Here is a 55260-nt window from a genome sequence, read left to right on the forward strand (position 1 = left end):
GGTCGTCCGGTTCGTCCTCACGCTCGAACGGATCGCGACGGCGCTGGAACGGCTTGCGACAGCGCGTACCCGCGAATCGGAATCGGCCGCGGCCGGACCCGCTGGGGACTACCAGCGGCCGTCGGAGTCGCACGACCGCGACAGAGAGGCCGACGGAGGCGTCGAGAACGAGTGACTGAATGCCGTCGGTGGCAGCTCCTGTCGATCACTCGCGTACAGGTGGGACACCCGGTATGACCGAGACGTTCTACGAGGTACTGGGCGTTCAAACTGACGCGTCGACGGCGGCTATCGAAGCGGCCTACCGGGAGCGACTGAAGGAAACACATCCCGACGTGAGCGATGCCGCCGACGCCGGCGAGGCGACACAGCGGCTAATCGAGGCCCGCGACGTACTCACCGACGAGGATGAGCGTGCACGGTACGACCGACTGGGTCACGAGGCCTACGTCGCGGGTGAGAGCAATATAGCAGACGGCGGTGGTAGTGATGCGGCCGAAGCTGCACGGCGTGCGGGCTATGATGAGTCTGCATCGGCTGACGACCGAACCGCAGCTGGCACTGACCGGAGTACAGCCCGGACGAACGCCCAGGAGCGGGCACGACGCGAACGGGCCGCCCGAGACCGCGTCGCCGATGATAGCCGCAAGCGCTCGACAACTGACACCGACGCGTCGTCGAGCAACGACCAGTCGACCGACACGGCCAGCGAGACGGCGACCGCGTCGAACGCAGAGTCGACCTGGCAATCCGGCGCTACCGCGACCAGCGGCTTCAGCGACAGTTCTGGGAGCGGCGCAACCTGGAGTTCGTCGTCCGCATACGCTGTCCGACAGACTGACACCCTGTCCCGCGGGTCGATACTGGAGATGCCGACCGGCCGGGAACTGACGCTGTTTGCCATCACGTTCGCGCTCTATCCGGTGATGCTGTTCAGCGCCTTGCTCCCGGCGTTCCCGCTGTGGGTCAACGTGACTATTGGGGCCTGTACCCTCTTCATGATCGGCTATCTCCAGTCCGAACCCACTATCGCGATAATGGTGTTCGGAAGCTGGAGCCTGACGACGACGGTGCTGTTGGTCACGCTGAACATCAGCGCGTTCTCGCTTATCGGGGCGCTCGCGCTGTCGGGGACGTGGCTTCCGTTCGGACTGTCGCTGTTGACGGCGTCCGTGCTGCGGCTCTGAAAATCAGTCGCCAGCGAGGGTTTCGGCGACCTGTTCGGCAAGCCGGTCTCTGACTGCATGGCTGTCACCCGCATCGAACTGGACCTCGATGACTTGCGTCCCATCGCTCCGGATTGAGTCGCCGAACCGCTCGCGGAACTGTCGGCGGTCGGCCACCCGCTTGAACTCCAGGGAATAGAGCGCCTCTGTCGGCCCGAAATCGAGCCCGTGTGGCGTCCGGAACTGGTCCTCGAACGTGGGGTGGTCCTCGATGGGCAGCATGTGGAAGATGCCGCCGCCGTCGTTGTTGAGCAAGACGACCGTCGCGTCTACCGCACAGCGGCCGAGCGCGAGCAGGCCATTCATGTCGTGGTAGTACGCCAGATCGCCGGTGACGAGCACGAGCGGGTCGGACGTCGCGCTGCCGGCCCCGAGCGCCGTCGAGGTGATGCCGTCGATACCGCTGGCCCCGCGGTTGCCCAGCACGGTCAGGTCGGCGTCGCGGGGCCGACCGAAGCGGTCCATATCTCGTATCGGCATACTGTTCGAAACGAACAGCGTGGCCGGGTCCGGGGCCAGCGCGGTCACGTCCGCGAGGACGCCTCCCTCCCAGTAGGTCTCCGAGGCGGTTTCGGTAACTGCGTCCCAGTGGGACTGCTCCGCCCTGGCAAACCGCTCGCGCCACGGCGCTGCAACACCACCCAGTGACCCCGCTGCGAGCGCATTCGCGGTGGCATCGGGATTGGCGACGAGCAGATCCGTAGCGGTGAACTCGGCCTCCGACCAGCCGCCGGCCGGGTCGACGACGAACTGCCGGCAGTCGGCGTCTCGGAGGTAGTGCCGCAGCGGCTTCGAGGTCGGCGACGCGCCGAAGCGGATGACGACATTCGGGTCGCCCCAGTCCTCGACGGCGTCGCTCCCGAGATAGCTGTCGTAACCGCCACAGACCGGTACATCAAGGCGGTCGACGTGTGGACCGAACCGCAGGTCGGACAGCGGGTCCGCCAGAACGGGGAAGCCGGTCGCCGACGCCAGCCGTTCAAGCGATTCTACACTGAGTCCGTGATTGGCCGGACCAGCCACGATGAGGCCCCGTTCAGCGGCCCGAAGCGCGTCTCGAACGCGGCTCACCGTTTGCTCGTCCGGCGCCGCGACGCCCTCGCTCGTCCTGACGAACGGGCCGTCGCGGCCGCTTTCGGCCGCGTCGTCGCCACCTGCCCAGTCGGCGGGAACGCCCGATGGGTCGTCCTCGGCCATCGGTGTCGGTTCTAGTGGCTTCCGGAACCGACAGTTCAGATGGACTGGGCCGGGATCGCTGCCGGTACTCTCTCTGAGCGCGCGGGCCGCCGTGGTCCGTAGCATCCGAACTTTCCGCGGCTCGGCCTCGGGTTCGGGCATGTCCCGATACCAGCGGACAGCGTCGCCGTACAGTTTCTCTTGGTCGACAGTCTGGTTCGCGCCGCTGTCGATGAGTTCCGGCGGTCGGTCCGCCGTCAGCAAGAGCAACGGGACGCCCGACTGGTTCGCCTCGATGACAGCCGGATGGTAGTTCGCTGCGGCCGTCCCGGATGTACAGACCAGCGGCGTAGGCTTGCCTGTTCGCCGGGCGCGTCCCAGCGCGAAGAAGGCCGCCGACCGCTCGTCGAGGTGGGAGAACACTTCGATATCGGGATGCTCGGCGAAGGCCACCGTCAGCGGCGTCGAGCGGCTCCCCGGCGAGAGACACACCGCGTCGACGCCGCCCGCGGCGAGTTCAGAAACGAGCGTCTCCGCCCACAGCGTGTTGACGTTCGGTGCAGTCATTCCAACTCGTCCAGTATCGGTCGGTATTTGAGCTGGACCTCGTCCCACTCGCGGTCGGGGTCGCTGTCCGCGACGATACCCGCGCCCGCAAACAGGGTCGCCTCGCGCTCCGTGGCAACGGCCGACCGGAGGCCCACGGCGAAGGTCCCGTTGCCGGCGGCGTCGACCCAGCCGACCGGGGCGGCGTACCAGCCGCGGTCGAAGGCCTCCGTCTCACGGATAGTCCGCAACGCCGCGTCCGGGGGCAGTCCGCCCACGGCCGGTGTCGGGTGGAGCGCCTCGACCAGCGAGAGGACGTGCTCGTCGTCGTCGAGTTCGGCCGTTATCGACGTCCGGAGGTGCTGGACCGTGGCGAGCCGGCGGATGGTCCGGTCGCCGATGCGGACCGTCGAGGCGAACGGTTCCAGCTGGTCCCGTATCGCATCGGCGACGAGCTTCTGCTCATGGCGGTCCTTCTCGCTGTCGAGGAGTTCGGCGGCGAGCCACTCGTCCTCAGCTGGTGTGTCGCCTCGCCCTGTCGAACCGGCCAGTGCCTCCGTGCGAACGGTCCGTCCGCGGACCGAGACGAGCCGTTCCGGCGTGGCCCCGAAGAACGTTCCCTCGCCGGCGTCCGGCGACAGCATGAACCGGTAGCAGTCCGGGTACGTCTCGGACAGGCGGGCCATCACGTCCGGGACCGATAGCTCCGCGTTCAGCGTGGCACTGAGGCTCTGGGCGAGCACGACCTTCTGGAGGTCGCCGCGGTCAATACTCTCTGTGGCGGCCGCCACCTGCTCGCGCCAGCCGTCCTGTGTTGGCGTCCGCTCCTGGCGTGAGATACCCGGCGGGGTTCCCGGCTCTGTCTCTGGGTCCGCGACCAACCGGTCGCGCCACTCCTCTAGTAGCGTCTCCGCTTCGGTCGCGGCCTCAGACCCCGTCGCAACCGTGGTGAGCCAGGCGTCGTCGTCTCGCTTCGTTATCTGTATCTCTGGGAGGAAAAACGCTGCACTGGGAAACCCATCCCAGGGAGAGTGCTCTTTTTCGTACGTTCCGTTGTGGAAAGCGAACCCACCGAACGCTCGCGGTCGAGCGACGCTCGGGAGGCTGTCGGGAACTGAGCAGTCATCGAACAGCGCTTCGAGCGCTGTCCGGACGTCGTCGAACCGCGACTGCCCATCGGCAGTCACAGTCGCCGCGCTCCCGCGGGCTGCGATTGACTCTGTACCGGCCGCCCAGAAGAACCGGGGGCGAGCGTCCGTCTCCAGTACCGCCCGCACCGGTGCATCGTCGAGGCGACACCCGCGTGCGACGACCGTTGTCTCACCAACCGTCGTCTCGTCACCACGCAGTGGTTCCATCAGCCATGCCTTAGGATTGCGCACCTTTGAGCCTAACTATACGCTCGATTCCACACGGTGTGGTTCGACCGGGCCGCCATGCCTGAGCCACCGTTTTCACGCTGTTTTGACCCGCCACGCGACATCGCGGTATCGTGATTCCGATTCGCAGAAATTAATATCTGGGTTCACAAACTTCCTCTCTCAGTTCTACAATTGTAATTCTGCAATCTCCGAACATACCCCCGTCAGGTTTAAATAGGGCATAGTCGAAGCCCCCTATGTTGCGATGCCTAAGGTAGAGATCAATATCCCGGAACACCTGGAGATGCAGATCGCGCAGCTCGTCGAAAAAGGCGAGTTCCTCAACCGCGAGGAAGCCATCGAGGACCTCCTGTCGACCGGGCTCAAGGCGTACAAAACCTCCGGACCACAGGACGAAGACGAGGAACCAGGGTTCGAAGAAGACGGCATGATGGGCCACGACGACGAGTACGTCTTCTGAAAATACGGGCGTGAGCGTCTGGTATCCCTTCTCAAGCAATTCTTATGGACGTGCCACCGCATACTGTAGCTATGCACAAAGACGAGCTTCTCGAGCTACACGAGCAGATGGTGACGATTATGGAGTACTTCCGCGACGACATGGACTCAGTCGACCCGGAGCTATTCGACGCCTACCAGGAACTCGATGTGCGGCCATCGGACGTCCACAAGTCGAAAAGCGAGCACAAACACGCCGTGTTCGTGCTCGGTAACTCGCTGGCGACGGCGATGAGCGAGGACGAGTTCTCGGACGCGGGTCGGGTTAGCAAGCGGATGAAGGAACTGGCCGAGGACGCCGAGCGGAAACTGTAAGCCGGTCGTGCGTCGCGCTCTCTCGTCTTTATTTCGACCCGTCTCCTCTCTGGCTACGATCTCTCGCCGTCGAGTTCGGTGAACAGCTCCGGGTCCGTCTTGAATTTCAGGACGTTGTGGACGACCGAGTTCCGGACGTTCTGAATCACGTCGCCGTGTTCCTTATAGAAGTCGTGTATCCAGCGGGATTCGGCCGTTCGGCTCGGGAACATCATCACAGACTTCCACTGATATTCGCCGTCGGAGAGGAAGTAAAACAGCGTGTGTCGGTCGTCCCGGATGGAGACCATCGCGTCGTGCCAGGAGTCGGCGAAGTGCTCGGGGTTGAACTTGAACTCGAACAGCGCGAAATTGAACAGTTCCTCGTTCGGGACGATGGTCTCGCGGAAGACATCCGCGTCGCGCATCTCCCGGATCGATTCGCTGACCGTTACGTGCGACACGTCGATGCCGTACTCGGACTCCAGCAGATCCGCAAGCTCACGGGATGACCGCTGGGGGTCCGCCGAGAGCTCACGCAGGATGTACATGTCCCGCTCGCTGAACTCCCAGTCCGGGGGGCCGTCGGTCATGTCGTGGCCTCCATCCCAGCGGGGGCACAGACGCGCTCAGTTGCGGTACTGGTGGCCAGTCGAATCTGTGTTGGAAAACTCGGAGGCATTATCTGTTGGTTAGCTGGCGGTTGCTGAATCAGTGATCGTATTGGTCACAGTCATCAACTTACTGACCCGTGAACTCCGGGTCACGTTTCTCGACGAACGCGGTCGTCCCTTCCTCGTGGTCGTCCGTGGTGAAGGCAACGCCCTGTGCAGTGGCTTCGTTTTCGAGTGCTTGTTCCAGCGAACTGTCCAGACTCCGGTTGACCAGCCGCTTGGCGTGTCCGAGTGCGACTGTCGGTCCATCGGCGATATTCGCAACGAGTTCCGAAAACGCTGATTCGAACGTCTCTGCGTCGAACACCCGGGTGAACAGCCCGAGTTCCCCGGCTGCCGCAGCCTCCAGCAGTTCGCCGGTAAACAGGAGTTCCTTGGCCTTGTTTGGGCCGACGATTCGGGGAAGGAAGTAGGAGACACCGGAGTCACTTGCCAGTCCGACCTGGCGGAAGCCGAAGCCGATCTGTCCGTCAGTGCTCGCGACCTGCACATCACAGGCCAGCGCGAGTCCTGCGCCGGCACCGAAGGCGGGGCCGTCGATTTTCGCGATGACCGGCAGCGGACAGCTGTGGACGGTCCGGATCGCTTCGTGGAGCGACGAGACCACCAGTTCGACCTGCGTAGCCGGCGGGCGGTCGTGTTTCACTCCCTGTAGCATTGCGTTGATGTCTCCGCCAGCGCAGAACGCCGGCCCCTCTCCCTCCAGCACGACACACCGGGCGTCGCTGTCGGTCACCGATTCGAACTTTGCAGTGAGCGTATCGGCCAACTCCGCCGACAGGGCGTTTCGAGACTCCGGCTGGTTCAGCGTCACTGTGGCGATCCCCTCGTCGACAGACAGCGTCACGGTCGCGTCTTCCATACGTTGGCCCTCACCCGGCGGAAAGATAACAGTGGTGTCCGTCACCGCCTGACAGACCAACATCGTTGGGCAGTACCTTTTGGCCGGGCTGGTCCGTGTACTATGTATGCGCCTGCACTGGCATCGCCGTGACCTCCGGGCGACGGACAACGCCGGCCTCGCCGCGGCGACTCCGTCCGACCCGGTAGTCCCGGTGTTCATCTTCGATAGGGCCGTTCTCGACCACGCCGGCCCACCCCGGGTTGCGTTCATGCTGGACGCGCTCGACAGTTTGCGCGAGTGGTACCGCAACCGCGGCAGTGACCTCGTCATCGCCGAGGGCGACCCCACGTCCGTGCTACCGGAACTGGCAACCGAGTACGGCGCGGAGAAAGTCACCTGGGGCAAGGACTACTCCGGGCTCGCTCGGGAACGCGACGCGGCCGTTCGGCAGGCGCTGGACGACGCAGACGTGGCCCGCGAGGCCGTCCAGAACGCCGTGTTACATGAACCGGGCGAAATTACGACGAACGACGGCGACCCCTACAGCGTCTTCACCTACTTCGGACGGAAGTGGCACGACCGCGAAAAGGAAGTTCCCTACGACCCGCCGTCAACTGACGAGTTAGCTGAAGTCGACGGCGACGCGCTCCCGACGCTGGCCGACCTCGGCTTCGAGGAGCCAGAGGCGGACGTGCCTCCGGCGGGAACCGACGAAGCACGTGCCCTGCTCAATGACTTCCTCGACGAGAACGTCTACGAGTACGAGGAGCGCCGGGATTTCCCGGCTGACGAATGCACCTCCCGGCTCTCGGCCCATCTGAAGTTCGGAACCATCGGTATTCGGGAGGTGTACGACCGGACGCAGGACGCCAAGGAAGGGGCCGGCGGTAACCACCACGAATCCGTCCGGGAGTTCCAGTCCCAACTGGCCTGGCGAGAGTTCTACACGCAGGTGCTGTTCGCCCATCCGCACGTCGTTACCTCAAACTACAAGTCATACGAGAACTCCATCGAGTGGGAGAACGACGAGGAGCTGTTGCAGGCCTGGAAGGACGGGGAAACGGGCTATCCCATCGTCGACGCCGGGATGCGCCAGCTCCGGGCGGAGGCGTACATGCACAACCGCGTCCGGATGATCGTCGCCTCCTTCCTCACGAAGGATCTGCTCATCGACTGGCGATACGGTTACGAGTGGTTCCGGGAGAAACTGGTCGACCACGACACGGCCAACGACAACGGCGGCTGGCAGTGGGCGGCTTCGACGGGGACCGACGCCCAGCCGTACTTCCGCATCTTCAATCCGATGACCCAGGGCGAGGACTACGATCCGGACGCCGAGTATATCAAAAAATACGTCCCGGAGCTACGGGACGCTGCATCCGAGGTTATCCACGACTGGAACGAGTGCTCGCTCACCCAGCGGCGCAACGCTGCGCCGGAGTACCCGGACCCCGTTGTCGACCACGGTGAGCGCCGCGAGCAGGCGCTGGCGATGTTCAAGCGGGCCAGAGGAGACGAGTAGCACAGTTTCGTTCCGCCTCACTGAACACTCCCAGGTGTTTACACGCGAGACGAGGTCGCGTGGTGGCATCGGTGCCGCCGGCAGATACGGCTCCGTCTCGCTGTCCTTGTTGAGTGCTACCAAATGGCTCCTAAACGTTTAACAGGCAGCCGCGCGACAGATAATGATGGAGGCGTTTTCATATGCCCGAACATTCCAATCCCGAACTGCCACCGCTCCCGTACGACTACGACGCGCTGGAGCCGCACATTTCCGAACAGGTGCTCACCTGGCACCACGACACCCACCACCAGGGGTACGTAAACGGCCTCGAATCGGCCGAGGAGACGCTCGCCGAGAACCGCGAATCCGGTGACTTCTCGTCGAGTGCCGGCGCACTGGGCAACGTCACCCACAACGGCAGTGGACACTATCTCCACACGCTGTTCTGGGAGAACATGGACCCCAACGGCGGCGGCGAACCCGAAGGCGAGCTCCTCGACCGTATCGAGGAGGACTTCGGCTCCTACGAAGGCTGGAAGGGCGAGTTCGAAGCCGCCGCATCAGCCGCCGGTGGCTGGGCGCTGCTCGTGTACGACCCTGTTGCCAAGCAACTGCGCAACGTCAAAGTCGACAAGCACGACCAGGGCGCGCTCTGGGGCTCCCATCCCATCCTCGCGCTCGACGTCTGGGAGCACTCCTACTACTACGACTACGGCCCCGCCCGCGGCGACTTCATCGACGCCTTCTTCGAGGTTGTCGACTGGGACAAGGCTGCTGAAGAGTACGAGAAGGTCGTCGGTCGCGTCGAATAAGGGGCGACACTCGACGTTTTTTCGCGGATGTGCCGAGAGTCCGAGAGACGTCCGAACCGATAGCGGTTTCTCCGGCGTTAATATCTAACGAAAACAACAAAAAATATCGGTGTGACTGGAGCAGACTACGGAACAGCAAGGTTACGGGAGGATATAGTTTTATAAGATGTGAATCAGTGGTAAATGGTATGACTCGCGATACCAATCGTCGAGCGTTCCTGAAGCGAACTGGGGCGGTAACCACTGTCGGTCTGCTTGGTGGGTTGGCAGGCTGTTCAACCGAACAGACCGGCGGTGACGGCGGAGACGGCGGCGATGGTGGGATGACCGGAACCGGAACCGAGTCCGGTGGCGACAGCGGTCCGGAGTCGCCGGACGTACTGATGGTCGTCGGCTATCCCCAGAGCGGTGTGCAACTGTTCAAGGATTTCTACGCCGACTACGGCGACGACGCCGCCGACATCCTCGTCACCGACGGACTGCAGGACGGCGAACTGCCGAGCAACGTCGGCAACGAAATGTCGAACGTCCGCGGCACAGCCCCGTCGGCGGCCGGGCCTGGCGTCGACACGTTCACGGATCTGTTCACCTCCGAGTTCGATTACGACGAGGCTGGCGTGTTCACCTCACAGGCCTACGATGCGACGGCGGTCCAGATCCTCGCAAACCTGCTTGCCGGGGAAAACGACGGGCAAGCCGTCCGGGACCACATGCGTGTCGTCGCCAATCCGGGCGGCGATACGTACGGCCCTTCCGAACTGCCAGCGGCCGTCGAAGCGGCCGCAGCGGGCGAGAACATCCAGTACGAGGGAGCCTCGAGTGCGGTCAACTTCGACGAAAACGGGGACATGGCCTCGGCACAATACCAGGTCTTCGGCTTCCAAGACGGCGGGGGTGTCGATACGCTCAACACTGTCGACTTCAGCGCGGGCGACGACATCCCGCAGCCGGAACCGAACGGCTCTGGGAGCGACCCCGGACGAACTATCCGCTTCGGTGTGTTGATGCCCGAAACCGGCGACCTCGGTTCGCTTGGCAGACCGATCCGCGATGGGGCGCTACTCCCGGCCCTGCAACTCGAAGGCGAAGTCGACTTCGAGTTCGACTACCAGGTCGGTGACACCCAGACCCAGGCACAGGCGGGCATCGATGCGGCCAACTCTCTTGTCAGCGCGGGCTATCCGTCGATCACCGGGGCAGCCAGTTCCGAAACGTCGATACAGGTCGCCAGAAACGTGCTCATCGACAACAGCGTCGTCGGCTGTTCGCCAGCGTCCACCTCGCCGACGATTACCGACCTCGAAGACAACGATTACATGTTCCGTACCCCGCCCAGCGACGCCCTGCAGGGGCAGGTGCTGGCACAAGTCGGCGTGGACGAACTCGGTGCCGAGACCGCATCGACGCTGTACGTGAACAACAGCTACGGGCAGGCGCTGCAGGAGGCGTTCGCCGGTGCGTTCGAAGCGGAAGGCGGGACTATCGTCAACCAGGTCGGCTTCGAACAACAGCAATCGTCCTACACGTCTGAGATCAACAGCGCGATGAACCAGTAACAGGGCTGTCAGCGCCGCTTTTTTCGAGTTATCCGCCGAGGAAGTCCTGGCGAACCTGCTCGTCGTTGAGGAGGACCGTCCCTTCGTCCTCGTAGCGGTTCTGACCCTGTACGAGCACGTAACCCCGATCACACCGCCGGAGTGCCTCCTTCGCGTTTTGTTCGACCATCAGAATGGCCGTGCCGTCGTCGTTGATGCGGTCGATCCGATCAAACATATCGTCGACCAGATCCGGGGCGAGGCCGGCGGAGGGTTCGTCGAGCAACAGCAGGTCGGGGTCGAGCATCAGCGCCCGCCCCATGGCGAGCATCTGCTGTTGGCCGCCCGACAGCGTCCCGGCCGACTGGTCGGACCGCTCCCGGAGAATGGGGAACCTGTCGTACACCTCTTCAATCCGGTCTTCCGGCACCTCGTCGAGGATGTACGCGCCCATTTCGAGGTTCTCGCGCACGCTCAGGGAGCCGAACACGTTGCCGGTCTGGGGGACGTAGCTGATCCCCTCGTAGATGATCTCGTCGGGATTGCGCTGGCTGATATCGGTCCCACTGAAGATGACCTCCCCGCCCATGTACGTTGTCAGGCCGAAGACGGACTTCATCACCGTCGACTTGCCGGCTCCGTTCGGGCCGACGATGACGACGTACTCGCCGTCGGCGACGTCCATGTGAACGTCACTGAGGACCTGCAGGTCGCCATAGCCCGCATCGAGGTCCCGGATGGCGAGGAGTCGCTCGGTCGGATCGGGAAGCGAAACGGTCTCGGACTCCGTCGCGCGCTGGCTCATACGTCACCTCCCAGATACGCCTCCAGTACCCGCTCGTCCGATTTGATAGTCTCGGCATCCCCTTCGGCGAGGACACTCCCCTGATGCATGACGATGATGTGTTCACAGTTGTTCATGATGACGTCCATATCGTGTTCGACCAGCAGGAAGGTCAGGCCCTGCTCTCGGCGGAGTTCGTGAATCCGCTCCAGTAGTTTCTCCTCCAGCGTCGGATTGACACCGGCAAGTGGCTCGTCCAGCAGAATCATCTCGGGATCGGTCATCAGGACCCGCGCCATCTCCAGCAGTTTCCGCTGGCCGCCAGAGAGATTGCCGGCGTTCTCGTGGGCGAGATGGTCGATCTCGAAGAACTCCAGCGTCTCCCACGCGCGGTCGCGAACAGCCGTCTCGGCCTCGATAACGTCGCCGCGCAGCCCCGGTGTCACCGACCGGATGACCGACTCGCCGACCTGTCCACCCGGCGCGAGCATCACGTTCTCCAGTACGGTCATCTCGGACAGTTCGCGGGCAATCTGGAACGTTCGGACCAGCCCGCGGTTTGCGAGCGTGTACGGCGGGAGCCCGGTAATGCTCTGGCCGTCGAAGGTGACCCGGCCACCAGTCGGCTCGTGAATCCCTGTGATGCAGTTGAACGTCGTCGACTTGCCGGCCCCGTTCGGCCCGATGAGACCGGTGAGCGACCCCTCTGCCACGGAGAACGTCGCCCCATCGACCGCGACAACGCCGCCGAACTCCTTGCGGAGGCCGTCGACTACGAGAAGCGGAGAGTCGATGGCGTCGCTCGTGACGGCGGTCTCCTGTCGCGCTGTCGCCTCTGGCTCACTCATCTGCCTCACCTCCGGACCCGGACTGCGGTCTGTCAAGGCTCACACTCGTTGCAGGTTCGTTCCGGTGGCCGAGCAGCCCGTCTGGCTGGTTCTGGATGATGTATATCAGCACGACGCCGATGAGGACGAACCGAAGCGTGCTGACATTGCTAATGGTGTATGCGAGTAGCGGGAGCGGGTCCAGTGACCCGAGCCCAGCGACCGCATCGATGATGTTGCCGGGTGCACGAGTACCGCCCAGCGAGACGTTCTCGCCCAGCCGGGCCGGCAGATAGAACAGCAGTCCCGAGAACGTCGCCGCCCCGATGATGCTTCCGGTGTTGGACCCGGAACCGCCGATGATGAGCGCTGCGAACACGTAGAACGTGATCGTCGGTCTGAACTGCTGCGGGCTGATGTAGCCCGCCTGGCCGCGGAACAGGACCCCGGCCAGCCCCATCAGCGCACAGCCGATCATGAACGTCTTGATCTTGAACAGGCGGGTGTCTTTGCCCAGCGACTGGGTCACCGTCTCGTCCTCGCGGATCGCCTTCAGCACGCGACCGAACGGCGAATTCGTGATACGAGCAAGCACCCAGTAGCTCGCAGCCACGACCAGCAGGAGGAGTATCCCGTAGGTGAGATTTGCCAGGTTCGGCCCGGAAACGCCGACACCCTCCATGGCAGCTACGAGCGGCTGGCCAACGCCGTTGATGAACGTCGATGCGACCTGGTTCGCGGACTTGAACGAGATGCCAGTCGCGCCGCCGGTCCCGATCGGTACCCCGAGCAGTGAGACCTCGGCGAGACCGTCCCAGTTGACGATGAGTCGGATGATTTCAGAGAACGCAACTGTCACGATGGCGAGATAGTCGGCCTTCAGCCGGAGCGCCGGCAGCGCCGCGAGCCCGCCGATGATAGCGGCCATCGCCATGCCGCCGATGAGGCCGACCCACAGCGGGAGGCCAAGCCCTGGGACCGCGCCGGCGGCCGGGTCCGTCGGCGCGGTGAGAACCGCTGTCGTGTACGCGCCGACAGCCATGAACCCTGCAATACCGATATTGAATAGCCCGGTGTACCCCCACTGGAGATTCAGCGCCAGCGCGAGGATAGCGTAGCCGCCGATGAGGACAGTCACACTCCCGATGAAGCCAGCGGCGAGGTTCGCCCAGTTCGCCCCGCCGACAGCGATTGCCAGCACGAGCATGACGGCCCAGATACTGGCGATGAAAGCGACGACTAGCCCTACGTCGGGAAGTGCGTCCAGACGGTTTCGAACAGTGTCAACAGCACTCATGCCGTCGACACCCCCCCGAAGATACCGGACGGGCGCAACAACAAGACGACGATGAGCACCAGAAACGCGGAGGCTCGCGTCAGCCCGGATGGCAGCCAGATCAGGGCCAGGCTATCGACCAGCCCGATGAGAATCCCGCCGGCCATCGCCCCGTATATCGAGCCGATACCGCCGACGATGACAGCGGCGAAAATGAGCAGGAGCAGAATCCAACCGAAGTTGAACGATATCGTGCCGCTTTCCAGCACGAGCAGGTAGCCGCCGATGCCCGCCAGGCCACCGCCGAGAATCCACGTGAGCCGGATCACGCGTTCGGTCGGGATCCCGGTCACGCGTGCGAGGTCTTCGTTATCGGCCATCGCCCGCATTGCTTTGCCGAGCTTCGTCCGCTGTAGTAGCAGGTGGACGCCGAGCATCAACAGGACCGACACCACGAGCAGGGTGATTTCGTTGTCGGTGACTGAAATCATCGAGAACAGCGTCACCCGGAGCCCGCCGCTGGCAACCCCACTCGTCTGCGTGCCGAAGATGAACGCGATGAGGTAGCGTAACGCGAGCGCGACACCGATTGACGCAATCAGCAACGAGATGTTGTCCGTATTGCGCATGGGGCGATAGGTGAGGCGGTCGACGAGCAACACGACGGCGACCGACCCGACACCGGCGACGACGAGCCCGAGAAGCACCGGAAAGAACGTCGAAACAGTGCTCAACTGCCGCCCCGAATTGAGCATGAACAGTTCTGAAATCGGGGCTCCAGTCCCGAGGCCGGCGGTGATGTACGCGGCGACCCACCCCAGGAACGCCCCAGCAGTCACCGTGTCCCCGTGTGCGAAGTTGGCGAAGTCGAGGATGCTGTAGGTCATCGACAGACCGATACCGGCGAGTCCGACCGCCAGCCCGACGAGCAGTCCGTCCACCACCATGGAGAGCAATGAGCCCACAGTGAGAGACCCACCCAGTAACTTGGTTCCAAGGAAAAACACGGTTGTCCCAGCGAGCTTTGCAACTAAATCCAGCAAGAGGAAGCCACTTACAGCGGCCACCACTACTGCTCCCGGCCGGTCACCCATCACCACACGGCCGTCGCTTGCGAACTCAGCAATTCCCATAGGTTACCGTTCGTTGGACCCTCCTGTCTAAATAACCCACCGGAAATTCATGCGAAATACCGGTGTAGAAGCCAAGACACCGGTGTCAAAACAAGAATCGCCCCCTCCCATGGTCGCGTGTCGAGCAAGAGACTACTGATACCACGGTACAGACTGGCGAGTGGAGCCACTTCGAACCCAGTGCGGACCGTTGAATTCGGGCGCTCGCACGGCGCGCGGTACCAGTTTCAGTCACCACCGCTTTGAGTCGTACCCGTATCGAGAAATCACCAGACATCGGCCCGGTACGGACTGAGAACAGTGCTATTCACAGCGCTTTTATGCGGTCCATCGATGATATACGACAGATGGTACGCCTGGTCGTCGCCAGTCTCGTGCTGGTTCTCCTGCTGGGGAGCGGTGCCGCGCCGCTGGCGATGTCACAGCCGGCCGACGAGAGCGTCGGCGTCCAGACGCCCGACAGGTTCGACCGGACGACGTTCCAGGTCACGCTGTATCAGAACGGGTCTGCGGAGTGGGCCATCGTCCACAGGACCCCACTCGAGAACGAATCCGAGCAACAGCAGTTCGAGGCGTTCGCCACGGAGTTCGAGCAATCGGAGCAGCCACTGTACCGGAATTTCGTCGAGCAGTCGACGTTACTGACACAGTACGGGGCGAACGTGACTGGCCGGGATATGGCCGCGACGGACTACGAACGGTCGGCGAGCGTCGACCCGCTGCAGAACACTGGAACAGTGAGGATGTCGTTCCGCTGGCATAACTTCGCGGTCGTCGAGGGCAACTCAGTCGTGGTCAGCGACGTGTTCGATGGTGGATTCTATATCGGGTCGAGCCAGTCGTTCGTCTTCGAGCGTGGCCCCGGCCTGGCGTTCGTCGATGTCCAGCCAGAACCCGACTCACAGAGCGCTCCCGATTCGCTCGAAAACAGCGAGAGCGTCACGTGGAATGGCGAGCAGTCGTTCAACGACCGCCGGCCCTACGTGGAACTGCGGCCGCCCGAGACCGGTCAGAGTGCTGGCACTGAGCGAGACACCACAGCGGGCGGTGACACAGCTGGCGAGGCCGCCAGCGGCCCGTCGTGGATGCTCCCGGCCGCTGTCGTCTTCATCGTCATCGTCACCGGCGGTGCGGCCGCGTGGCGGTCCGGCGCACTGGGACAGATGCTGGGGCGTGACGACGACGAACCGCCCGCTGCGTCACCGTCGGCCGCTACGGACACGGAGCAGTCGTCGATGGCTCCGGCGAGCGATACAGCGGCAGACACCGACACACCAGACGAACCGGCAGTCCCCGATGAAGAACTGCTCACCGACAGCGACCGCGTCCGCAAACTGCTGGAGGAGAACGGCGGCCGAATGAAGCAGGTCGACATCGTCGACAGCACCGACTGGTCGAAGTCGAAGGTGAGTATGCTCCTCTCCGACATGGAGGACGACGGCGACATCTCGAAGCTCAGGGTCGGCCGCGAGAACATCATCAGCCTCGCCGGTCAGGAACCCGACGCCGCCGGTTCGCCGTTCGACGACGAGTGATACCGTCGGCTATACGGCTGTCTGGGATTTTGTCACCACGAATAGCTCGTAATAGTTACAGCCAATAGCATGATAAACCAGCACAGGGCGGGGTTGAAACGCAATGATTATACGTATCTCCTCGCTACGAACTTGTGTACGCTCCGTTGGTGTAGTCCGGCCAATCATATCACCCTCTCACGGTGATGACTAGGGTTCAAATCCCTGACGGAGCATTTCTCTCCGATTCGACTGAGACACAGTCACCACGTTCCGTGACCGACAGTATTTGTGTCTCCCAGTCCAATCGAGCGATATGCGCGTCGCGGTAGTCACCGTCGGAGACGAACTGCTCAGTGGCGAGACGGTCAACACGAACGCCGCGTGGCTGGGACAACAGCTCGCAGAGCGTGGCGTCACCGTCGGCCGGACGGCGGTCGTCCCCGACGAGATCGCGGATATCGCCCGCGTGGTCAACGAGTACCACGCGGAGTTCGATGCCGTCATCGTCACCGGCGGTCTTGGGCCGACACACGATGACAAAACCATCGAAGCTGTCGCCGCGGCGTTCGGGCGGGACGTCGTCGAGAGCGAGGACGCCATCGCGTGGCTGGAGGAACACGGCGGCTACACGCGCGACGACCTGACCGACGGGACAGGGGAGGTACCGGAGGGGTCCCGTGTCTTACCCAATCACGAGGGCGTCGCGCCCGGTTGTGTCGTCGAGAGCTGTTACGTCTTGCCGGGCGTGCCAGCGGAGATGAAGCGGATGTTCGAGGAAGTCGCCGACGAGTTCGCTGGCGAGCAACGGTACGTTCGCACTGTTGACGCCGCCGAGCCCGAGAGCGCACTGCTTGACCGGCTCGCGGAGGTACAGGAGCAGTTCCCAGTCAAGGTTGGTAGCTATCCCGGCGACCACGTCACCGTCCGGTTCGAGGGGACGGAGGAGGAGCTAGTCGAGGAGGCGGCAGCGTGGTTCAGCGAGCGCGTCGAGTCACCGACGGTGGAGTGACTACCGGTAGAGATGGTTCAGCCAGAGGAAGGTCAGGAGCAGGCCGCCGAGCGTGATGACCGCGCCGGACGCGTTGATAATCCCTGTCTGGACGCCACTCTGGAGTACGACTGACATAGCTGTGCGTTCTGCGTGGGGTGGCTTGAAAGGCACGCTCCCGGACCGCTTTTGCCGCGGGGTCGCGTAGTGACGGCGAATGCGACGAATCGGTGTTGTGGTCAACCCCATCGCCGGCATGGGCGGCCGCGTCGGCCTCAAGGGCACTGACGGGAAGATCACGGAAGCGCGCCGCCGCGGTGCGGACCAACGCGCACCGGACCGCGCACGGACAGCGCTGGAATCGCTCGCCGAGATCGGGGCGGACGTGGAACTGCTCACGTACGGCGAGCCGATGGGCTCGGGGCTCGCCCGCGAGACAGGGTTCGACCCGACAGTGGTCGGCACCCCGGCGGACCCAGACGAGACGACCAGCGAGGACACCCGGGATGCGGTCCGAGCGTTCGTCGAGGCGGATGTGGACGCGATTCTGTTTGTCGGCGGCGACGGCACGGCTGTCGACGTCGCGACGACCCTCGAAGAACTAGATGCGGATATCCCGATTCTGGGTGTCCCGGCCGGTGTCAAGGTGTACTCCTCCGTATTCGGCGTGTCGCCGCGAGCGGCCGGACGCATCGTCGCCCGCTTCTCAGAGACGGAACGCGCGGAGGTCAACGACATCGACGAGGACGCCTTCAGGGGCGGGGAAGTGGTTACCGAACTCCGGGCCGTCGCGGAGGTCCCCGTCGCCGACCAGCGCCAGTCCGCCAAGCAACTGGGCGGTGGCAGCGTCGAGTCCCTCGCTGAGAGCGTCGCCAACGCCGTCGAACCGGGCGTCACCTACGTCCTCGGCCCCGGGAGCACCGTCGGCGCTATCAAAGACGAACTTGGGTTCGACGGAACGACGCTCGGTGTAGACGTGTGGCGTGACGGCAAGGTACTCGCTCGCGACGCCGCCGAATCAGACATCCTCGACGCCCTCGGCGACCGGAACGTCATCGTCGTCTCGCCAATCGGCGGGCAGGGGTTCGTATTCGGCCGGGGGAACCAGCAGCTTTCGCCGGCGGTCATCCGGCAGTGTGACCTCGAAGTGGTCGCCTCGCGCCGGAAATTGGACGGCATCGGCACGCTCCGCGTCGATACCGGCGACCCGGAGTTAGACGAGGAACTGCGCGGCTGGCTGCGGGTCCGCGTCGGTCAACACGAACGAAGACTTGTCGAAGTCGTCTGACGCACCAGCCCGTCGCAACAAGCCATGATATATTCGGCGCGCCATTTTATCATGTATAGTCAAGATTAAGGTATCTGACGCCCCACAAAGGACATATGGAAACCCGGAAAGTCCAGCGATTGGGACCGTCGACGCTCGCGATGACGTTGCCGGCTGAGTGGGCCAGTGCGCACGATGTCGAAAAAGGCGACGAGGTGTCGCTACGGATGGGCGGCAAAGGCACGCTGACAGTCATGCCCGAGTCCGTCCAGACCGAGGAATCAGAGGCGATCATCCACGCGGAGAATCTCGATGCCGCATCTGTCGAGCGAGCCATCGTCGCCCAGTACGTGCTCGGCCGGCGCGTCATCCACGTCGAAGCCCCGGAGGGCGAGACGCTGGAATCCTCGCACATCAACGCCGTTTACAACGCCGAAACGCAGTTGATGGGCCTCGGCGTCATCGAAGAGACGCCGGACAGAATCGCGATTCGCTGCTCCGTCGACCCGGAGGACTTCACGCTCAACAACCTCCTCGAACGGTTGGAATCCACCGGCTCGACGATGCGCAACGAGGCAGTGAAGTCCCTCGCCCACGGCAACCCCGACCTCGCCCAGCGGGCGCTCAACCGCGAGCGACAGGCCAACAAGATATTCGTCCTCCTCCTGCGGCTCATCTTCACGGCCTACCAGAACCCCAACCTCGCGCGGGCTATCGGCCTCAACGACGGCTTCCCGCTCATCGGCTACCGCTCGATTGCGAAGAACCTCGAACTGACGGCGGACAACGCCGAGGACATCGCTGAAATCGCGCTGGAGACCGACGATCACTCCCTCAACGTCGACAGTTCGACGATGCGCCGCATCCGCGAATTCACCGATCAGGTCAACGACATCACCGAACTGGCGGTGCAGGCAGCCGTCGACCGGAACTACGACACCGCGATTCAGGTCCGAGAGCTGTACAAGGACATCGGCGACAAGGAACACGAAATCCTCGACGATCTGCCGGAGATGGACAACGAGGCGCTGCTGGAAGTGCGTGAAGTGCTCGTCAGCCTCCAGCAGACGGCCGAGTTCGCGGTTCGGAGCGCCGAGATCGCGACGAACCTCGCGCTCAACGAGGAGTCCGAGCACACGACAATCGAGTGAGGTGGCTACCGCGCCTCGCGGTTGCGGCTCGCAACGACAGTCCTGTTTTTGGATTCTCCATCTAATTTAACGGGTTCACTGCCACGACAGGCTGCTGTGAAAAACACCTGTCTCTTTGAGCGGGTATCGTGAACGGTCCAGTATGAAGCGGTCTGTCGATCCACCGACACCTATTCATATCGCCGTCAAAGAGACCGTTGCGGCGCTTGAGGACTGTCACCCGACACAACTCGGGAGCCTTGACATGGTCGTCGACGGCGAGCGACTGGACTCGGTACTGGACGCCCCGCCAGAGGAGTTACCGATACTGTTCCAGTACTGTGGCTACACGGTAACGATCGATGACATGGGGACGCTCTGTGTCGAGAACTGAGGGAGCAGACAAATACTACCGGCTACCCGAGGAGGCCGCCATCGTCTGTCTCGGTTTCAGTCGGCGTGGCCGTCTCCGTCGGCGTGGCCGTTTCAGTCGCGGTTTCCGTTTCTGTCTCTCCACCGTTCAGCAGACTGTCATCCGTCTCCGTGTCCCCTTCGCCCAGTAGTCCGCCGTCTGTTTCGGTTTCCGTGGGTGTCGGCGTCGGGGTTGCAGTCACGCTATCGCCTGTCGAACTATCCGACCCATCGCTGGAGCCGTCAGCAGCCCTCTCGCCGGTCGGGTACTGCGCCTTGTTGCCGAAGATGTCCGTCTCTATCTCTTGTTGGTAGTCGATGGAGTCCAGATCGACTCTGAACTGCTCGCCGCCGCCCTCAAGCACGAGGTAGAAATCGATGTAGAGATCCGTCTGCTGATTTCGCTGGAGATGGGTCACCCACCAGCGGTCAAGGTTCTCGTTCCGAATGGCAGTGTCCGCTTCGAGTGTCGTCTTCTCGCCTGGGCTGAGGACGTAGCCACGATCCGTTTCGCCCTCGCCGACAGTCACGTCGTTCATCCGGATGGTGTAACCGACTTTGGTGATCGTGTAGGGGTACGGCTTGGGGTTGTACACATCAAAGGCGAGGTCAAGCGGCGTCTGTGACTGGGTGAGGTTCTCCTGGTCCCACGTACCGCGAGTCTCGTTGATGTAGAGAACCGGGTCCGAGACGAGCGGCTGGTCGGCCTCGACGGGTCGCGTCTCGGTGGAATTGAACTGGCTGAGGAGGTCCGTCTCGATAGTTCGTTCCTGGCTAAAGGACACTGACCGACCGCCGAGCGTCGAGGACGTGACGGTGGCATCGATACCCACTGTCGTCGTCTCGCCGTTGTCGATGTGGGTGACCCACCACGGCGGGATGCGGTCGTTTTGCATTTCGGTGCTGAATTGCAGCGTCGTGTTTCCGGTGCCGAGGCCAATGCCCTGCCTATCTCCCTGTGCCATCTCCACGCCATTCATCGAGATGGTGTAATTGAGCCCGACGCCACCCAACTGGACGCCGACGGGATTGGGGTTGCTCACAGTCAGAGCCGTCGCCACGGTGGTCGTCTGGTTCGACACGCCCGCGAAGTGGTTGTCCACGGATGCGACGCTGGGTGTTCCAAGAACGCCGAGTGCGACACTCCCCCCCTGCGACAGCGGCGATCACGACGAGCAGCACACCAACTATTTTCAACCGGCCCATAGTTGTACACCCATCTTCTACGGGCCGGTATATGTCCTGTGGCTCCAGCCCGAATGAACTAAGTGGGCAACACCGAAAGCGTCGTACATGAGTTCCAAGGCGTCCAAAAGCGACATGGGGATGGGCCTGGCCCTGCTGTTCGGGCTCGTCTCGGTCGGCGCGGCCGTGGTCACAGCAACTAACAGCTACAACTACGCGATTCTGCACGCACAGGAACTTGAAACGGGCAATCTGCTCGTGACGTCCGGCGGCGCGTTCGGGCTCGCGATGCTGGCCGCGGCCGTGGCCATCGTGGCGATTCACGCCTACGACGCCTGACGTCTGGTATCAACGGAGAGACTGTGAAGGGAACCGTTAAAAACGCTGAGACCTATTCTCTAGTATGGCCGATTACAGCGAGGAAGACCGACGCATTCTCGAATATCTCCGGGACAGCGTCTCGCGCGGGGAGAGCTATTTCCGCGCGAAGAACATCGCTGAGCAGCTCGGCCTCTCGTCGAAGCAAGTGGGCGCGCGGCTCCCACGGCTAGCTGAGGAGGCCGACGAAGTCGAGATCGAGAAATGGGGACGCGCCAGGTCGACGACGTGGCGCGTCACGCCGACGGGATAGCCGCCGCCGGGTTTTGCACACTGTTACAATCGGTGGATTCATCGGCCAGTAGTCCTCAGTACTTTCCATGACTGTCCGGGTCGAACGAACGATGACTGTGCCGGCCACACCGGAACGTGTCTGGGAATTCATCACCGACCCGGATAAACGGGCCCGGCCGATCAGCGTCGTCACTGACTGGGAAGTCATCGACGACACACACGCGAACTGGTCAATCGAGCTCCCGATTCCGGTGGTCAGCCAGACGATGACGGTGAAAACCGAAGATGTCGAGCAGCGCCGCCCGGAGTATGCCCGCTTCATCGGTCGCTCGAAAGTGATGACCGTACAGGGCGAACACGAACTCGAAGAGACGGCCGACGGCGGCACGAAGCTGACGAACCGATTCATCGTCGATGGCAAGCTCCCCGGCGTCGAGCGGTTCTTCAAGCGGAACCTCGACGACGAGATGCAGAACCTCGAACAGGCGCTGCGGGACGACCTCGAAGTCGAAGCATGAGGGTCACGCTCGCTCAGATAGACGTGTCGTCGGACTCGGTGGCCGAGAACGTCGGCCACGCGACAACGGCTGTCGAGGACGCCGCCGCTGAGGGCGCGGACCTCGTCGTGCTCCCGGAACTGTTCAACGTCGGCTACTTCTCGTTCGACCGCTACGCTCGCGAAGCGGAGGCGCTGGACGGTGAGACGCTCAGCCGAATCCGCGACATCGCCGCGGACAACGGCGTGGCTGTACTCGCCGGGAGCATCGTCGAGGATTTAGAGACGAGTGCTGACAGCGGGTTCGACGTGCCCGCGGATGACGGGCTGGCCAACACTGCTGTGTTCTTCGACCGCGACGGGGAGCGACGGGCAGTGTACCGCAAACACCACCTGTTCGGCTACGACTCCGCGGAATCCCAGTTACTGGAGCCAGGTGAAACGGTGCCGACTGTCGACTTCGAGGGATTCACCATCGGAGTCACCACCTGCTATGACCTCCGGTTCCCGGAACTGTACCGCCACCTCGCCGACGAAGGCGTAACACTGACGCTCGTGCCCAGTGCATGGCCGTATCCGCGCGTCGAGCACTGGGAGCTCTTCGGTCGCACTCGCGCCGTCGAGAACCAGCTGTACGTCGCCGCGGCGAACGGCGTCGGGCAGTTCGAGGACGCGGAACTGCTGGGCCGGTCGACGGTGTACGACCCGTGGGGGACGACGCTCGCCAGCGCCGACGACCACCCGGCGCTGGTGACTGCCACCCTCGACCCCGCTCGCGTTGAACAGGTCCGTGAGGAGTTCCCGGCGCTCGCGGACCGTCGGACGGACTGGTCGTAACTGTAGTCGCCGTTTTACAAAAAGCGGTCTTTGAGCGTTCGCCGTCGTTATGGCCCTTTCAGAACGAGTACGTCCCGTATGTCCTCGCGAGTCAGGGTCCTCGCCGTCGTCGCGCTCCTCCTTCTGGCCGGCTGTGCCGGTATGGGCGGGAGCGGCGACGCGGGCGGGGCAGAAGGCGGCGGTGACGGCGCACAGATGGCCGACGGCGGCAACGGCGGGTCGAATCAGCCCGAAGCGGCTGATTCGGGGTCGGCCGCTGGCGATAGCGCAAGCGTTCAGGCCGGGGACGCGACGGCCGACCGGGCCATCATCCGCAACGGACGAATGGTGGTCGAGGTAGAGAACTACTCCACGACAGCCGACGTAATCGCCGCTCGTGCTCGCACGTCCGGCGGATACGTAAGCGACTCCAACCGCGAACTCCATCGCGATGACGGCGAAGCATGGTACACCGGCTATATCGTCGTCAGAGTTCCCAGCGAGGAGTACGAACCGATGCAGTCGATGGTGGCCGAGCAGGGGACGGTCCGCTCCGAGGAGACGACGACGAAAGACGTGACTGACAAGCTCGTCGACCTCGAAGCGCGGCTGACTAACCTCCGGGAGCGCCGCGACCGACTGCGGACCTTCTACGAACAGGCCAACAGCACCGAGGAACTGCTCCGCATCGAGGAGGAGCTGTCGTCGGTCCAGAACGACATCGAGCGCCTCGAAGCACAGAAGCGCTCGCTCGAACAGCGGGTCGCCTATTCGACGCTACGGGTCGAGATCCATGAGCCAGCCCCGGAGCCGTCGGCCCAGCAAGTGCCATACCACGAGCGCTCGCTGGTCTCGGCGTTCCTCTCGTCGGTGACTGACGTGTACGTGTTCACCCGCGGCCTGCTCGTGACCGCCGCGAGTCTCGCACCGTGGCTGGTTGTCCTCGCTGTCCCAGTCGTCGGCGGCCGCCGACTTCTCCGCGGTCGGTCGCTCCCGCTGCTGGGCCGACGTGCCACGTCGGACTCAGCCACAGAAGACAGCGGCGGAGGTAACGAGCCACAGCAGGAATCCACTGACAACCCGGATACGGCGTCGTCCGATGGCGACACGTAGTCGGGCCTGACACCGGGCCTTTTTTGCGTGTGCACTTGCTACGGGTAGCTGCCGGCAAGGCGCTTTTCACGTCGATGCCGGCGCTAACGCCCGTCTCGCTGCTCGGCCACTCGGCGTCGCTCGTCCGCCAAGGCTGTCCGGACAGCCTTTTCACTCCTCTCCCGGAGTCGACCCTTTCGCCTCTCCTCGTCTTTCGGATGCTATCGACGGAGAGTTCCCGCTCAGCGGTAGCACGATCAAGAAACCAAGCGAGCCGCTAAGCTACCGCGACCGCTCCCGCTCTAACGCTTCCCGGAAGTGTTCTGGTGTGATCTCCACCTCGTCGGCGTTCTCGGTGGCTTCTTCAGGTCCGTAGGCGGACGCCACCTCCCGGATGGCCAGCATCGACGCTTCGCGGACGACGGCCTCCAGTTCTGCGCCGGAGAAGCCGTCAGTCTCCTCGGCAAGGTCTCCGATATCGGTGTCATCATCGAGCGGTTTCCCTGCGGTATGGACGGCGATAATCTCCTCGCGGGCTTCGCGGTCGGGGTTTGGGACCTCGACGTGCTGTTCGAGGCGGCCCGGCCGCAACAGCGCGTCGTCGATCATGTCCCGGCGGTTGGTCGCGGCCAGCACGACCAGATTGGGGTTCTCGGTGATGCCGTCCAGTTCGGCGAGCAACTGCGAGACGACGCGCTCAGTGACTTCGTTTCCCTGGCCGCGGTGGCTGGCGATGGCGTCGATCTCGTCGAGGAAGATGATGCTCGGCGCGGTCTGGCGGGCGCGCTCGAACAGTTCCCGCACGGCTTCCTCGCTCTCGCCGACGTAGCGGTCCATGATTTCGGGGCCGGCAACGTGGATGAAGTTCACGTCGCTCTCGCCGGCGACGGCCCGAGCGAGCAGCGTCTTGCCCGTCCCCGGCGGGCCGTACAGCAGGATGCCGCTCGGGGGGTCGGTGTTCGTCGCGGTGAATAGTTCGCCGTACGACAGCGGCCACTCGATGGTCTCAGTCAGCGTCTGCTTGACCTCGGACAGCCCGCCCACGTCGTCGAAGGTCGCCGTCGGCGACTCGGCGACGTACTCTCGCATCGCACTTGGGTCGACGGTCGCGAGCGCGGTCTCGAAGTCGTCCTGATGGACATCACCGTCGTCGCGGTCGGCCCGAAGCGCGGCCATCGCGGCCTCGGTGGTCAGTGAGGCGAGGTCAGCCCCGACGAAGCCGTGGGTCTGTGCGGCGATGCGGTCCAGATCCACGTCCTCGTGTAGTGGCATGTCCCGCGTGTGGACATCCATGATCTCGCGGCGGCCGTGCTCGCCGGGGACGCCGATCTCGATTTCGCGGTCGAAGCGGCCGCCGCGGCGCAGTGCCGGGTCGATGGCGTCGACGCGGTTCGTCGCGCCGATGACAACGACCCGGCCCCGGTCTTCGAGTCCGTCCATCAGCGTGAGCAACTGGGCGACGACGCGGTTCTCCATGTCGGCATCCTCGTCCCGAGAGCCGGCGATGGAGTCGATCTCGTCGACGAAGAGGATGGCCGGCGCGTTCGCCTCGGCTTTCTCGAAGGCCTCGCGGAGCCGCTCCTCGCTCTCGCCCTTGTACTTCGAGACGATTTCGGGGCCGGAGATGGTGTCGAAGTACGCGTCGACCTCGTTTGCGACCGCCCGCGCGATGAGGGTCTTTCCCGTCCCGGGCGGGCCGTGGAGCAACACGCCGCTTGGTGGGTCGATACCCAGACGGCGGAACTCCTCGGGCTCTGAGAGTGGCATCTCTATCATCTCCCGGATACGGTCCAGTTCCTCGTCGAGGCCGCCGATGTCCTCGTAGCTCACTCCGGACTCAGTCTCGGCGGTCGGTGTATGCGTCGTTGTTGCCTCGTCGGACGACGACTGGCTTGCATCGCTGCCACCGTCGAGGCCGGGCAGCACGGTCACCGCCGTCGTGCCGGTGACGCGAACCGGTCCCGAGGGTGAGGTCTTGCGGACGAGGAACGTGCCCAGCCCTTCGATGTGGGTCCGCTCGTCGGCCTGGATAATCTGGTCGACAAGACGCTTCCTGACCAGGCTCTCGTAGTCCTCGCTGCCCGGCATCGGTTCGACCGGCTGGACGGCGATTTCGGTGGCCTCTGAGACCGACCCGCTTGTCACTGTGACCGTGTCGCCGATGTTGACGCCGGCGTTCGCCCGGGTGTCCGAATCGATGCGGACGAATGAGCCGTCATCGTCGGCCGGCCAGACCTTCACGACAGTCATGTCATCCCCGTCGATGATGACGGGCGACCCGCTCAACACGCCCAGCTCAGTCCGTGCGGACTCCGGTAGCCGTGCGATACCGCGCCCGGCGTCGCGCTTGTTCGCACCCTCGACGGTGAGTTCGACACCGGCGTCAGTGGACCCGCTCATGCCGCCTTCTTGCAATCCGACTCCCTTGAGGGTTCCCGTTGTGTCGCGGGAAAATAATATACGGACGGCAATTCGAGTCTCTGATATGGTTGTCCAGACCGAGCGAGACGAGGTCACGTGGTACAAGTGCGAGACCTGTGGCCTGATGTTCGACGACCAGAGCGACGCACGCCAGCACGAGGAGAACTGTGACGACGAAGATCCGTCCTACATCCAGTAACGGTCCTCGCCCCGCAGTCGCGCCTGCCCCACCACAGGGTCACCCCTCGACGATTTCGAAGCTCCGCTCGCCGAGTTCGTCCTCCTCGAAGACGAACACGCGACCGTTCGTTACGTCGTAGTCCACCTCAACCGCCGTCCGCATCTGATTGTCCCGAACCGTGACTCCCGGAAACAGTTCGTCTTCCTCACCGTCGTCGAGAATGACCCGGCCGACGCCCGTTTCTTCGAGAATATCGTCGTGCGTCCGGAGGTCGTTGACGTACACGAGGATACCCGAAGTTTCTGTCTCGTCGGTGATCAGAACGTGCGTGTCTTTGCCCGGCGCAGTCTGGATACTCCCTTCGACCGCCGTTGGGACGCCGTGGTAGAACGCCTGACGGCCGTCGAGGTACTCCACGACGACGCCGTCCTCGGTCAGCTCGACCGAGACGGTGTCCGGTGCGATATCAGACCGGTTGCTCATACCGTCAGTTCCGTCGGCGCGCTCAAAAGTGACGCGTTGTCCGTTTCGGCCAGTGAGCGGTCGCCACCGAACGTCGGACGTTCCGCCGGACGGGGTGCGAAAGGGACTAGTGACTCGCCTGTCTCCGTCCCAACATGACGAAGACCCTCGTCGTCGGACTCGACGGAGCGAGCTGGGAACTGCTCGACCCGTGGATCGAGGCCGGCGAGCTCCCGAACCTAGCCGCGCTGCGGGACACCGGTACCTGGGCGGGGACGCGGAGCTGTCTGCCGCCCGTAACCTTCCCGAACTGGAAGTGCTACTCCTCCGGGAAGGACCCCGGTGGGTTCGGTGTCTTCTGGTTCGAGAACGTCGACCTCGACGCGGGCGAAATCACCGTGATGAACGGCGGCGACTACGACACCGCCGAACTGTGGGACTACCTCAACGACGATGGACAGTCGGCCGGCGTCGTCAACATGCCGACGATGTACCCGCCGCGGGACATCGACGACCTCGTCGTCGCCGGCGGCCCGGACGCCGTCGAGGGTGAGTACCGCTCGATCAGCTCCGGTTACACCTCGCCGCCGGAACTGGCCGAGGAGCTAGAGTCCCGCTTCGATTACAGCGTCCACCCGGATCCGCTGCTGTCCTCGAATGACGAACGCGGCGCGGAGGTCGAGGCCATCCTGAACCTGCTGGAGAAGCGCTTCGAGGTGGCAACGACACTCTTGGACGAGCGGGACCTCGATTTCGTCCACGTCACGCTGTTTTACCTCAACGTCCTCCATCACTTCTTCTGGGACGACGAGCCGAGCCTGCGCGCGTGGCAGCTGGTCGACGAGTGGGTCGGCCGGCTCGACGACCGCGAGGACCTGAACCTGGTCCTGATGTCCGACCACGGCTGTGACGCGACCCAGACGGAGTTCTACATCAACGAATGGCTGGCCGAGAACGGCTACCAGGTCCGGGACACGAGCGTCGACGCGCTCCTCACCCGGATTGGGCTCGACCGTGAGAACCTGCTCGCGGTCGCAAAACGCGCTGGACTGGTGGACACGCTCGCCCGCGTCGTCCCAGAATCGATCCAGCAACTCGTCCCGCAACGTGACGGCGTCAAACGGGACCGCAAGCTCGAAGCCATCGATCTAGAGCAGACGAAAGTCGTCGCCAGCGGGCAGGGGCCGGTGTACATCAACCCTCGATTCGACGTGGAATCGGTTCGTGAGTCGCTCATGGCCGACCTCCGCGAGGTGGAAGACGAGCATGGACCGCTGTTCACTGACGTATACAGAGGCGAGGACGTGTACAACGGCCCCTACGTAGACGCAGGCCCGGAAGTTGTCGTCGACCAGCGCCCGGGCGTCCACGTCAACGACGGCATCGGCGGCGGGACTATCCAGAGCGGCCCCGACCGCTGGGCGGCCGAGAACACGCCCTACGGTATCTTCGCCGCCAGTGGCCCGGACTTCGAGCCACAGGGCGAACTCGACCGTATCAGCATTCTCGACATCGCACCGACGGTGCTGGCCGCCCACGGTTGTGCTGTCCCGACAGACATGCGCGGCGAGGTGCTGCCGGTGTTCCCCGAAGACCCCGATGTCGGCGAGCGTGAACCACTCAGTATCGATGACACTCTCGGAAGCGACGACGACGACGCCGTCGAAGACCGCCTGAAGCAACTGGGATACATGGAGTAGCCGAGTCCATGCGAGCGACTCCCGGTGAATGAGTGAACCCAATGGGATAAGTAGCCGCTCCCGGTACACTCCGGTATGGTTAGCATCGATCTGAACAACAGCCAGCGAACGATGCTTACGACGCTGGTAAACAGGTATCAACAGACCGGTGAGGCAGTTACCGGCGAGACAATCGCGGAGGAGATCGACCGGAACCCCGGAACGGTACGGAACCAGATGCAGAGTCTGACCTCGCTAGGACTCGTCGAAGGCATTCCCGGCCCAACGGGTGGGTTCAAGCCGACGTCCGAGGCCTTCGACGCAATCGACCGCCAGCAGATCGACGAGGCCGAGAGCGTCGTCGTCGCCCACGACTACGAGCGCGTCGACGTCACTGTCGAGGAAATCAACTTCACGAACGTCCATGACCCGGAGAAGTGCCGTGCCCGGTTCCACCTCCAGAGCTCGGTGCAGGACTTCAGTGAGGGACAGGCCGTCATTCTCGGGCCGACGCCGATTTCGAAACTCGTCGTCGCCGGGACGGTCGTCGCGGTCGACGAATCGAACAGCGAAATCCTCCTCGATGTCGCGAAGATCGAAGCACCTGTGGAAGAACCGGAGAAATAAGCGTTCCGTGCGACTGCGTAGCGTGCTGTAGCGCTTTCAGGGGTCGACGCGGTCGATCCACAGCGTCGGCGTCTCTATTTCGTCTTCGGTGGGCAGGGTGTCCGGTGAGTCCCAGACGCGCCCCGCCGCAGCGACGCCGCGGGCATCTGCGACTGTGTCGAAGAAGGCCTTCCCGCGCTCGTACTGCTGGCGTTTCATTCCCAGGCCGAGCAGTCGGCGCATGAGCGACGCGATGGGGCCACGTCCCTGCCGGCGCTCGTCGACCTTCCGGCGCAGGTCGTCGTACTCGTCGTCGAAGGCACGGTCCATGAGCAGTTCCGCGTACCCCTCGACAGCGGTCATCGTCGTATCGAGTTCGCCGAGCGTCGCCCGGTCGATGTTGCCGTCGGTGAGGTTGTCGATGGCGTCTTCCATCGCCGTTTCGAGGTGATCGGAGAGCCACGGGGCCGCGCCGAACTCCGCCGCGTGCGTGACTTCGTGGAAGGCGATCCAGCGGCGGAAGCGCTCCCGCTCGACGTTCAATTGGTCGGCGACCCGGTGGATGTTGGGACGTACGAAGTACAGTGCGTGGGCGTCGTTGTCTGCGAGCAGGACAGGATCGTACTGACCCAGGACGTTGTTCCCCAGAAACGAGAGTGCAACGGCCATCGACCCGGTGTTGACCACGCGGGCGATGCCGGGGATGTACTCGGCCTGCTGTTCTATCGGCTCCATCACGCGGCTGAACGTCGCGACGTTGGCATCGATCCAGTGATGGCGGTTCTGGATCTCGACGGTTTCGGGCAGGTCAAAGGCGAGTTCTCCGACCTCCCGGACGCGGTCTCTGGCGTCCCGAACGTCGGCTGCGTAGCCGTCGCGCTCGGGCGTCCCGACGTTGAGGTCGCCCGTGTCCGTCGCGCCCTTCGCGGCGTCCGCGACGGCACTCCAGTCGATAGGGCCGTCGCCGGTCGCGCCGGCGACAGCCTGAACACTGTGGTATATTCCCATACGTCTGAAATGTGGCGGGAGAAAATAGGCCTTCTCCCTGTAAAAACGACTACCCGCGTTCGATTCGGAAACGAGACGCTAGCCGCTACAGGTCGACGTCACTGTCAGCAGCGTCTTCGGACCCGCCGAGATACAGGCGCAAAACGAGCGCGACAACTGCGACGACACCGAGCACCGCCAGCGCAAGGCGGCCGACACTGGGGCCGCTGCCACCGTCCGTATCCGTTTCGTCGCTCGCTTTGTCCGTCCGGGACCGCGACCATCGGGATTTGCTGTTTGATTCGTCGTCATCGTCGGCGGCGCTGAACGGAGCGTTCGCGGTGAACTCCGCGCCGTCGAGATGCAGTTCGAGGAGAGTGAATTCTGCCATAGTGACAGTTCGACGCCGTGACTCTTAGCCGTGGCGGTACCAGAGCTACGGTGGGTCGGTCCCGTACCGGGCGCCGTCCGTTGTTTTCATGACAACGGAGCAATTATCTCGCGTATGGACACACGACGACGAGAGTTTCTCGAATCGCTACTGACAACGCCCGGCCCGTCTGGATACGAGGCCGACAGCCAGCGGGTGTGGCTCGACTACGTCAGTGAGTTCGCCGACGAGGTCCGAACGGACGACTACGGGAACGCCGTCGCGAAGGTCGAAGGCGGCAACACGACCGTCGCGCTCGCAGGTCACGGCGACGAAATCGGGTTCATCGTCCGGGACTTCACGGACGACGGCTTCGTCAAACTGGGCCGTATCGGCGGCTCTGACAAGACCGTCTCGCGCGGGCAACACGTCACCATTCATACGGCCGACGGTCCCGTCTCGGGCGTCGTGGGACAGACTGCCATTCACCTCCGAGATTCGGACGACGACTCCGTCCCGGAGATCGCCGAGCAGCACGTCGACGTGGGTGCAGTGGACGGCGATGAAGTGGAATCGCTCGTCGACCGCGGCGATCCGGTGACGTTCGTCCAGACGCTGAGCGAACTGGAGAACGGCCGGCTGGCGGCTCGGGGGATGGACAACCGCATCGGCATCTGGGCGGCCGCTGAGGGCCTCCGCCGCGCGGCAGAATCAGACCCGGACGCGACGGTGTACGCCGTCTCTACGGTCCAGGAAGAGGTCGGCGTGCAGGGCGCGAAGATGGTCGGATTCGACCTCGCACCCGATGTCGCCATCGCGGCGGACGTGACTCACGCAACGGACTCACCCGGCTCACCGAGCAAAGCCGGGACGGGTGTGGAACTCGGCGAGGGACCGGTCGTCGCTCGCGGGAGCGCGAACCATCCGGTCGCCGTCGACGCGCTCCGCGAGACGAGCGAGACCGAGGACATCGATATACAACTGCAGGCGACGGGCACGCGCACGGGGACCGATGCGGACGCCTTCTACACCTCACGAGGCGGGATCCCGTCGGTCAACGTCGGTCTGCCGAACCGCTACATGCACACGCCGGTCGAGGTCATCGACCCCGACGATCTAGACGCGCTCGCGGACCTGCTGGCCGGCTTCGCCGTCCAAGCGGCCGAGCAAGCGCCTTTTAGCGTCGACGTGTAGGATAGCGGAACGGTCTCGCGCGCCATCAGACAAACGGTACGTTTAAGCGGCCGTCACTATCCAAACCGTACATGAGTGGACGACCGCTGGATGTACTCGAAGCGTCCCTCGGTGAGACAGTCACCGTACAGCTGAAGGGTGGCGAAATCTTCGAAGGGGAACTCACCGGCTACGATCAACACATGAACCTCGTCGTCGAGGATGAAGACACAACGATTATACGCGGCGATAACGTCGTCTCAATTACTCCATGACTGGCGCAGGAACTCCGAGTCAGGGCAAGAAAAACACCACGACGCACACGAAGTGCCGACGGTGTGGCGAAAAGTCGTATCACACGAAAAAGAAGGTCTGCTCGTCGTGCGGTTTCGGCAAGTCGGCCAAGCGGCGTGACTACGAGTGGCAGTCGAAAGCGGGCGAATAACTCACTCAACACAAATGCACGAGAAGTGCGGCGTTGTTGGCATCTCTTTGGAGGACCGTGACGCCGCCCGACCGCTTTACTACTCCTTGTACGCGCTCCAGCACCGCGGCCAGGAATCGGCCGGTATCGTCACCCACGACGGATTCCAGCAGTACAGCCACGTCGAAATGGGACTCGTCGGTGACGCATTCGACCCTGGCGATCTGGAGGCGCTCAACGGCTCGAACGGTATCGGTCACGTCCGATACCCGACTGCCGGGAGCGTCAACGCCTGCTGTGCCCAGCCGTTCTCCGTCTCGTTCAAGTCGGGGTCGCTGGGACTGTCCCACAACGGGAATCTCGTCAACGCCGACGAGATCGGCGACGAACTGGCGGACCTCGGCCACGCCTTCACCTCCGATGGCGACACCGAGGTCATCGCCCACGACCTCGCGCGTAATCTCCTCGAGGAGGATCTGGTTCGGGCTGTCAAGCGAACGATGAACCGCATCCACGGGTCGTACTCGCTGACCATCATGCACGACGAGACGGTTCTCGGCGTGCGCGATCCGGAAGGGAACCGACCGCTGTGTATCGGTGAGCTTGAGGATGGCTACGTCCTCGCTTCCGAATCAGCAGCCATCGACACCCTTGACGGCGAGCTGATCCGTGATGTCAAGCCCGGTGAACTCGTCGTCCTGCACGCCGATGGCACCGGCTACGACACCTATCAGCTCGTCGAACCCGAGAACACGGCCCACTGCTTCTTCGAACACGTTTACTTCGCGCGACCGGACTCGACCATTGACGAGAACCTCGTCTACGAGGTCCGGCGCGAACTGGGCCGGAAACTCTGGGAGGAGTCCGGCGTCGAATCGGACGTGGTGTTGCCGGTGCCCGACTCCGGACGGGCCTTCGCTTCGGGCTACGCCGAAGCCGCACAGGACGACGGCTCGGACATCGAGTTCGCCGAGGGGCTGATGAAAAACCGGTACGTCGGCCGCACGTTCATCATGCCGACTCAGGACGAACGCGAGCGGGCCGTTCGGCTGAAGCTCAACCCCATCAAGTCAACAATCGAGGGGAAGCGCGTCACCATTATCGACGACTCTATCGTCCGTGGGACCACCTCGACGCAACTGATCCAGTTGCTGAAAGACGCCGGTGCCGAGGAGGTCCACGTCCGCATCGGTGCGCCGCCAATCGTCGCCCCGTGTTACATGGGTATCGACATGGCCTCCCGCGACGAACTCATCGCTGGAAACCAGTCAGTCGACGAAATCCGCGATGAGATCGAGGCGGACTCGCTATCGTATCTCTCTATCGACGCCATCGCGGAGACGCTGGAGACGAGCCGCACGGACCTCTGTCTCGGCTGTGTCACCGGGGAGTACCCCTACGACATCGAGGGCGAGGAGACGGACCGCGAGGTCGCCCGCCCCGAGATCGGGACCCCATCGAGTCCGGCCGACGACTAGCGTCGTCGGTGCTGCACAGCACTACATTTTTGCCCAGTCCGAGCGAGGAGCCGCCAATGCCAGGGCCGTCCTTCCTCGCAACCGACCGAACCGCCCTCCGGTCCCCGGAGCGAGACGACCTTGACTGGATACAGCGCGTCTTTCACGACGAGAAGGTCTGGGGGCTGGGGACGTACGCCCGCCCGCCGACCGGCGACCAGATGGAGACCTACTACGAAGAGACGCTTTCCGATGAGGACTCGGTCCATCTGCTGGTCTGTGTCGACCCGGCCGGGAGTCCGGGCCCAGTCGAGGACCGAACCGAGCCGGTTGGACTCGTCGCCATGACGGACCACGACCCGGAGCGGGGCACAGCCGAACTGGCCTACTGGCTCGATCCGGACGCCTGGGGGCAGGGGTACGCTACTGAGGCGGCAGACAGGCTGGTCCAGTATGGCTTCGACCAGCGGGCGCTCCGGAAGTGGGCAGCGAGAATCGTGGGCGGAAACGATCGCTCCGTCGCGGTGATCGAACGGCTGGGATTCACAAAGGAGGGGACACACCGGGCGGAGTGGTATCTCGACGGCGCGTGGCGAGACATGCTGTGGTTCGGCCTGCTCCGAACAGAGCGCGACTAGCCCTTACCAGACCAGATACAGCATCACGTACACGGCGATCCCCATCGAGAAGGAGATCAGCCACAGCCCCGCGGCCACCTTCCCGGCCCGCGGGTGGTTCGTCGACGGCAGCTCCGAGACCGGATAGGTGTAGGCCAGCAGCAAGACGTAGTACACCGCCGGGATGGCGATGATGGCAAGCAGGATGTGGACGGCGAGAAACGGCAGGTAAAAGTAGGTCTCGACAACTGATGGGCCGGTGAAGTCCGTCGGTCCTGCAAGTGTTATCCGGTAGAGGTACAGTACGAGAAACAGAGCGAACAGTCCGAACGAGGACAGCATCAACTTCCGGTGTCGGGCGACATCGCCGCGGCGTATCGCTCGGATACCGCCGACGATTGTACCGATAGCGAGAGCGCTGACAACGGCGTTGGCGTGGGGGATCGCCCCGAGAACGCTCGCGGGCGCAGCCGGGAGAGCGGACCGGGGGATCGCCCCGAGAACGGCCCCGAACACGAGCGCGAGCGACACGGCCGTCAACAGGCCAGTGAGTGCTGGCACGCGATACCGAGCCTGAAGATCCATACCACAACTCCGGACTGGACGCAAAATACGGTTTCGAGTCAGGTACGGCGAGGGGGAGTCCTACGTGGTTTTCGCTGCCGGCCGCTCAACGTCGGTTACGTTCAGCCGGACCCGTCCCGTGGAGTCGTTGGAGAGGGCGGTTTCCCACCCGTGACCGTGTGCGATTTCCCGGATCACGGCGAGATGGAGCCCAACCCCTTCGTCACTGGAGGTGTAGTAGAGTTCAAACGGTCCCTCCTTTCCCGTCTCCAACGGGGTGCCGTCGTGTTCGAGGGCGAACCCGTCGGCCGTATCCATGATCGTTATTTTGCCAGTGTCGCCCTGTTCCGTGGCGAACCGGAAGAAGTTCTCCGCGAGCTGGCGCAGCCGGTTGTTGTCGGCCAGTATCGTCTCGGTACAGTCGATTTCGATCGTCGACCCATTGGTGTCGACCGTCGTCCAGGCGTCCGCCATCACGTCGGAGAGCGTGACTGGTTCGACGGTGTACTGTCTGCCGCCCTGTCGGGCGATCTGCATGAGGTCGTCGATGAGAAACGACATACGGGTGTGGCTTCGCTGGATGGCGTCGAACTCCTCAGCGGCGTGTTCAGCGGCTAGCAGTTCGACTCGTCCCATCGCCGCCTGAAGCGGGTTCCGGAGCTCGTGTGAAATTATCTGTGCGAGCTCCCGGAGCCGCTCTTTCTGTCGTTCCAGTTCCGTCGTCCGCTGCTGGAGCGCGTCTTTCGTCTGGCTCGCGTCGATAGCCAGCGCGATGTTGTGGCCGACCTCTCTGAACGTATCCTGTTCTTCCGTGTCGAAGATGTCGACACGGTCGGCGTACACTCCGAGGACGCCGTACGAAGTCCCATCGTACACCAGTGGCACAGCGAGAACTCGGGTACAGTCCGTTTCCAGTGCGTCTGTGTCCTCCGTGACCGTTCCTGGGTCGATGTCTGCAACGACCAGTCGGTCCTCTGACTCGGCGCGGCGCAACGGCTCCGGGACGGTGATGGAGACACGGTCACGCCGTGAGCCCAGCGCTCGAACGACCGGCCTGTCGTGCTGACAGGTCACCGTACAGGCCTCGCTGTATCTGGCCGTGCCCGCCAGAACCGCCGTGATATCGCGTTCGATATCCATCCGCGACTGTGAGCGGACGAGGGCCTGATTGACCAGCCGGACGGCCTCGTTGAGCTGCTTTCGCTTGTTTGCCCGTTGGCGGGCGGGGCTGGACGCGACGGCGGCGTCGACCTGTGCCAGCAGTCGCTGGTGGGCGTCGTTCACGGTACTCGGAACGTAGCCGAACACGTCGCGGCTGTACGCTTCGCGGGCGATGTCGCCGTTTGTCACCTCGGCGAAGAGGACGACCGGGAGTTCGGGATGGCTCTCCCGCAACCGTTCGATAACCGTCAGCCCACCGAGATACTGTGTCCCGTCCAGGTTCTCCACTTCGCAGTTCGTGACGACGCAGTCCGCGTCGTAATCGCCGAGCGCACATTCCAGATCACGAAGCCCGTCGAACTCGTGGACGGTGAGACCACTGTCCCGGAGCATCGAAATCGCGGCCCTGTCCTGACTCGGACTGCGGACAAACAGGACGGTGGGCTGTGACTTCATCACCCTTCCGAGGAGATACATACATAAAGAAGTTACACCCTAACTATCGCTACTGGTGACATTTCCCGTCCCAGCGACGCTCTCTCCCAATTTAGGGGACGATTTATACACGTGGCACCGAATTCTCTGCTGATGGCACAATCGGGACTGGAAACCCATCGGACCCGGTCGGCAGTCATCGATGCGATGCAATCACTTATTCACAGTGCTGAGGAGAGTCTGACGATTGCGGTCCCGAAATCGGCCCTCCCTGAGTTTGTGCCGCAACTCAGCGCTGCAATCGAGCGGGATGTGCTGGTGCTGTTGCTAGTCTACGGCGATGAGACAGCCCCAACACCCGCATACGAGGACATCGCCACGGCGGTGAGGACAATCGAGAGCGGAATTACCCCACTGCTTGTGACCGCTGATATGCAGCGTGGACTCACGGGACATTCCGGACTGCTGACTGGCTCGACGACGGACTATCAGGCGACCGAGTTCGATAACGAGAATCTCGCACACGATGAGTTCACGATGTTTCTCGGCAGTCACTGGCTGATGGGGACGGAATGCTACATCGCCGACGTATGTGTGTTCCCACGGACGTTTTCCGCGTTCCAGTTCGCGGTGCTTGCGGCGGCGCTAGCCCTGCGTGAGGGAACGCCGATCACTGCTCGCGCTCGGGTACTCTCGACGGCGGACCGCACTGAGACGACGATAGCAGGACCAGTAATAAACGCCCGGCAGAGTATCGTCTATCCCGCGTCGAGTAAGAACCCAGCCGAACGGTCGCTCACCATCGAAACCGATTCCGGACCGGTCACTGTCGGCGGGTCAGGTGCAACAAGAGAGGTCTACGAGTGTCACGAAATCACACTGGACAGGGCTGATGACGAATAACACAGCGTGAAGACCGCTATACTACGTAAAAATCAGCGGTAGTGTGTCGACCGTCGCTACTGGAAGGTGCGGCTGGCCGTGCTCTCGTCGGTGACGCCGGGTTCGGCCCGGTCGAAGCGCTGCTCGATCTCGTCGTAGCGCTCGCGGGTCTCCTCGGTGACGCTGGGGCCGACTTCGGAGAGCGCGTGCTCGAAGTGGTCCATCGTCACGCGGACGTTACTGACGCTATCGCCGATTTCCTCGGGGTCCACGCTGTTGATGAACTCCCGGGTCGCAGCCATCGACGCCTCGCGGGCGACCGCTTCGATGTCCGCGCCGACGTAGCCGTCCGTTCGACTGGCCAGTTCGTCGAGGTCGACGCCGTCGGCCAGCGGCTTGCTACGGGTGTGGACCTGGAAGATGGCGCGCCGGGCTTCCTCGTCCGGGACGGGCACGTGAACGTGCCTGTCGAGTCGGCCGGGGCGCAGAAGCGCGTCGTCGATGAGGTCCGGCCGGTTCGTGGTCGCGACGACCACGACGTTCTCCATCTCCTCGATGCCGTCCAGTTCCGTCAGGAGCTGGGAGACGACGCGTTCGCCGACGCCGGAGTCGGTCGTGCCGCCGCCACGTTCGCCGGCGATGGAGTCGATCTCGTCGAAAAACACCACGGTCGGGGCGTTCTCGCGGGCCTTGCTGAACACTTCGCGGACGCCCTTTTCGGACTCGCCGACGAACTTGTTCAGGAGTTCCGGCCCCTTCACGGAGATGAAGTTAGACTGGGCCTCGTTGGCGACGGCTTTCGCCAGCAGCGTCTTCCCGGTGCCGGGCGGGCCGTACATCAGTACGCCCTTTGCGGCTTCCAGATCCATCGACTCGAACACGTCCTCGTACTCCAGGGGCCACTGGATGGTCTCCCGGAGCCGCTCCTTGGTGCCTTCGAGGCCACCGACGGAGTCCCAGGTGACGTCCGGGACTTCGACGAAGACCTCACGGAGTGCGGAGGGCTCGATGCCCTTCATCGCCTCACGGAAGTCCGTATCACTGATCTCCAGCCGCTCCAGCACCTCGGCATCGATCTCGTCGGATTCGAGGTCGAGTTCGGGGCGGATACGTCGGAGTGCGTTCATCGCGCTCTCTTTCGTGAGGGTCGCGAGGTCAGCGCCGACGAAGCCGTGGGTATTCTCGGCGTAGTTCTCAATGTCGATCTCTTCGGAGAGGGGCATCCCGCGGGTGTGGACCTGCAGGATCTCCTTGCGGCCCTCCTTGTCCGGGACGCCGATCTCGATCTCGCGGTCGAAGCGGCCACCACGGCGCAGCGCCGGGTCGATAGCGTCGACCCGGTTGGTCGCGCCGATGACGATGACCTGCCCGCGCTCTTCGAGCCCGTCCATTAGGCTGAGCAGTTGGGCGACGACGCGGCGCTCCACGTCGCCCTGGGTCTCACCGCGCTTGGGGGCGATTGAGTCGATCTCGTCGATGAAGACGATAGCGGGGGAGTTCTCCGAAGCCTCGTCGAAGACTTCGCGGAGTTGCTCCTCACTCTCGCCGTAGTACTTCGACATGATCTCCGGGCCGGAGATGGTAGTGAAGTACGCGTCGATCTCGTTGGCGACGGCCTTGGCCATCAGCGTCTTGCCGGTACCGGGCGGGCCGTGCAGGAGGACGCCCTTCGGCGGTTCGATGCCGAGCTGCTGGAACAGTTCGGGGTGGCGCATCGGCAGCTCGATCATCTCGCGGACCTGTTCGAGCTCGCGGTCGAGGCCGCCGATGTCCTCGTAGGTCACGTCGGGCGTGTCGCTCGCTTCGGGCGCGCCCTCGCCGCTGTGGACCTGCTCGGCGGGCATCTCGCTGACCTGGATGTCCGTGGAGTCGGTCACGACGACCGTGCCGGAGGGCTCGGTCTCGGCGATCTTCAGCGGGATCTTCTGGCCGGACATCGAGGAGAGCGGCCCGAGACCGAAGCTGACGGGAACCGTCTGGCCTTGCGTGACGGCCTGCCCGCTGAGGTTGTTGCGGATCATCGGGCCGACGTTGCCCCGAACCCGGAGGTTCTGGGGCAGGGCGACGGTGACCGAGGTCGCGGGGTTGACATCGGCCTTTTCGATGTTGACTGGGTCGTCGATACCGACGTTGGCCTCCTGACGAAGCTGCCCGTCAATGCGAACGATACCCTTCCCCTCGTCCTCGGGGTAGCCGGGCCAGACCCGGGCGACCGCGCGGCTGTCTTGTTTCCCTTCGAGAACGATGTAGTCGCCGTTCTCGAGTTCGAGTTCGTCCATCGCGGCGCGGTCGATAGCCGCGAGGCCACGGCCGGCGTCTTTCTGTTTGAGTGGTTTAACAGTAAGTCTCATCAGTAATCTCCCTCGCGCTCTGACAGTTCGATAGTGAGAACCCCGTGATTGATAAACGCTCGTGCGTCACCGGCAGGGATCTCCTGTTCGTGTTGATGGCCGTCAGCGACGACGATGACGGTCCCGTCGACCACATCGACACTCGCATCGGCAGCGGGTCCCACGTCCGCCGCGAGCACGACGCTGTCGTCGTACTCGAATCGGCGGAGGGGCGTCTCGTCGAACAACTGCTGTTCTGAAGTCATGCTAACTCAAAGTAAGCGTGGTAAGTATATAAACCTATCGCCGAAATACGCTGTACGGCGGGAAAAATATTGGAGTTGCTTGAATGCGGTTCACACCTATTCTGGGCGCGCCAACCTTTTATCCACACCGCTTCCAAACGGTGTCGCATGAACTGGGTCGACCACGACGGGCGAGTCACAGCGTACAGAGAGACACAGTCTGCTGCTTCGGGGCCGACGGCGCTGTACGTCCACGGTAGCGGTGCGACACATCGCGTGTGGGGCCGCCAGTACGCCCCATCCGGACCGACTCATCCCGCTGTCGCGCTGGACCTGTCCGGGCACGGTGAATCCGACGATATCGACGCCGATGCCGGGACGGCGACACTCGACGCATACGCGGACGACGTGGTCGCTGTGGGGCGGGAGACGGACGCGGACGTGCTGGTCGGCAATTCGCTAGGTGGGGCCGTCGCCCAGTGGGTCGCACTGGAGCGAGACTGGACGCCCGAAGCGGTGGTGCTGCTTGGAACCGGCCCCGAACTGCCGGTGTTTGAGGGGTTGCAGGAATGGCTGGCAAACGACTGGGACCGCGCCGTCAAGTTCCTGCACGAACGGGACCGCCTGTTCCACGACACCGACCACGACGCCATCTCCCGCTCCCGCGAGCAGATGGAAGCAGTCGGGCAGGCGGTGACCCGCCGCGACTTCATGACGTGTCACGGTTTCGACGTACAGCACCGACTAGGCGAGATTAACGTTCCTGTGCTGGCCGTCTGTGGCGAGCACGACAAACTGACTCCCCGTGCGTATCACGAGACGTTGGCCCACGAGGTCTCCGACGGCGAGGTGTCGTTCGTCCCCGACGCCGCACACCTTGCAATGGTCGAACAACACGAGACGTTCAACGACATTCTGAGGGAGTTCATCGAAGACACAGCCTGAGCGGAACGCGACTGGGGAGTTATTCTCCGGGGTACACCCACGGGCCGAGTGCGAAAAACAGCAGGGCGATAGCGAGCATCGCCCGTGGGCCAGCCCGGAAGAACGCCGTCGGTGCGATGACGGCGACGGCTTGTACAACACCCATCGGGATGGCGTATTTCGGTCCCGGCTTTGGATAGTCGAAGGGCGCAATCATCGCGAACGAGAGGGCGAGTGCGCCGATACTCAACACAAGCGGGTTCGTAATACCACTCAGATACGCCGTCGCGATGATGATACTCCCGAGCGTGTTCGGCATACCCGGCCGCTCGTCGGGTGCGTCGAAATACGTCGAGTAGAACGCCGTTCTGACGATTGAACACACGACGTACGCAGAGGCGAGCAGGGCGAGGCCCACGAACACAGCCGGATGGGCGGATTCGATACCGCCGTAGGCGTCCGTCAACAGTACGTACAGAAAGAGGCTCGGTGTCGCGCCGAAGGAGACCACGTCAGTCACAGAGTCGAGCAGCGGACCGACCGCCGAACTGTCGCCGTTCCGGGCGACGATCCCGTCAATCGCGTCGGCGATAACTGCCAGCAGAATGAGCCGAGCGGCCAGATGCGGATCGGTGAAGGCGATGGCTCCGGCGACGAAGCCGACGACGGCGTTGAACAACGTCACCGTGTCGGCGACACTGAGTCGTCGGCGTATCTCGAAGCCCATGGTTCCCCGGTGTGCCAGGGCGTATATGAAGGACTCGAAACCGAACGCCCTGCAGTGCCGACGGCCGAACGTTACTCATCCGGGAGGTCGTGTCCGATGCGGAAGCGAGCAACGGTGGCGAGCGTCCCAACGACGAGAACGACCAGTTCCCAGCCGCTCCGGGCGATGGGGAACACGCGGTCGACGGTTTCGGGTTCCGGCTGTCCCGGATTGGGATCGACGCCCGTGCTCATCTGTACCTCGCTGGAGTTACCCATCGACTGTGTGGTCGACCCGCCGCTCCCGCCCGTGCCGGTACCACCGGAACCCTGAGCGGGCGGCTCGGGCAGTTCGACGAACGTCTGGACGATGCCGCGCTGGCTCGACAGCTCTAGGTGGCCGCTGAGCTGATAGAACTGGTCGTACAGCGGCCAGAAGAGGTTCGCGCCGCCCGTAATCAGGTCCAGCAGTACGTGACCTACCGCGTACACCACGACACAGAACCAACTGACTCGTACACCGTAGGCCCCCCAGCGGCCCTTGATATACGATTCGTCACGCACGTATAGGTCGATTCCGATGAGGAGCGCCAGCACCGCCGGGATGACGAGGTTCGTCGTCGCGGCCCGGTGACCGGCCTGCCAGTAAAGCCCGAGGAACGCGTCTATGTCGGGGAATGTGACGACGAGTATCGACAGGAGGAGCGACCGCTTATCGAATGCAGCACCCAGCAGCGTTGCAGCGAGTAACCCAACAAAGGCGTAGTGAACAACCAGCGAAGGCATAAAGATATCAATACCACCACAGAAATGAGCGTTGTGGTGGGCTCTATCAGAATTAGAAACTACCCCACTTGATTAATATAGCCACAGTAAATACGTTGTTAGTGGGGAATTGGTGGGGTGGAACGGCACCCACTATCACTTCTGTAGGCAGCATAGACACGTCGAGTCAAAACAGCGAAAACGGGAACTGTTCAGTCCGCAGTGATTTCCTGCTGTGCCGTGGCCATCTCATCCTTCATTGGGGCGACGAGCCTGTAGAGCCCGTACAGCGCCAGGACCAGGAGGCCGGCCAGGACCAGCCCGGTCCGGAGCGTCGGATCGATCATCGGCGTCGCGATGATCTCGCCCGCGTCGTTCGTCAGCGGTGCCGCGCTGTAGGGCTTACCCGCCAGTATCTCCACGATGCCGAGGACGACGACGCCCAGCAGCATCAGTCCGCCGCTGAGTGCCATCGCCGCTTTGTCGATGACGGTGGTGTGTTGTTGCATTGGTGGTCACCTCCTTAACCGAGCAGGTACCTGAGTTTCGGGTGTTGTTTCACCAGTTTGGTCTTCTCGATGATCGCATCGAGGCCGTAGTAGCGACCGGTAGCCAGCACGATCATCGTCACGAACAGCAGCAGGCCCATGAAGTCGCTGTTGACCAGCCCATGGCCGAACTCCGCGTTGCCGATCCAGAACAGGGACATGAAGAAGACCCCGAAGACGGAGGCGAGCCTGACTAGCGCGCCGACCATCAGCCCGAGCCCGATGAGCGTCTCACCGAGCGGGACCATCGCCTGAATGAGCCAGCCCAGGTGTTCGCCCAGCAGCACGGGGATCGGACCGAGCGCCGTGCCGGTCATCTGCTTGAGGTAGGTCGGCCCGTACGTGTAGGCCAGCCCGTCCTCGATGAGCTTCGTTACGCCGGAGTGGAAGAACCACCAGCCGGTTACGACACGCAGGAACGCCAGCCAGTACGCGGTCCAGGCCCCGCCGAGCTCGAGTTCGAAGTCGTCTGCCAGGGGGTTCGCCGCTTGATAGGACATCTGTGTCACCTCACATGTGGAGTTCCGCACCACGGTGGGATATAAGGGCCTGGGTGTTCTCACAGAGTGAAAACCTATCTCAGCGGCTGAGAAGGGACATATCATCGATTTAGCGTATCCCCGCCCGTTCGGCTGTGAGTTTTTATATACTTTCGCAGGGTCGGGAGTCGCTCACGGGCCACCGTGAGGTTCAAACCCTCTATGCGACTACGATACGACACCAATGGTACTCGAACTGACGGGCGAACACACCACGGCGCGAGTGATGGTCGATGACGAGTCGCTCGTCGAGAGCGGGTGTCGGGAGCAGATCGAGACGCTCATCGACCATCCCGCGTTCACCGAACCGGTGCGGATCATGCCGGACACGCACTGGGGTGCCGGCGCACCCATCGGCTTCACGATGCCGCTCGGCGAGCGGGTCGTCCCGAACATCGTCGGCGTCGACGTTGGCTGTGGGATGGCCGCGACGAATCTCGGACCGGAACTTCCGCTGGAAGACGAAGAGCGCGAGCGCCGCGTCCGGGAAGCGGTCCCGATGGGCCGGAACGTCCACGACTACGACGACGCCGTCCACCTCGTCGAGGAGTTCCCCTTCGAGCGAGCCAACCGCATCTTCGAGCAGTTCGACGCGGCCTACGCCGAGCGGTTCGGTGAACACATCGATCCCGTAGAGTTCGACTTCGAGGGCTACGACGAGGACTACTTCGAGTCGCTGTGTGACCGCGTACTGGCGGATCAGCGCCAGGGAATGGGGTACATAATCAAGAGTGCGGGAACGTTAGGCGGCGGGAACCATTTCGTCGAGTTCGGCCAGGCACGCGAGTCGGGCGACTACTGGCTAGTCATCCACAGCGGGTCCCGATATCTGGGCAAATCCGTCGCCGAGTACTGGCAGTCGACGGCGACGGACCGCCGGACAATCGGCGATATCCGCGAGCAGATTCCCGATGAGTACGTCGAGTACCTGAAATTCGACCCCGACACGGTCGAATCCCGCGACCTCTACGCCTGGGTCACCGGCGGCATGGGCGAGTCCTACATCCGGAAGGACCGCCTCCGCCGCGAACTTGACGGCAAGGAGATCGAGGACGCCTTCGATGCGCTGGGACAGGTCCAGGACGCCATCCACAGCAGTGACGACGAGGACCGCAACACGGACCTTGACTGGCTGGAGGGCCGCGAGGCCCACGGCTACCTGGTCGATATGCTGTTCGCTCAGCAGTACGCCCGCTGGAACCGCGAACTGATGAGCGACGCCGTCTGCAACACTCTCGGAATCGACCCGGTTGACCGCTTCCAGTCGATACACAACTACATCGACTTCCGCGACCTGACCATCCGCAAGGGGGCGACGCCGGCCCGCGAGGACCAGCGGTTGCTGGTCCCGTTCAACATGGCTGACGGGTCGATTATCGCACGCGGGAAGGGTAACGACGAGTACCATCAGACAGCACCACACGGCGCGGGTCGCGTGATGAGTCGCCGACAGGCCCACAGCGAGATCGACATGGACGAGTTCGCCGCGGCGATGGACGGCGTCTACTCGGAGTCCGTCATCGAGGGCGTCCGCGACGAAGCACCGATGGCGTACAAGGATGCCGACGCGATTCTCTCGGCCATCCAGCCGACTGCCGCGGTCGTCGAGTACGTTGACGCCGTGCATAACCTGAAGGCAACTGAGTGAGCGGATCTGTTGGGCTGGCAGAAAGTGATTAGGACACGAAGACCCTGTCTCCTGTATGACCATTCTTGTGGCTATCGCCAACGATTCGGTCTCTCCGACGGTCATCGATACGGCGGTTCGACTCGCCGACGGGCTTGACGAGGAACTGTACGTCGTCCATCTCGTCGACGAAGACACCGCTGACGGCACGGCCATGCAACTCCGGGACGAGATGCGCGACCGGTTCCGCGACGCCACCGTCGTGGCGACGGTCGCTATCGAACACGTCGGCCGGTCAGCAATGCGTTCGGGTACGCGGATCGGCAACGAACTGCTCGAACTCGCGGCTGACGTGGATGTGCAGCACATCGTCATGGGCCACGAGCCGAAGGGCCTGGCCGGCAGACTCCGGGATGGCGACGCCGCAGTCGCTGTAATCGACGCTGCCGACGTGCCCGTTACTATCGTTCCGGAAGGTCCCGTCGACGTGTGAACGCCGCTCGGCGTATCACAGGCCCAGTCCCCGGCCGAGCACTATCCGTTGTTCGCCGGGAACGTCGAACTCCATATCAGATGTGTGTCTTATGTCACCAGATGATACATTGGCGGACGCAAGCCATTTGCCCGCCCGCGGCGTTCCCTAGAGGGAATGGCGTTTCGGCGACTCCTCCGTGGGACGGTCCCCTGGGAGCAACTCGAAGGCGTGGTGCAGGCGGTAATAGAACGGTACGACGAGCCCGCGGCTCGCGTCGCGTTCCTCGAAGCGGACAACTGGCTTTCGACGCCGCTGGTCGTCAACGATCAGTGGTTCGTGAAGGTCATCACGGGCCAGAACTCGCTTGTCCACACGTTGCTGACTGCCGGCCGCAACATCGGCGCGTTCTCGTCGGGGACGGAGGGCTTTTTCGAGCACTTCGGGACGCCCTATGAGATGGCGGAACACGAGCTGGCGGCGACCCAGCGGATGCGGGAGATCGGCGTCAACGCCCCCGAGCCCATCGAGGCCTTCGAGTACGACGGAATGGGGGTACTCGTACTGGAATACATACCCGACTTCGAGCCGCTGGACGACCTTCCGGCAGAAACCGTCGAACGACACAGCTCGACGGTGTTTGATTTCCTCCACCGGATGCACGAGGACGGCCTGGCACACGGCGACTTCCGCTGTGAGAACGTACTCGTGGCCCACGACGACCTGTACTTCATCGACGCTACGAGCGTCCGCGAGGCGGCGATCAGTGACGCTCGTGCCTATGACCTTGCGTGTGCGCTGGGCGCACTGGAACCGCTCATCGGTGCGCCGGCCGCTGTCTCCGCCGCGGCATTACACTACGACACGGCGGAGTTGCTGGCCGCGGAGGAGTTCCTCGACTTCGTCAACATCCGCCCGGACCACGACTTCGCCGCCGCAGAGATCCGCGGGGCTGTGGAAAAGCGCGCGAACTGATCGTCTGGGGTTTCAGTCCGGCGGCGTTGCCCCGACGGCTCGGCTTCTGGCGACGACACCGATGCCGACGAGCACGACGGCCCCGCCGGCGACAGTCGACGGACCGGGCACCTCAGCGAGCAACAACAGCGCCAGCAGCGCGCTCCCGACCGGTTCACCGAGCAGCGAGACGCTGACCATGCTGGACTCGACGTGGGCCAGCGCCCAGTTGAGGACGGTGTGGCCGAACACACCGGGGCCGACGGCCATCGCGAGAAACAGCGCCCACTCTCGGGGTGGGTAGCCGGTCACGGGGTGGCCCGACACGACGACGAAGACGAGGAGGCAGACCGCGGCGACGCCGTAGACGACGGTCACATAGGGAATGAGGGGGAATTGCTGGCGGAGAGAGCGTCCGGCGAGCACGTAGCCGGCAGCCATGACGCCGCCGACGAGCGCCAGTGCGTTGCCGTACAGTGGCCGCGGGCCGACGGTCCCACTCCCGAGTAGCTCGCCCACGGACATCGTGATGATACCACCGATAGCGACGAGAATGCCCGCCGTCGTCCCGCGCGTGACGCGCTCGTCCAGCAGCGCCCATGCGCCGACAGCCACGAACAGCGGCTGGCACTGGACCAGCGTGACCGACGCCGCCACGCTCGTCCACGCTAGGCTCTCGAACCACGCGGCGAAGTGCACTGCGAGCGCGACGCCAGTCGCCGCAGCCGCCAGGACGTCTCGCCGAGCGAGCCGCCCAAACGCCGACCGATGCCGACCCAGTGCTAACGGGGCCAGCAGTACGGTCGTCAACAGGACGCGGTAGAACGCCGCCACCGACGCCGCGGCACCACTCCAGCGGACGAGAATCGCACTCGTGCTGACTGCGAGCACAGCGACGACCAGCCCGATTCGAGGGTCGATTCGCGGCTCAGTCACGCTGATTTCGCTCCGTTGTGGCGCGAAAATCTCACACCCCAATCAATTACCACAGCGACGCGTCCACGCATCCTGTGGCAGTATCCGACACGGGAATAAAGAAACACCGGATACCATAGTCGGGACCGTACTGTCCGCGGGCAGGCCGAGTTACCCTTCGAGTAGTTCCTTCGTCTGCTGATGGCGATACCGGAACATCGGCTCCATCCCGAGACAGCCGAAGGGGCCGAGTGCCCGTCCAAGAGGGCCGCCGGGCAGTTCGAACTCGACGTGATCGTGAACGAGCGTCTCCCTGTCACTCAGCGCTCGGAACGTGTGCGTGTGCTCCCAGTGAGGGAACGGCCCTTCCTCCATCACGTCGCGGAACATCGCTTCGTCCTCGCCTTCTTCTCGGGCAACGATGTTCGAGACCCACTGCTGGCGCGGTGGCACACCGAACGGCTTGATCGAGGATTCGACGACCGATCCGGCGGTCAGTTCCTCGGGGTTCGGCTCACCATCCGGTCCCCGCTCCGCTTCGATGCGGATGTTCATCCAGTCTGGGGTCAGTGCGACCAGCCCATCACCTGTCGCGTGGAATTTCCAGACTTCTGCTAGCGGGGCTTCGACGCGAACCTGCCGCTCGTAAATGTCCATATACACAGTAGGGGCAGCGCCGGCAAAACACCCGCGGTAGCCGCGACTACTTCTGGGATGCGGTCAGGGCCAGATGCCGCCTTCCTCGGCCGCAGCGACGACGCGCTGGATGGCGACGACGTACATCGCAGTCCGGAAGTTCGGTGCGCCGGTCTCCTCGTAGGTCTCGACGAGGTCGTCGAACGCGTTCGTGATGATGGTCCCCAGTTCGTCGTTCACACGCTCCTCGGACCAGTAGAAGCGCTGACGGTTCTGGACCCACTCGAAATACGACACCGTGACGCCGCCGGCATTGGCGAGGATGTCAGGGAACACGGCCACGTCGCGCTCAGTGAGGACGTCGTCCGCATTCGGCGTCAACGGGCCGTTTGCCGCTTCCACGACGATGTCGGCCTGTACGTCCCGAGCGAGGTCGCCATCGATGGCGTTTTCGAGCGCCGCCGGAACGAGCAGGTCCACGTCCATCGTCAGCAGTTCTTCGTTCGTCATCTCCTCCGCCGCACCCTCATAACCGGCCAGCGACCCGGTCTCACTCTTGAACGCCTTCGCATCGCGTGCGTCGAGTCCGTCGGGGTTGTAGACGGCTCCCGAGGAGTCCGATACGGCGACGATATTCGCACCCAGGTCCTCGATGAGCTTCGCCGCCACGGAGCCGGCGTTGCCGTAGCCCTGCACAGCCACCGTCGCGTCCGCCATGTCCTTCCCGAGATAGTCAAACGCCTCGCGGGCCGTGAGCATCACGGACCGGCCAGTCGCTTCGACGCGGCCCGCACTGCCACCCGACTCAGGGGCCTTTCCGGTGATGACACCGGGCTCGGTGGTGTTCTCCAGCGTCTCGTAGGTGTCTTTGATCCAGTTCATCTCCCGCTGGCCGGTGTTGACGTCCGGCGCGGGGATGTCCCGGTCTTCGCCGATAATTGGGCGTAGCTCCTCGGCGAACGACCGCGTTATCCGCTCGATCTCGCTGGCCGAGTACTGGCGCGGGTCGATCTCGATGCCGCCTTTCCCGCCGCCGTAGGGGATGTTTACCGCAGCGCACTTGTACACCATCCAGCCAGACAGCGCCTTGACCTCGTCGCGTGTGACCTGCGGGTGATAGCGAATCCCGCCCTTGTACGGCCCTCTGTCACCGTTGAACTGCGACCGATAGGCTCGAAACACCTCGACGGACCCGTCGTCCATCTCCACGGAGAGGTTTGCCTCCAGCACTCGCTCGGGGTGTTTCAGCCGTTCGAGCACGTCGGTCGAATATTCGAGATAGTCCGACGCGTCGTCGATCTGCTCCTGTAAACTCTCAAATGGGTTTACCTCAGGCGACATACAGTCAATATCTCAGACTGTGGGCAAAAGGGTACCGCCGTCTATGGGATTTTCCAGATACCAATTACCCACAACGGACCTGATCAGTTAGACGGAGTGGCTCCAACCGAATCGTCCACGGCGACACGATATGTTCGTGTACTGGTCCAGCGAGGGGACGAAACTGGAGGAGAAGATAATCCCGGCGTGGCTACAGGCTGAGCAGGAGGACCGTGTTGATCACGACGGCCGCTACCCACGGGAGCGCCAGCCCGAGCGGCACGACGACGCCACGCTGGTCGCTCAGCAACTGGCGGGTCAGCCCTGCCAGTCCGAGAACGCCGACTTTAGTCAAACCGAGGATGGCGATTCCAAACGTCTCTATGGCGGCCCGCATCACGGGGTTTCCCTCGTGTAGGCCGTGCTGGAGGCCGACGTGTGTCAGCCACACGTCGACGATGAGCGTCACTGCGATTACCAGCCATAACTCTCGCTCGACGGCCGCAAGTTCGTTGAGCAGGGCGCTACACCACTCGTCGATGGTCCCTATCGGGACCGTTCGGTCCGTTGTGAACACGTCACCCTCCGCAACCACGCCCCCACGTGGTCTGTTATCCTGTTGTCATCCCGCGTATTAAATACACACTGTTTACTACTGAAACCGATAGAGTAGGGACTGCATACTCCCGGGAAACGCGATGCCACCGGATCAAGCTTTAACGACGCGTTCGACGCTTCCAGTGCATATAAAATAGCTACTGGGAATGCGATTATCACCTCTCATAATGGTGGCACACCATTGATATCGGGTGCCGGACTACTCACGCATCATGAATGCCACCGGCTACGACCGAGAGACGCCGCCGTCGGCCAGGCGTCGTCGCTGGTGGCTTCCGCTTCTCGTCGTACTGCTTTTGCTCCCACTGCTCGGTATCGTCGCTTCGGGTACGGCCGCGGCCGAAGACACAGAATCGCCGGAATGGGGCAATGCGACGCGGGGCAATTCCACGACTATCCAGGTGGCCCTGTACGACGACGGTGGGTCGCTGGATACGAGTACAATTCAGGCGGGGGATTTCGCGCTAACTACGGGTCGAGTAGCGAACGTCTCGGTCGCATCGATCAACGCCTCCGGAGCGAACAGGACGGGAGTCCGCGTCTCCCTGCTGCTGGAGAAAAAAGTCGACACCGACAACGTCACTGTCAGCCTCCGCGATACCGGCAGTATCTCAGACGAAGCGGGGAACGAGCTTCCCCACAAATCGGTCACCGTCACTGGGATGGACTCCGTCGTACCGAAGTACCAGTCGTTCGAGGTGAGTCGCATCAATAGCTCTACCGCCCGCATCTCTGTCGGGATTCACGAACCGATACAGCAGCTCGAAATTTCCGTCGGTGGCCCGTCGATAGACACACTCAATATCTCGGGATTCACCGAGCGCACCGGCAACACGCTCACGTATACACGAAAGTACACGTTCACGGAGGAAGGCGAGTACTCGCTGCTGCTGCTGTCGGTGACCGACGAGAACGGAAACGAGAACTCTTTTGGCCGACAGCAGACGTTTCTCTATGACGACTCCGCACCGAACGTCACCGTCACTGGGCCGGAGAACGCGACGGTCGGCGAGTCAGTGACCTTCTCCGCGGCGGAGACGACCGACGACCAGGGCGTCGACTCGGTCCGGTGGCAGGTGGGGAGCGATACAATTCTCACCGGCGAGAACATTACGGTGGCCTTCGCCTCACCCGGCAGCCACGAAGTCACAGTGACGGCCGCCGATCCGCTCGGGAACACGGAAACTGTGACCAGAGTCGTGTCTGTGACGGGCAATGGAACCGCCGGGAACGTGACTGTGCGGCAGCCGAACGCGACCGTAGCGAACGTCTCGGTGAACGGGTCCGGCCAGACACAGCAGATTCTGCCCCCAGAGGGGCCACTCGTCACCGGCCGGAACGGAACGCTAGAGCGGCTTGCCGTGTCATTCCCGCGTAATGAATCCACAACACTCACCGTTCGCTCCCGCCGGCCCACGTCAGCGTTCGCGACCGCCACCGACCACACCGGTATCAGCCAATTCGATGTCGACCACGGTTCCGTTCCGGCTCAGGACGCGACGTTCACGTTTACTGTGGACCGTGGCACGCTGGCGGCGGTCGGTGCGGAACCCGATGCTGTGACGCTGTTCCGAGAAGTCGACGGGTGGGTGCCGTTATCGACTGAGATTGCCGGCCGGAGCGAGTCGCACATCGTCTACCGGGCTAAATCGCCGGGTCTCTCGTCGTTCGTCGTTGGAGTCAAACAGACGGCAGCGACAGGCATGGATGCGGAGGCGGCGACGACCGACTCGGAAACGCCGACATCCGAACCCGAAACGACCGAGAAATCGACAGAAAACCCCGGACAACCGGATATCGTGGTTACGAACGCTACGGCCGTTCCATCGACGCTCGGCCCCGGCGACCGGACCGTGATCACCGTCGAGTTGGAAAACCGGGGGACCGCGAGCGGCGACCACAACGTGATAGTCTCGCTCAATACCTCGATACTGACAACACGGACAGTCACTGTTCCTGCCGGTGAGACGCGAACGACGGAGTTTGCCCGCTCAGTTCCGGAGAGCACCACTGGAAGATTGACTGTTGACGGGCAACGCGTCGGGAACGTGACGGATGGCAGCGGGGGCCTCCCGATTCCAGCGCTCCCGTCAATCGGGATTCCGAACCCGCTCTCGCTGTGGCCCGACGGAATCGTCGGAACCGTACTGGGCGGGCTACTGGGCGTTGCTGTCGGGCTGTACAGCGTGCTGAAAGCACTGGCGATCTATCTCGGCTACTGAATTAGAAAGCCGGGATTATCAGTTGATATTCGCTTCGAGCCGGTCTATCAGGTCGTCGTTCCCGAGATACAGCGGCGTCCGCTCATGTAGCTCGTCGGGTTCGACCTCTAGCAGCGACTGGTCGCCGTCGGAGGACCGACCGCCGGCCGATTCGAGGATGTAGGCCATCGGCTGTCCCTCGAACTGAATCCGGAGCTTTCCTTCGGGGCGTGACTCCAGCGCGGGATACGAGAAGATACCGCCGTAAGTGAGCACCTGATTGATGTCCGCGACCATCGCCCCCCCGTAGCGGAGTTTCAGTTCGTGGCGGACCTCTTCGGCGTAGGATTCGAACTTGTCCGTCCAGGAATCGACCCCGCCGCCGAATCCGAACACTGTGGGGTCTTCAGGAACCGTCACTTCGTCATCGACGAGCCGCTTGTCACCGTCTTCGAGGATGTACTCGCGGACGTTGCCGTTCCGAGCGACAACCATCGAGGTGATAGGGCCGTAGATGACGAACCCGGCGGCGAGGAGATTGGTACCGCCAGTCGGCGGCTGCTCGCTGTAAACGCCGAAAATCGTCCCCATTCCGCTGTTGGGTTCGAGGTTGCTCGATCCATCGAGGGGGTCCATCGCGACGTGGAGGCGACCGTCTGTCGTTTTCACGTCCGCGCGTTCTTCGCTGGCGTAGGAGGCGACGCCGTCGATGTCCAGCACCCGCTGCTCGAACAGTTCGTCGGCACGCAGGTCAGCCGCGAGCTGGTCGTCGCCGGTGGGGTTGACGGAGTTGCTCTGGCCACGGTGGTCGGCGATGGCGCGACGGACGTCCGGCGTCGTCGCGGCGATGGTGTCGATGACTGCCGTGACTGTCTGCGCGGCTTCGGTGGTCGAGATATCGAGTGACTTACTCATTTGTCAGATGTAGGGGCAGGGACTGGCCATCCGGTGACCAGTCGAATTTTTCTTCGAGCCTGCTGCCCGCAGGGTTTCTCATCACCAGTTGGTTCTCCGGCACATCATAAGTATCTTTTTGCTGACATTTACTACATTTCGAGTGAATATTCAGCCGAGGTGCAGTGCTTGCCGCTAAGCCTGTGACTGATTAACTCGGTGGAACTCCGGCCCCGCAATGATTTGATACCGTCGGCAGACTTACACGACCGCCGGACGAAGGCGCGGGTATGCATCTCGAAACAGTCGACACCGTCGGCGTCGTCGGAGCTGGAACGATGGGCAACGGTATCGCCCAGGTCACAGCGACGGCCGGTTACGACGTCGTCATGCGTGATGTGTCAGAAGAACTGGTTGCCGCCGGGTTCGAAGAGATCCAGTCGAGTTTCGGGACACTCGTTGCGCGCGACACAGTAACAGAACAGGAAGTAGAAGCGGCAACAGCCCGCATCACCGGAACCACAGAGATGGACGACCTCGCGGATGCTGACCTCGTTATCGAGGCTGTAACCGAAGACATGGACATCAAGCAGTCTGTGTTCGGGGACCTCGACGCTGTCTGCGGACCAGACACGGTACTTGCCAGTAACACGAGCACGCTCTCGATTACGACTATCGCTAGTGTCACCGAGCGACCCGAACAGGTCCTCGGACTGCACTTCATGAACCCCGTCCCAGTCATGAAAGGCGTCGAACTCGTCGTCGGCGAGAAAACCAGTGACGAGACAGTGACGCTGGGCCGTGAGTTCGCCCACGACATCGGCAAGGAGACCTGGGAGGCCGACGACAAGCCCGGCTTCGTCGTGAACCGCGTGCTGATGCCCTGGATCAACGAGGGCGTTCGTGCGTACGACGAGGGTGTCGCCGACAAGGCCGACATCGACCGCGGGCTGACGCTCGGGACCAACGTCCCCATGGGACCGCTCGAACTAGCCGACCACATCGGCCTCGACGTGGTCCTTGATGCCTCTGAAACGCTGTATGAGGAGTTGGGTGACCGCTACAAGCCTGCATACCTGCTCAAACGCAAGGTTGCAGCCGGCGATCTCGGCAAAAAGTCCGGTAAGGGCTTCTACAATTACGATTGACTGACCGTCGGTGACAAACGCCGACAGGAGCAGTCTGAGTACGATACCCGGCAACGGGCCGCGCGTTGGCCAACAGTAAAGACCCAACCAGCGTTAGAATCTGTCATGGACTTTAGCCCCACACAGGAACAACGCCAGATACAGGACATGGTCGCGGACTTCGTCGACGACGAGGTCAAGCCGCGGGCGGCGGAGATCGACGAAGCCGACGAGTTCCCGTGGGACCTCGTTGACGAGATGGCCGACCTCGGTCTGATGGGAATGCCGATTCCGGAGGAGTACGGCGGGGCCGAACTGGACTACCACAGCTACGCCATGGCCCTCGAAGAGATTTCGCGGGGAAGCGGCGGACTCGGCACAATCGTCGCCGCGCACATCTCGCTGGCCTGCAATATGATCTACGAGTTCGGCGACGATGCGCAGAAAGAGACCTACCTCACGCCGCTGGCCGAGGGCGAGGAGATCGGTGCGTTCGCCCTCTCCGAAGCGGGCGCGGGCAGTGACGTGCCGGCGATGGACACCACCGCCGAACCGGTCGACGGCGGTGACGCCTATCTGGTCAACGGCGGCAAGCTCTGGATTTCCAACGGGTCCGTCGCCGATACTGTCGTTCTGTTCGCCAAAACCGACCCCGAGGCCGGCAACAAGGGGATCTCGTCGTTCGTCGTCCGCCCGGAAGAGGACGACGGCTTCATCGTCGAAGGGACCGAGCACAAACTGGGCGACAAAGGCTGTCCGACCGCCGAACTGCGGTTCGACGATATGCGCATCCCTGCCGACCGTATGCTCGGTGAGGAGGGCCGTGGGTTCGTCCACGCACTCAAGACACTCAACGGCGGACGAATCACTATCGCGGCCCGCGGTGTCGGCATCGCCCAGGCCGCGCTTGACGAGGCACTGAAATACGCCCAGGACCGCGAGCAGTTCGACCAGCCGATCAGCGATTTCCAGGCCATCCAGCACAAGCTCGCCGAC

At 63.1% G+C, this 55260-nt stretch carries 58 protein-coding genes, 1 tRNA gene and 1 pseudogene (2 of these 60 running past the window's edge); 34 read left to right on the forward strand and 26 right to left on the reverse strand.

Going from position 1 to position 55260, the window contains the following annotated elements:
* Window positions 1–175, forward strand: partial view of a hypothetical protein gene (locus C444_RS10580; protein ID WP_049909411.1) — the 3' portion only. Its footprint begins 140 nt before the window's first position; the window shows 175 of its 315 coding nt (coding positions 141–315); its start codon lies off the left edge, out of view; the stop codon is at window positions 173–175.
* Window positions 176–233: 58 nt separating this feature from the next.
* A complete protein-coding gene (locus C444_RS10585; protein WP_004592787.1) occupies window positions 234–1187 on the forward strand; it encodes a J domain-containing protein in 954 nt (317 codons plus the stop codon).
* A 3-nt stretch (window positions 1188–1190) separates the two neighbouring features.
* Here the strand turns inward: C444_RS10585 and menD are convergent, their stop codons facing one another.
* Window positions 1191–2969, reverse strand: coding sequence for a 2-succinyl-5-enolpyruvyl-6-hydroxy-3-cyclohexene-1-carboxylic-acid synthase (gene menD, locus C444_RS10590; protein WP_004592789.1), 1779 nt, complete (start codon window positions 2967–2969; stop codon window positions 1191–1193).
* A complete protein-coding gene (locus tag C444_RS10595) occupies window positions 2966–4306 on the reverse strand; it encodes an isochorismate synthase (RefSeq protein WP_004592792.1) in 1341 nt (446 codons plus the stop codon). The genes menD and C444_RS10595 overlap by 4 nt, the downstream gene beginning before the upstream one ends.
* Window positions 4307–4574: 268 nt before the next feature.
* Here C444_RS10595 and C444_RS10600 point away from each other — a divergent pair, with 268 nt between their 5' ends.
* Window positions 4575–4790, forward strand: coding sequence for a ribbon-helix-helix domain-containing protein (locus tag C444_RS10600; RefSeq protein WP_004517946.1), 216 nt, complete (start codon window positions 4575–4577; stop codon window positions 4788–4790).
* A gap of 71 nt (window positions 4791–4861) precedes the next feature.
* Window positions 4862–5143 (forward strand): UPF0058 family protein, encoded by a 282-nt coding sequence (locus tag C444_RS10605; protein WP_004592794.1) that lies wholly within the window; start codon window positions 4862–4864, stop codon window positions 5141–5143.
* Between the two features lie 53 nt (window positions 5144–5196).
* Here C444_RS10605 and C444_RS10610 read toward each other — a convergent pair whose 3' ends face one another.
* Window positions 5197–5715: an Lrp/AsnC family transcriptional regulator gene (locus C444_RS10610; RefSeq protein WP_004592797.1), complete on the reverse strand. Its 519-nt coding sequence runs from the start codon at window positions 5713–5715 to the stop codon at window positions 5197–5199.
* Between the two features lie 148 nt (window positions 5716–5863).
* Complete coding sequence (locus C444_RS10615) at window positions 5864–6721, reverse strand: enoyl-CoA hydratase/isomerase family protein (protein ID WP_004592799.1); 858 nt, start codon at window positions 6719–6721, stop codon at window positions 5864–5866.
* A 43-nt stretch (window positions 6722–6764) separates the two neighbouring features.
* Here C444_RS10615 and C444_RS10620 point away from each other — a divergent pair, with 43 nt between their 5' ends.
* The 3 genes from C444_RS10620 to C444_RS10630 all read left to right on the forward strand — a co-directional run bounded on the left by C444_RS10620 (window position 6765) and on the right by C444_RS10630 (window position 10512).
* Window positions 6765–8162, forward strand: a complete 1398-nt coding sequence (locus tag C444_RS10620) for a cryptochrome/photolyase family protein (RefSeq protein WP_004592801.1) — start codon at window positions 6765–6767, stop codon at window positions 8160–8162.
* Between the two features lie 182 nt (window positions 8163–8344).
* Window positions 8345–8956 carry a superoxide dismutase gene (gene sod / locus C444_RS10625; RefSeq protein ID WP_004592803.1) on the forward strand — a complete coding sequence of 204 codons (612 nt, stop codon included), beginning with the start codon at window positions 8345–8347 and terminating at the stop codon, window positions 8954–8956.
* A gap of 188 nt (window positions 8957–9144) precedes the next feature.
* Window positions 9145–10512, forward strand: coding sequence for an ABC transporter substrate-binding protein (locus tag C444_RS10630; protein WP_049909414.1), 1368 nt, complete (start codon window positions 9145–9147; stop codon window positions 10510–10512).
* 28 nt (window positions 10513–10540) lie between these two features.
* Here C444_RS10630 and C444_RS10635 read toward each other — a convergent pair whose 3' ends face one another.
* Genes C444_RS10635 through C444_RS10650 form a run of 4 tightly spaced genes read right to left on the reverse strand, consistent with a single transcriptional unit; the run spans window position 10541 to window position 14511 of the window.
* Complete coding sequence (locus C444_RS10635) at window positions 10541–11296, reverse strand: ABC transporter ATP-binding protein (RefSeq protein WP_004592807.1); 756 nt, start codon at window positions 11294–11296, stop codon at window positions 10541–10543.
* Window positions 11293–12123: an ABC transporter ATP-binding protein gene (locus tag C444_RS10640; RefSeq protein ID WP_004592810.1), complete on the reverse strand. Its 831-nt coding sequence runs from the start codon at window positions 12121–12123 to the stop codon at window positions 11293–11295. The genes C444_RS10635 and C444_RS10640 overlap by 4 nt, the downstream gene beginning before the upstream one ends.
* On the reverse strand, window positions 12116–13399 hold the full coding sequence (locus C444_RS10645) for a branched-chain amino acid ABC transporter permease (protein WP_004592811.1): 1284 nt from the start codon (window positions 13397–13399) through the stop codon (window positions 12116–12118). Before C444_RS10645 ends, C444_RS10640 begins: the two co-directional genes overlap by 8 nt.
* Entirely contained in the window at window positions 13396–14511 is a 1116-nt protein-coding gene (locus C444_RS10650) for a branched-chain amino acid ABC transporter permease (protein ID WP_049909415.1), read from the reverse strand. Before C444_RS10650 ends, C444_RS10645 begins: the two co-directional genes overlap by 4 nt.
* A 320-nt stretch (window positions 14512–14831) precedes the next feature.
* Here C444_RS10650 and C444_RS10655 point away from each other — a divergent pair, with 320 nt between their 5' ends.
* The 6 genes from C444_RS10655 to C444_RS10680 all read left to right on the forward strand — a co-directional run bounded on the left by C444_RS10655 (window position 14832) and on the right by C444_RS10680 (window position 19807).
* The gene (locus C444_RS10655) at window positions 14832–16046 is read left to right on the forward strand and encodes a helix-turn-helix transcriptional regulator (protein WP_004592816.1); all 1215 of its coding nucleotides are present in this window, start codon (window positions 14832–14834) and stop codon (window positions 16044–16046) included.
* Window positions 16047–16186: 140 nt separating this feature from the next.
* Window positions 16187–16261, forward strand: a tRNA-Glu gene (locus tag C444_RS10660).
* Between the two features lie 80 nt (window positions 16262–16341).
* Complete coding sequence (locus C444_RS10665) at window positions 16342–17037, forward strand: competence/damage-inducible protein A (RefSeq protein ID WP_004592817.1); 696 nt, start codon at window positions 16342–16344, stop codon at window positions 17035–17037.
* 196 nt (window positions 17038–17233) lie between these two features.
* On the forward strand, window positions 17234–18304 hold the full coding sequence (locus tag C444_RS10670) for an ATP-NAD kinase family protein (protein WP_004592820.1): 1071 nt from the start codon (window positions 17234–17236) through the stop codon (window positions 18302–18304).
* 95 nt (window positions 18305–18399) lie between these two features.
* Window positions 18400–19434, forward strand: a complete 1035-nt coding sequence (locus C444_RS10675; RefSeq protein ID WP_004592822.1) for a phosphate uptake regulator PhoU — start codon at window positions 18400–18402, stop codon at window positions 19432–19434.
* Window positions 19435–19576: 142 nt separating this feature from the next.
* Window positions 19577–19807, forward strand: coding sequence for a HalOD1 output domain-containing protein (locus C444_RS10680; protein WP_004592824.1), 231 nt, complete (start codon window positions 19577–19579; stop codon window positions 19805–19807).
* A gap of 22 nt (window positions 19808–19829) precedes the next feature.
* Here the strand turns inward: C444_RS10680 and C444_RS10685 are convergent.
* Window positions 19830–21030: pseudogene (locus C444_RS10685) on the reverse strand (LEA type 2 family protein).
* A gap of 87 nt (window positions 21031–21117) precedes the next feature.
* Here C444_RS10685 and C444_RS10690 point away from each other — a divergent pair.
* The 5 genes from C444_RS10690 (at window position 21118) to C444_RS10710 (ending at window position 24046) form a co-directional block, all read left to right on the forward strand.
* A complete protein-coding gene (locus C444_RS10690) occupies window positions 21118–21348 on the forward strand; it encodes a DUF7525 family protein (RefSeq protein ID WP_239641292.1) in 231 nt (76 codons plus the stop codon).
* Between the two features lie 64 nt (window positions 21349–21412).
* The gene (locus tag C444_RS10695; RefSeq protein WP_004592831.1) at window positions 21413–21640 is read left to right on the forward strand and encodes a DUF7123 family protein; all 228 of its coding nucleotides are present in this window, start codon (window positions 21413–21415) and stop codon (window positions 21638–21640) included.
* Between the two features lie 67 nt (window positions 21641–21707).
* A complete protein-coding gene (locus tag C444_RS10700; protein ID WP_004592833.1) occupies window positions 21708–22139 on the forward strand; it encodes an SRPBCC family protein in 432 nt (143 codons plus the stop codon).
* Entirely contained in the window at window positions 22136–22954 is an 819-nt protein-coding gene (locus C444_RS10705) for a carbon-nitrogen family hydrolase (protein WP_004592835.1), read from the forward strand. The genes C444_RS10700 and C444_RS10705 overlap by 4 nt, the downstream gene beginning before the upstream one ends.
* A 78-nt stretch (window positions 22955–23032) precedes the next feature.
* Window positions 23033–24046, forward strand: coding sequence for a DUF4349 domain-containing protein (locus C444_RS10710; protein ID WP_004592837.1), 1014 nt, complete (start codon window positions 23033–23035; stop codon window positions 24044–24046).
* Between the two features lie 261 nt (window positions 24047–24307).
* Here C444_RS10710 and C444_RS10715 read toward each other — a convergent pair whose 3' ends face one another.
* On the reverse strand, window positions 24308–26425 hold the full coding sequence (locus C444_RS10715) for a CDC48 family AAA ATPase (protein WP_004592839.1): 2118 nt from the start codon (window positions 26423–26425) through the stop codon (window positions 24308–24310).
* 85 nt (window positions 26426–26510) lie between these two features.
* Between C444_RS10715 and C444_RS22950 the strand changes: the two genes are divergently transcribed.
* Window positions 26511–26645 carry a DUF7128 family protein gene (locus C444_RS22950; protein WP_004517924.1) on the forward strand — a complete coding sequence of 45 codons (135 nt, stop codon included), beginning with the start codon at window positions 26511–26513 and terminating at the stop codon, window positions 26643–26645.
* A 39-nt stretch (window positions 26646–26684) separates the two neighbouring features.
* On the opposite strand, the gene C444_RS10725 is transcribed toward C444_RS22950, so the two are convergent.
* Window positions 26685–27110 carry a DUF5796 family protein gene (locus C444_RS10725; RefSeq protein ID WP_004592841.1) on the reverse strand — a complete coding sequence of 142 codons (426 nt, stop codon included), beginning with the start codon at window positions 27108–27110 and terminating at the stop codon, window positions 26685–26687.
* Between the two features lie 134 nt (window positions 27111–27244).
* Here C444_RS10725 and C444_RS10730 point away from each other — a divergent pair, with 134 nt between their 5' ends.
* On the forward strand, window positions 27245–28789 hold the full coding sequence (locus C444_RS10730) for an alkaline phosphatase family protein (RefSeq protein WP_004592843.1): 1545 nt from the start codon (window positions 27245–27247) through the stop codon (window positions 28787–28789).
* A gap of 75 nt (window positions 28790–28864) precedes the next feature.
* A complete protein-coding gene (locus C444_RS10735) occupies window positions 28865–29395 on the forward strand; it encodes an HTH domain-containing protein (protein WP_004592845.1) in 531 nt (176 codons plus the stop codon).
* Window positions 29396–29431: 36 nt separating this feature from the next.
* Here the strand turns inward: C444_RS10735 and C444_RS10740 are convergent, their stop codons facing one another.
* Together C444_RS10740 and C444_RS10745 are read right to left on the reverse strand one after the other, a co-directional pair.
* The gene (locus tag C444_RS10740; protein ID WP_004592847.1) at window positions 29432–30382 is read right to left on the reverse strand and encodes a zinc-dependent metalloprotease; all 951 of its coding nucleotides are present in this window, start codon (window positions 30380–30382) and stop codon (window positions 29432–29434) included.
* A gap of 85 nt (window positions 30383–30467) precedes the next feature.
* Window positions 30468–30752: a hypothetical protein gene (locus C444_RS10745; protein ID WP_004592849.1), complete on the reverse strand. Its 285-nt coding sequence runs from the start codon at window positions 30750–30752 to the stop codon at window positions 30468–30470.
* Window positions 30753–30866: 114 nt separating this feature from the next.
* Between C444_RS10745 and C444_RS10750 the strand changes: the two genes are divergently transcribed.
* The 5 genes from C444_RS10750 (at window position 30867) to C444_RS10765 (ending at window position 34423) form a co-directional block, all read left to right on the forward strand.
* Complete coding sequence (locus C444_RS10750; RefSeq protein ID WP_004592850.1) at window positions 30867–31925, forward strand: M20/M25/M40 family metallo-hydrolase; 1059 nt, start codon at window positions 30867–30869, stop codon at window positions 31923–31925.
* A 71-nt stretch (window positions 31926–31996) separates the two neighbouring features.
* Window positions 31997–32179, forward strand: a complete 183-nt coding sequence (locus C444_RS10755) for an LSM domain-containing protein (protein WP_004592851.1) — start codon at window positions 31997–31999, stop codon at window positions 32177–32179.
* Window positions 32176–32349, forward strand: a complete 174-nt coding sequence (locus C444_RS21275) for a 50S ribosomal protein L37e (RefSeq protein WP_004517916.1) — start codon at window positions 32176–32178, stop codon at window positions 32347–32349. Before C444_RS10755 ends, C444_RS21275 begins: the two co-directional genes overlap by 4 nt.
* 14 nt (window positions 32350–32363) lie before the next feature.
* Complete coding sequence (purF, locus tag C444_RS10760; RefSeq protein ID WP_004592852.1) at window positions 32364–33806, forward strand: amidophosphoribosyltransferase; 1443 nt, start codon at window positions 32364–32366, stop codon at window positions 33804–33806.
* 56 nt (window positions 33807–33862) lie between these two features.
* Window positions 33863–34423 (forward strand): GNAT family N-acetyltransferase, encoded by a 561-nt coding sequence (locus C444_RS10765; RefSeq protein ID WP_004592853.1) that lies wholly within the window; start codon window positions 33863–33865, stop codon window positions 34421–34423.
* 3 nt (window positions 34424–34426) lie between these two features.
* Here C444_RS10765 and C444_RS10770 read toward each other — a convergent pair whose 3' ends face one another.
* Together C444_RS10770 and C444_RS10775 are read right to left on the reverse strand one after the other, a co-directional pair.
* Window positions 34427–34987, reverse strand: a complete 561-nt coding sequence (locus tag C444_RS10770) for a DUF420 domain-containing protein (protein WP_004592854.1) — start codon at window positions 34985–34987, stop codon at window positions 34427–34429.
* 60 nt (window positions 34988–35047) lie between these two features.
* Complete coding sequence (locus C444_RS10775; RefSeq protein ID WP_049909419.1) at window positions 35048–36583, reverse strand: sensor histidine kinase; 1536 nt, start codon at window positions 36581–36583, stop codon at window positions 35048–35050.
* 129 nt (window positions 36584–36712) lie between these two features.
* Between C444_RS10775 and C444_RS10780 the strand changes: the two genes are divergently transcribed.
* Entirely contained in the window at window positions 36713–37465 is a 753-nt protein-coding gene (locus C444_RS10780) for a TrmB family transcriptional regulator sugar-binding domain-containing protein (RefSeq protein ID WP_049909428.1), read from the forward strand.
* A gap of 56 nt (window positions 37466–37521) precedes the next feature.
* Here C444_RS10780 and C444_RS10785 read toward each other — a convergent pair whose 3' ends face one another.
* On the reverse strand, window positions 37522–39795 hold the full coding sequence (locus C444_RS10785) for a CDC48 family AAA ATPase (RefSeq protein WP_004592857.1): 2274 nt from the start codon (window positions 39793–39795) through the stop codon (window positions 37522–37524).
* Window positions 39795–40040 carry a DUF7127 family protein gene (locus C444_RS10790; RefSeq protein WP_004592858.1) on the reverse strand — a complete coding sequence of 82 codons (246 nt, stop codon included), beginning with the start codon at window positions 40038–40040 and terminating at the stop codon, window positions 39795–39797. The genes C444_RS10785 and C444_RS10790 overlap by 1 nt, the downstream gene beginning before the upstream one ends.
* A 147-nt stretch (window positions 40041–40187) precedes the next feature.
* Between C444_RS10790 and C444_RS10795 the strand changes: the two genes are divergently transcribed.
* Window positions 40188–40964, forward strand: a complete 777-nt coding sequence (locus tag C444_RS10795; protein ID WP_004592859.1) for an alpha/beta fold hydrolase — start codon at window positions 40188–40190, stop codon at window positions 40962–40964.
* Window positions 40965–40983: 19 nt separating this feature from the next.
* Here C444_RS10795 and C444_RS10800 read toward each other — a convergent pair whose 3' ends face one another.
* The 4 genes from C444_RS10800 to C444_RS10815 all read right to left on the reverse strand — a co-directional run bounded on the left by C444_RS10800 (window position 40984) and on the right by C444_RS10815 (window position 43461).
* On the reverse strand, window positions 40984–41670 hold the full coding sequence (locus C444_RS10800) for a protein sorting system archaetidylserine synthase (protein ID WP_004592860.1): 687 nt from the start codon (window positions 41668–41670) through the stop codon (window positions 40984–40986).
* Window positions 41671–41741: 71 nt separating this feature from the next.
* Window positions 41742–42434, reverse strand: a complete 693-nt coding sequence (locus tag C444_RS10805) for a metal-dependent hydrolase (RefSeq protein WP_004592861.1) — start codon at window positions 42432–42434, stop codon at window positions 41742–41744.
* Window positions 42435–42625: 191 nt separating this feature from the next.
* A complete protein-coding gene (locus C444_RS10810; protein WP_004592862.1) occupies window positions 42626–42922 on the reverse strand; it encodes a hypothetical protein in 297 nt (98 codons plus the stop codon).
* Window positions 42923–42936: 14 nt separating this feature from the next.
* Complete coding sequence (locus C444_RS10815) at window positions 42937–43461, reverse strand: DoxX family membrane protein (RefSeq protein WP_004592863.1); 525 nt, start codon at window positions 43459–43461, stop codon at window positions 42937–42939.
* Between the two features lie 223 nt (window positions 43462–43684).
* Here C444_RS10815 and C444_RS10820 point away from each other — a divergent pair, with 223 nt between their 5' ends.
* From C444_RS10820 to C444_RS10830, 3 genes are all read left to right on the forward strand, one after another.
* Entirely contained in the window at window positions 43685–45148 is a 1464-nt protein-coding gene (locus C444_RS10820) for an RNA-splicing ligase RtcB (RefSeq protein ID WP_004592864.1), read from the forward strand.
* A 55-nt stretch (window positions 45149–45203) separates the two neighbouring features.
* Window positions 45204–45620, forward strand: coding sequence for a universal stress protein (locus C444_RS10825; RefSeq protein ID WP_004592865.1), 417 nt, complete (start codon window positions 45204–45206; stop codon window positions 45618–45620).
* A gap of 156 nt (window positions 45621–45776) precedes the next feature.
* Entirely contained in the window at window positions 45777–46574 is a 798-nt protein-coding gene (locus tag C444_RS10830) for an RIO1 family regulatory kinase/ATPase domain-containing protein (RefSeq protein ID WP_004592866.1), read from the forward strand.
* 12 nt (window positions 46575–46586) lie between these two features.
* Here the strand turns inward: C444_RS10830 and C444_RS10835 are convergent, their stop codons facing one another.
* The 4 genes from C444_RS10835 to C444_RS10850 all read right to left on the reverse strand — a co-directional run bounded on the left by C444_RS10835 (window position 46587) and on the right by C444_RS10850 (window position 50019).
* On the reverse strand, window positions 46587–47495 hold the full coding sequence (locus C444_RS10835; RefSeq protein WP_080509703.1) for a DMT family transporter: 909 nt from the start codon (window positions 47493–47495) through the stop codon (window positions 46587–46589).
* A 144-nt stretch (window positions 47496–47639) separates the two neighbouring features.
* Entirely contained in the window at window positions 47640–48125 is a 486-nt protein-coding gene (locus C444_RS10840) for an SRPBCC family protein (RefSeq protein ID WP_004592868.1), read from the reverse strand.
* Window positions 48126–48188: 63 nt separating this feature from the next.
* On the reverse strand, window positions 48189–49445 hold the full coding sequence (locus C444_RS10845; protein ID WP_004592869.1) for a Glu/Leu/Phe/Val family dehydrogenase: 1257 nt from the start codon (window positions 49443–49445) through the stop codon (window positions 48189–48191).
* A gap of 190 nt (window positions 49446–49635) precedes the next feature.
* A complete protein-coding gene (locus C444_RS10850) occupies window positions 49636–50019 on the reverse strand; it encodes a DUF5658 family protein (protein WP_004592870.1) in 384 nt (127 codons plus the stop codon).
* A gap of 235 nt (window positions 50020–50254) precedes the next feature.
* Here C444_RS10850 and C444_RS10855 point away from each other — a divergent pair, with 235 nt between their 5' ends.
* Window positions 50255–52264, forward strand: a complete 2010-nt coding sequence (locus C444_RS10855) for a PKD domain-containing protein (RefSeq protein WP_004592871.1) — start codon at window positions 50255–50257, stop codon at window positions 52262–52264.
* 18 nt (window positions 52265–52282) lie between these two features.
* Here the strand turns inward: C444_RS10855 and C444_RS10860 are convergent, their stop codons facing one another.
* Entirely contained in the window at window positions 52283–53158 is an 876-nt protein-coding gene (locus C444_RS10860) for a class 1 fructose-bisphosphatase (RefSeq protein ID WP_004592872.1), read from the reverse strand.
* Window positions 53159–53427: 269 nt separating this feature from the next.
* Between C444_RS10860 and C444_RS10865 the strand changes: the two genes are divergently transcribed.
* Together C444_RS10865 and C444_RS10870 are read left to right on the forward strand one after the other, a co-directional pair.
* Window positions 53428–54285 (forward strand): 3-hydroxyacyl-CoA dehydrogenase family protein, encoded by an 858-nt coding sequence (locus C444_RS10865; RefSeq protein WP_004592873.1) that lies wholly within the window; start codon window positions 53428–53430, stop codon window positions 54283–54285.
* Between the two features lie 105 nt (window positions 54286–54390).
* Window positions 54391–55260 carry the 5' portion of an acyl-CoA dehydrogenase gene (locus tag C444_RS10870; RefSeq protein WP_004592874.1) on the forward strand. The gene runs 279 nt beyond the window's last position, so only the first 870 of its 1149 coding nucleotides appear in the window; its start codon is at window positions 54391–54393; its stop codon lies off the right edge, out of view.

The sequence above is a fragment of the Haloarcula japonica DSM 6131 genome (assembly GCF_000336635.1).
Lineage (GTDB): Archaea > Halobacteriota > Halobacteria > Halobacteriales > Haloarculaceae > Haloarcula > Haloarcula japonica.

Bases quoted from the DNA above. Each gene is read 5' to 3' on its own strand.
- C444_RS10785 (WP_004592857.1), bottom strand. From the start codon at position 39,795: ATGAGACTTACTGTTAAACCACTCAAACAGAAAGACGCCGGCCGTGGC.
- C444_RS10800 (WP_004592860.1), bottom strand. From the start codon at position 41,670: ATGGGCTTCGAGATACGCCGACGACTCAGTGTCGCCGACACGGTGACG.
- C444_RS10730 (WP_004592843.1), top strand. From the start codon at position 27,245: ATGACGAAGACCCTCGTCGTCGGACTCGACGGAGCGAGCTGGGAACTG.
- C444_RS10710 (WP_004592837.1), top strand. From the start codon at position 23,033: ATGTCCTCGCGAGTCAGGGTCCTCGCCGTCGTCGCGCTCCTCCTTCTG.
- C444_RS21275 (WP_004517916.1), top strand. From the start codon at position 32,176: ATGACTGGCGCAGGAACTCCGAGTCAGGGCAAGAAAAACACCACGACG.
- C444_RS10735 (WP_004592845.1), top strand. From the start codon at position 28,865: ATGGTTAGCATCGATCTGAACAACAGCCAGCGAACGATGCTTACGACG.
- C444_RS10810 (WP_004592862.1), bottom strand. From the start codon at position 42,922: ATGCAACAACACACCACCGTCATCGACAAAGCGGCGATGGCACTCAGC.
- C444_RS10630 (WP_049909414.1), top strand. From the start codon at position 9,145: ATGACTCGCGATACCAATCGTCGAGCGTTCCTGAAGCGAACTGGGGCG.
- C444_RS10825 (WP_004592865.1), top strand. From the start codon at position 45,204: ATGACCATTCTTGTGGCTATCGCCAACGATTCGGTCTCTCCGACGGTC.
- C444_RS10680 (WP_004592824.1), top strand. From the start codon at position 19,577: ATGAAGCGGTCTGTCGATCCACCGACACCTATTCATATCGCCGTCAAA.
- C444_RS10740 (WP_004592847.1), bottom strand. From the start codon at position 30,382: ATGGGAATATACCACAGTGTTCAGGCTGTCGCCGGCGCGACCGGCGAC.
- C444_RS10725 (WP_004592841.1), bottom strand. From the start codon at position 27,110: ATGAGCAACCGGTCTGATATCGCACCGGACACCGTCTCGGTCGAGCTG.
- C444_RS10585 (WP_004592787.1), top strand. From the start codon at position 234: ATGACCGAGACGTTCTACGAGGTACTGGGCGTTCAAACTGACGCGTCG.
- C444_RS10620 (WP_004592801.1), top strand. From the start codon at position 6,765: ATGCGCCTGCACTGGCATCGCCGTGACCTCCGGGCGACGGACAACGCC.
- C444_RS10665 (WP_004592817.1), top strand. From the start codon at position 16,342: ATGCGCGTCGCGGTAGTCACCGTCGGAGACGAACTGCTCAGTGGCGAG.
- C444_RS10715 (WP_004592839.1), bottom strand. From the start codon at position 26,425: ATGAGCGGGTCCACTGACGCCGGTGTCGAACTCACCGTCGAGGGTGCG.
- C444_RS10855 (WP_004592871.1), top strand. From the start codon at position 50,255: ATGAATGCCACCGGCTACGACCGAGAGACGCCGCCGTCGGCCAGGCGT.
- C444_RS10750 (WP_004592850.1), top strand. From the start codon at position 30,867: ATGGACACACGACGACGAGAGTTTCTCGAATCGCTACTGACAACGCCC.
- C444_RS10645 (WP_004592811.1), bottom strand. From the start codon at position 13,399: ATGAGTGCTGTTGACACTGTTCGAAACCGTCTGGACGCACTTCCCGAC.
- C444_RS10830 (WP_004592866.1), top strand. From the start codon at position 45,777: ATGGCGTTTCGGCGACTCCTCCGTGGGACGGTCCCCTGGGAGCAACTC.
- C444_RS10700 (WP_004592833.1), top strand. From the start codon at position 21,708: ATGACTGTCCGGGTCGAACGAACGATGACTGTGCCGGCCACACCGGAA.
- C444_RS10695 (WP_004592831.1), top strand. From the start codon at position 21,413: ATGGCCGATTACAGCGAGGAAGACCGACGCATTCTCGAATATCTCCGG.
- C444_RS10690 (WP_239641292.1), top strand. From the start codon at position 21,118: ATGAGTTCCAAGGCGTCCAAAAGCGACATGGGGATGGGCCTGGCCCTG.
- C444_RS10610 (WP_004592797.1), bottom strand. From the start codon at position 5,715: ATGACCGACGGCCCCCCGGACTGGGAGTTCAGCGAGCGGGACATGTAC.
- C444_RS10805 (WP_004592861.1), bottom strand. From the start codon at position 42,434: ATGCCTTCGCTGGTTGTTCACTACGCCTTTGTTGGGTTACTCGCTGCA.
- C444_RS10765 (WP_004592853.1), top strand. From the start codon at position 33,863: ATGCCAGGGCCGTCCTTCCTCGCAACCGACCGAACCGCCCTCCGGTCC.
- C444_RS10815 (WP_004592863.1), bottom strand. From the start codon at position 43,461: ATGTCCTATCAAGCGGCGAACCCCCTGGCAGACGACTTCGAACTCGAG.
- C444_RS10790 (WP_004592858.1), bottom strand. From the start codon at position 40,040: ATGACTTCAGAACAGCAGTTGTTCGACGAGACGCCCCTCCGCCGATTC.
- C444_RS10605 (WP_004592794.1), top strand. From the start codon at position 4,862: ATGCACAAAGACGAGCTTCTCGAGCTACACGAGCAGATGGTGACGATT.
- C444_RS10755 (WP_004592851.1), top strand. From the start codon at position 31,997: ATGAGTGGACGACCGCTGGATGTACTCGAAGCGTCCCTCGGTGAGACA.
- C444_RS10775 (WP_049909419.1), bottom strand. From the start codon at position 36,583: ATGAAGTCACAGCCCACCGTCCTGTTTGTCCGCAGTCCGAGTCAGGAC.
- purF (WP_004592852.1), top strand. From the start codon at position 32,364: ATGCACGAGAAGTGCGGCGTTGTTGGCATCTCTTTGGAGGACCGTGAC.
- C444_RS10675 (WP_004592822.1), top strand. From the start codon at position 18,400: ATGGAAACCCGGAAAGTCCAGCGATTGGGACCGTCGACGCTCGCGATG.
- C444_RS10650 (WP_049909415.1), bottom strand. From the start codon at position 14,511: ATGGGAATTGCTGAGTTCGCAAGCGACGGCCGTGTGGTGATGGGTGAC.
- C444_RS10655 (WP_004592816.1), top strand. From the start codon at position 14,832: ATGCGGTCCATCGATGATATACGACAGATGGTACGCCTGGTCGTCGCC.
- C444_RS10635 (WP_004592807.1), bottom strand. From the start codon at position 11,296: ATGAGCCAGCGCGCGACGGAGTCCGAGACCGTTTCGCTTCCCGATCCG.
- C444_RS10670 (WP_004592820.1), top strand. From the start codon at position 17,234: ATGCGACGAATCGGTGTTGTGGTCAACCCCATCGCCGGCATGGGCGGC.
- C444_RS10595 (WP_004592792.1), bottom strand. From the start codon at position 4,306: ATGGAACCACTGCGTGGTGACGAGACGACGGTTGGTGAGACAACGGTC.
- C444_RS10840 (WP_004592868.1), bottom strand. From the start codon at position 48,125: ATGGACATTTACGAGCGGCAGGTTCGCGTCGAAGCCCCGCTAGCAGAA.
- C444_RS10860 (WP_004592872.1), bottom strand. From the start codon at position 53,158: ATGAGTAAGTCACTCGATATCTCGACCACCGAAGCCGCGCAGACAGTC.
- C444_RS10640 (WP_004592810.1), bottom strand. From the start codon at position 12,123: ATGAGTGAGCCAGAGGCGACAGCGCGACAGGAGACCGCCGTCACGAGC.
- C444_RS10745 (WP_004592849.1), bottom strand. From the start codon at position 30,752: ATGGCAGAATTCACTCTCCTCGAACTGCATCTCGACGGCGCGGAGTTC.
- C444_RS10770 (WP_004592854.1), bottom strand. From the start codon at position 34,987: ATGGATCTTCAGGCTCGGTATCGCGTGCCAGCACTCACTGGCCTGTTG.
- C444_RS10845 (WP_004592869.1), bottom strand. From the start codon at position 49,445: ATGTCGCCTGAGGTAAACCCATTTGAGAGTTTACAGGAGCAGATCGAC.
- C444_RS10795 (WP_004592859.1), top strand. From the start codon at position 40,188: ATGAACTGGGTCGACCACGACGGGCGAGTCACAGCGTACAGAGAGACA.
- C444_RS10615 (WP_004592799.1), bottom strand. From the start codon at position 6,721: ATGTTGGTCTGTCAGGCGGTGACGGACACCACTGTTATCTTTCCGCCG.
- C444_RS10600 (WP_004517946.1), top strand. From the start codon at position 4,575: ATGCCTAAGGTAGAGATCAATATCCCGGAACACCTGGAGATGCAGATC.
- C444_RS10865 (WP_004592873.1), top strand. From the start codon at position 53,428: ATGCATCTCGAAACAGTCGACACCGTCGGCGTCGTCGGAGCTGGAACG.
- sod (WP_004592803.1), top strand. From the start codon at position 8,345: ATGCCCGAACATTCCAATCCCGAACTGCCACCGCTCCCGTACGACTAC.
- C444_RS22950 (WP_004517924.1), top strand. From the start codon at position 26,511: ATGGTTGTCCAGACCGAGCGAGACGAGGTCACGTGGTACAAGTGCGAG.
- menD (WP_004592789.1), bottom strand. From the start codon at position 2,969: ATGACTGCACCGAACGTCAACACGCTGTGGGCGGAGACGCTCGTTTCT.
- C444_RS10705 (WP_004592835.1), top strand. From the start codon at position 22,136: ATGAGGGTCACGCTCGCTCAGATAGACGTGTCGTCGGACTCGGTGGCC.
- C444_RS10820 (WP_004592864.1), top strand. From the start codon at position 43,685: ATGGTACTCGAACTGACGGGCGAACACACCACGGCGCGAGTGATGGTC.